The organism is Sphingobacterium sp. UBA5789 (genome assembly GCF_002418355.1).
In the GTDB taxonomy this organism is placed as follows: Bacteria; Bacteroidota; Bacteroidia; order Sphingobacteriales; family Sphingobacteriaceae; genus Sphingobacterium.
In genome coordinates this window covers 82949-140619 of record NZ_DIDX01000002.1, presented here as the reverse complement: position 1 = coordinate 140619, position 57671 = coordinate 82949, and the positions used below count along the sequence as shown (strand labels likewise).

The following is a 57671-nucleotide window of genomic DNA, read 5'->3' as shown; positions in this document are numbered from 1 at the left end:
TGGCATCCGTTTGTGTAGAAGTAGTGGTTCCCACCACAGAGACAGTAACACCCGCTAATGGTCCATCCGGACCGGATACTGTCCCTTGAACCGTCCCTTGCTCCATTCGTAGATTCGAACTCATGTACGAAGTTGCTTCGCGGACGAGTGCATTACCTTTTACATTTCCGGCATTTGCTTCCGAAAACGGTAAGGATAATCCTAGAGCAACAGAAAATAGTAGAAATTTTCTCATACTTTTTTAGATTAAATTAGCTTGTTTTTTAAAAGTAGATTTTAAAAAGTTTTGCCTGTTTATGTTTGTTTTGTTTTAAATCAGGATAAAAGTATGCAAGAAATATGGATATAATTAACATTTATTAACAAATAAAGTGAGGAAACACTTACTTTGCCGGGCAATAATTCTTATTTAAGCTCTTCTAAAAAGCAAGAACAAGCAAGTAAGGTTTTGAAAATGCGCACAAAAACGCACAATAATCAGATTGACTGCTATTTACCGCAGAGAAGGATAGTGTAATAAATACACTATTTTGTCACGTTTACGATACAATTGCGTTTATAACAAAAAATGCCGGCACTTTATTACCGGCATTTAAAAACGATTAAGTTGGTGAATACTTACTTTGCAGCAGCAAAACCCACTTTTATTAAAGATTGTGCTCCTACAGCATCCTGACCCCATTCCCAAAACATAATTCCATTTCCTTTTTGTTTGGCCAGCTGTGTTTTCAGCCTGATGGTATTTTCACCATTGTAATAATAGGTTTTTCCATCTTTAGTAAATTCATCAGCATTTGCATTCGCTCCCATCGCCAGTAAATCCCGATATGGAGTCGCCGCATTTGCAGCCGTTTTTCCATAAGCCGGCAAGCCTAAAACAGCCTTATTTGCCGGAAGTCCTTTTTCTGTTATCCAGATATTGAGTACACGCTCTGCCATACCAAAGCTTGCATGATGATTGGGATTGGCCGAATCTGTTCCGATACCATCATAGGCCATGAGGTTAACAAAATCACAGGCATCGATAGCCTCTTTGCTGATTCCTTCTTTGACAGTTCCGGCAAAGATTCCTGCCGTCACAGCCATACTTAATGTACGATGCCAGGAGTGAAGCTCAGCCCCCAGCTCCTGCATAAATATGCCAAATGTAACATCATTCGCCTTATTGGATCTGGGGTATTCCCAATCCATATCTACACCATCGAACTGGTTCTGAAGCGTAAAGCTCACTATATTTGCAATAAACTTGGATCGCAACTGCGGATTGGAAACAATCGTCGTAAATACTGAATCCACACCATTCATTGCGATTACAATTTTCTTATTATGACGCTTTACCAATTTCACTGCAGCCTGCATGTTCTCCTTTGTTCCCTGCAAAACCAATGACCCATCCGACTTAGGCTGCATAAACGCGTATATCACGTGCGTCAAACTCTCCAACGCTGTGGTATCTATAGCAGCAACAGTCCGGTAGCTTGGCAGATAAACAACCGTTTTAAATGAAAGATCTGGCTGATAAGGAGTTGTCGGCTTGACAAACTGATCTGCTCCGTAACCATCCGGCACCCAGATAACATCCTTCTTACAGGACACCAATGTTACCAGAAGAGTTATACCCAATATTAAAAATTTCTTCATGTTCATTTTATTTAGCCCCTACATTTCTGAAGGGGCAGATTATATCTTATCGTTTTACCTGATCAATAGCGATACCATAAGGCGCATATCCTTTGATAATAAATTCAGGAGTTTCATTTGTTCCTAACTTATATCTCAAGACTCCGGATTTAGATCCCGAACCCACTGTCTGTGGTGCATTTGCACCGCTTGCATCAGCTTTATTACGGTAGCCAAAGTATAGATAACCCTTTCCGGTCTCATCTACATCGACATCCATACCGGTTACATAGATAGTCTCATTTGTATTATCCGGTGCTACATAACCCTGATCACTAAAGCCTGTCGTAGTAAAGCCCATTACAGCAGGATCATTATAAACGGCGACAATATTATTACCAGCCATATCTGAACGGTAAATTCCAGGGATATATGTTCCTGCTCTGTTGATCGCAAAATAGATTTGCTTATTGACTTGATCCACCACAAACTGACGTACACCCAGAGACCTAATAGTTCCTGAAAGAGAGCCTATAAATGCTCCTGCCTTGCTGAACTTATGAATTCCGACGCCAGCTGTACCGGTAAACGAAACCCAGATTTCCCCATTCACCTCTTTTATTCCGCTATAGAAATGTGTAGAAGAAGAAAATCCGGGAATATTGGTCGCTGTAGGTCTGAATTTAAAGTTAGGATAAGGAATCTCTACCCCGCCACCTGCAGCTACATACACACCATTGTTACGGCTTGTCCACCAGACGTTACCATCTGAGTCAACGGTGTTCATCCAAGGATCCAGATTATATTCGGATGCACCAACAACACTTCTCTTTGTCAAGGTAGTCTCTCCTGTTCCATCCAGATTAAAATATTTTACAAAACCATCTCCGTTTGCATTGGTACCGGTACTAAAACGCAATCCAAGACCAGCATCTGACAGATAAACCTTGCCATTACCTATAGACAAACCTAATGGACTGACACCGGTGGTAATTCCAAGATCAACTACGGTAGACGGCGCCAAAGTCGTCAGTTTATATTTGTAGATTTTCTTGGTAATGACATCCGTAAAATAAATGGTTTTGGCCAGTTCCCCTTTGACATCTACTGCTACTTCTGTTGTTAGCGTTTCTACACCGTCGTTAACGGTCAACTTCACAATCTGACTTCCTTCTTTTGTAAACTTAACAACAGGTTTTTCTAAATCAGAAACGACTCCGTTGCCAAAATCCCAGCTATAGGTCACCGTTTTTCCAGGATACGTGAATATGCTGGCGGAGAATTGTGCGTCAGTATAGACGGCTATATTCTCAGGCACATTAATCTTAGGCTGCATTTTAGGGATAACGATTTTTTTCGTAATCTCCTTTTTCTGATCACCTTGCCAGGTGGTCAGACTGACACTGTATTCTCCCGGAAGTTCATAAAAAATAGTATCCGGAACCATCTTTTCAGATGTGGTCACATCCTGTACCTTCCCTTTACTATCGATAATCTTTGCTCCGTCAAACTGCCATTGAAATTTATCTGCATTCTTCGATCGGTTTGTTAGCACTACTTTTGCCGGAGCTGTAATAGCATATTCCGGGAAATCAAAGTTTGCGATATACTCACCCTGCTGGCCAATACTGGTTATCTCATCCTTTGAACAGCCTAATATGATAAGGCCGATAAATAGGTATAAAAATTTAACTGTCTTCATATTATAAACTGTTTTCGAATGTTCTGGTCGCTACTGTAGCAGTACCTGTTGAAGTTATAGCCGCCACATCTATTGTCACACTGTATTTTCCTACTTTTTTAATACTGTTGACAACGGGAAGCAATTGTTCTTTTGTCAATGTCTGCTTTAGATTATTGATCCCCGTCTGTGACAACACATAAGTTCCGCCATTCGTAAAATGACTGGCAGGAGCACTCGGATACAAGACCAAATAATCGGCTCTGGTGATCGTGTAAGCTAGCAAGCCTTTCAGTATCTCAAATTCCTGATCAGACAATTTTGTAATCAAGCTACTGTTATTCGGATACTTACCTTCTTTAACAACCATCGGATACCTTCCTACCATCACATAATTATTCGTTACTGTCACCCAATATTTATCCATATCGGCAGCAGCAACTTTCAACCATGAATTTGCTTTTGCAATGGAATCTATAACAGTCAGGGTCGATTCAGTTTCTCCTTTTGTCAATAACTGAGTTCCGTTTTTAAGACTCATATTAATACCGAATGTTTCGACTATGGTCTCCATAAATCTCACTTCTGAAAATTTATCATCACGCTGCCAGGTAGAGGCTGTCACTTGTAAGGTATCTCCGATTGCCGGCCGTGTATTATTATACGACACTCTCAACTGTGCAGCAAACTGACCGTTTGTTTCTCCCAATTCTGAAATGGGATCATTTTTTTCACAAGAAATCAAAGCACATGCTAAGACTATTGCATATAGTATGTTCGTTATCTTTCTCATTCTCTTAATCTTTTAATGTTGACTTCTCTGCCCACCAAACCGGTTTAAATACCCAGTCTCTGGACGATGCACCTAAGCGGGCAATTTCTTTAGGATTGTACACATATTCTGTCTGCGGATCATAAGGCAAACGCTGAATATATCTCCCTGTCCATTCTGTAAGCGCATATCTTGGGTAATACAAATTCGGATAAGCCTTCTTGCTGTATCCGTACCGTCTGATATCTGTCCAGGTCTCTCCCTGCAGGTAAAGTGCGATATATTTTTGAAGCATAATATCAGCGATAGTCAATGCGGAAGCATTCTGTGCAACCTTAGCTGACCCCATGTAACTGATGATTTGCCCTTCAGCTACACCAAGTCTTCTCAGATTCAAATCTATGCCCGTATGGTAAGAAGCCAGCGCACCTTCTGTATCTCCCAAGTAAAACTGTGTTTCAGCTTTGATAAAATAAAGTTCTTCTTTTAAAAGGATCGGATAAGGAGAATCATCTGAAGTCCAGAATCCGTTTCGAAGGTTTGCAAAATCCTGATAAACAGTCCCTGTCGGAAGATTAACATCCCGCAGCCCTTCAGACATTTTAGCACCCATATATTTGTTATTTGCTCCCGGCGTTGTCAGCTTAAGTAAACGAGGATCATATACCTTATTTACTTCGTCTATCGTCAGTGATTTCATTAGCACATCCGTTGGAAGAGTGGTTTCCAGATCACTTTTGATATCAGCAAACTGAAATGCTTCTCCGGCAGGAGGCGGACCTGAAGGTCCCCAAAGATTGCGTTGCCAGGATGATGTCGATCCTTTTGGATAAGTATAAAGCGCATCGGAAAAATTTGTTATTGCATTGTTTACAATTGTCAACAGCTCCTGATGTCCGTTTTGAAAATTAGCTGTTCTCAACTTTACACGAGCTCTTACCGCTTCGGCCAAGCCTTTCCATTTATTAAGATCACCCTGATAAATAATATCTGTCTTGGCAGTCATGGACAAAGCCTGATCACCTACATTATTCAGATCAGCCACACCCTCATCCAGAAGAGCAAGTATATTTTTCAGAATTTCTTCCTGGCTATCATACAGCGGATTAAAAGAGCCTATATATGCTTCTTTCATTGGCATATCTCCAAATACGTCTGTCGCACTCAGGTAACTCAATGCAAGCATAATTTTGCCCACACCAATGTAGTTATTCGATCCTTCTTCCTTAGCACGGACAATCATACCAGCCTGTCCGATAATATTACTACCAACATCAAAATAATGCCACCTCCATGCACCCAGACGTGTAATACTGTTGTAATTCCAGGTATCTGTCTGTGCATTACTATTTCCCGTTCTTGTCGTCAGGTAATAGCTGTGATAAGCACCCCAGCGTGCCTGAGAGTACAACGAATACGCCAGATTGGCTTCTATTGCAGCCAAACGCTGTGTAGAAGGTACGGTTACCGGATTCACAGGGTTCTCATTAATATCGAGTTTACTACACGAACTTACCACGACCAGGGCAAGTACTGTTGTTATGTTTTTTAAAATTCTAGTCATGATCCGATGCTTATAAAGAAATATTAAAACCAAAAGAGTAGGATTTAGGCAATGGAATAGCGCCATTATCTACTCCCATCGTACTGGCTCCGGAGCCACCAGCATTTGGTCCGGCACTGTTTACCTCCGGATCTCCTCCCGAATAATTAGTAATAACGAAAGGATTCTGCGCAGACAACTCCAGACTCAGGTTATTTACACCCAATCGTTTGGACCATATCTTCGGCAACGCATAGCTTAATGTGATATAGCGCACACGAGCCCAGTTTACCTTTTCAACAAAGTTTGTTCCTACCTGATAGTAGTTATTTGCAAAGTAACTGTAATCCATCACCACTGATTTCTCGTTCTTGATGTACGTTCCGTCATTTTGCTGCACAACACCATTGAATACAAATTCTTTATCTCTCCATTCTCCGATATCATATGCTGTACCTACAGACATCATACGCTGACGACTGGCATTCAGAATATCTCCTCCGAACCTGAAATCCCATAGAAAAGAAAGGCTGATATCTTTATACCGAAATTTGTTCATCCAGCCGATATTAAATTCAGGTTCGCGGTTTCCGATATACTTCTCTTTAGAATCAATGATCGGGTAACCATCTGCATTTACAACAACATACCCTTCATCTGTTCTTTTATAGTCAGTACCTACAATCCCCAACACAGCATCATTAAGCGTTGTTGCGGCTGTACCGGCAGTAAGCTGTGCATTCGTATATTTGAATGTCACGATATCTCCCGCAAATTCTAACATTTTTGAAGTATTACGCCATGCGTTTAGTGTTGATGACCACGTAAAATCATCTTTCTTAATTGGCGTTCCGCTAAGGGAAGCTTCGATTCCACGATTACGCAGCGAACCTGCATTGAAAGTCATAATGACATATCCCGAAGGCAGAGGCACACGCGGAGTCATAATCATATCAATACTCTTACGTTCATAGTAGGTTAAATCCAGATTCAGTCGGTTTTTAAACAAACTTAATTCTGATCCGATCTCAAACTCACTGGTTTTCTCCGGTCTCAGATCCGGATTACCTCCTGTAGCACTGGTCACGAATCCACCTCCCTGTGTCTGCGCCTGCACCAGATTGGTATTGGTACGGTAAATAGGAGCATCTTTACCTACTTTGGCATAACTCACACGTAATTTACCAAACCAGGAATCATGATCAAACAGTTCGCTATAGCTAAAACTACCGGAATAGGATGGCGAATAGAATGAACGTGCATTTTTAGGCAAAGTAGAAGACCAGTCATTACGTCCGGTTACCCCAACAGAAACGATGTTTTTGTACTCCAATTTGAAATCCCCATAGATTGCATAGCGCTGACGTCTGGACCATGTATCTGTAAGGCTAAGGTTTTCACGCTCCACCACATTCGGAGAGAAGATATCCTTTACGAGCAGACTTTCACCCATATAACCAACGCCTTTACTATCAAAGTAATCACTTGTTCCTCCCAAGATCAACGTTGCACGGAAATCGTTATAGAATTTACGGTCAAATGTGGCATTGAATATCGATGTTGTATACTTTGTATTCGTGTTGGATTCTGAAACCCGGCCATCAAAATAAGTTCCCGGAGTTCCCGGCGTGGTGATAATACGGTACTTGGATGCTGTAAAATCCTGTCCCAGCTGATACGAAAGTCTCACCCAGTCTGCAACTTTGTAATCAATCCTTCCATTGACCACAAAACGTTCCACGTCGTTGTTTCGCGGATTACGCATAACACCCCACATAGGTGAGATCATTGCATTACGTCCATCATCCTCTGCCTCAATATATGAATACAAGGGTTCTCCATTGGGTTTCTGATACGAAAGAATATCGTATCTGAGTGGATAAGTCAGAATACTATTAATCCATCCTCCTGAGTTTACTCCTCCAAGACCTTCCTGAATATTGTTTTTGATGTAATTTGCAGAAGTGGTCAGTTCCAGTTTTGAACTTAATTTAGCTGTTCCTTTTAACAGGAAGTTGATTTTCTCCTGCTCTGTATTAGGCACCATGGATCCTGCATTGCGGTATCCTCCGGACATGTAGTAATTTAATTTCTCACTACCTCCATTGACGTTCAGATTGACATCATGCGTTACAGCCGTTTGAAAGAAACGATCTATATTATTGTACACAGTCTCATCATATCTAAATTTCCGACCCCATGAACTTCCTGAGGTTTCATCGTATACTCCTCCTGTTCCGGTAGTATAAATACCTTGCTGACGAGGTGTACGTCCCATAGTCTCGACAAATGCCTTGTACGATCCATTGATCTGCATCGCTCCGGCTTTACCTTTTTTAGTTGTAATAATGATTGCACCGGAAGCGGCATCAATACCATAGAGTGCTGCAGCCGCCGCTCCTTTTAATATGGAGATATCCTCAATATCAGCAGGATTAAAGTCCGCAATCCGGTTGACCGTTCCATTAGCAGAAGAATTACTCACACGGATACCATCCACGATCATCAGTGGCTGGTTGTCCCCTGTCAGTGTACTCGATCCCCGGAGAATAATTTCTGTCGGCAGTCCCGGCGAACCTCCGGAAGATGAAATCTGCGCTCCTGCGATCTGCCCTTGTAATGCATTCAGGACATTCGATTGATTGGCATCCCGGAGATCGTCTCCTTTTACAGTCTGCACGGAATAGGTAAGGCTCTTTTTATTACGCTCAATTCCCATTGCTGTGACCACCACCTCGTCCAGACCTTTCATATCGGGTGACAAAGTGATGTCTATTACAGACGATTCACCTACCACACGTGTGGCAGCCAACATCCCAATGTAACTAAAAGAAAGAGTCTGCCCTTTAGCAGCCTTGATCTTATAATTACCACTTGCATCGGTCACTGCTCCAACGGCAGTACCCACAACTTTAATTGAAGCGCCCAAAATAGGTTTTCCATCCTCCTGTGATGTGACCACTCCAGAAATTGTTAGTTCCTGAGCAGTTACCACATCCAAAAGGCACACTAGCATTGCCAACAGCAATAGTAGATGTTTTCTCATAGTGAAAAAATTAGTTTATTCTTTAGTAGTTGTTAAATTGGTTTTGCGTTTTCATGTCGGTTAATTGGCAAAACGTGATAAAAATAATAAAGATTTTGAGTTTAGAAAATAAAACAATCAACTAAAACACGTTAAAACGTGCAAAAATAGAATATAAAACATCTTTAAACTGAAATAACGCACTATTGAAAGTGCGCACAAAACCGCATTAACGTGTTTAAAATCTTATTATTTGAATCAAAAAAGGAAAGAAGAGAAAACAAAAAAAGTGTCATTTAGACACTTTTAGGTAATTTTTATGTTACAGTAACAGTTGAGCTTAAAAGGAAAGCTTTCTAAGGGTTGTATTTTTCAATCCTGAACGCAGCCTTTTCATAAAATCCAAGCCGGGATCTGATTTTCCGGTGATATAATTGGGATCCGTTTCTTTCCACCATTTGGTTTTCTTGAACTGCTTATATTCCAGATGGCCAATGACAAGTTCAATGGGATACTTCTCCGATAACTGATCAATAAGTTGTGTATTGGCTTTCAGTTGTGCATCTGTTAACGGATTTTTCTCACTTCCTATGTTTTCGATACCAATGGCGCAATAATTAAGACCTATGGTATGTCTCGCAAATACGGTATCCGGTAAGAACTGATAGATCGTACCATCCCGGTCAATGACGTACTGCGAAGAAACATTAAGTTTGCTGGCTTTCGTAAGCTCTGGCCTTCCCGGCAATTGCACCGGATTAAAAGCATTAAAAGTAGATTTTACGCTGTTATTTGCAGTCCAGTGAACAACTACAATCTGAGGTTTTATAATAGCTTTTTTCTGATCTAAACCATGCCGTACTTTCAGGTATTCCAGCGATAATTGTTCCCGCTCGGCATTCCATGTTATTGGTTTTTGAATGATTTTTGGCGTTTGTGCAACAAGTAGCGTAGCACATAAGATGCTACAAAACATCATGAGGTATCTGTTCATCCTGTAAATTTAACAAATTATAAAAGCAAAAATCCACCAAAATCTGTTAAAATAATAAGAGAGGGCTGAATTCTCACTCAACCCTCTCTATTCGAAATGAAATCAGTTTTGGAAATATGTCCCTTACTTCTTATCCCAAAACACAGGTTTCGTAATATACGTTGGTAGACCTGCATCAGGATCAGCTTTAGTTACCTGATCAAGATTGTATTGGATTTCGTAAGAAGCGATAGCAAACCTTCTTGGCCAATCTGTCGGTCCCGGAAAAGAATTGGTAAAAACGTGACCTGGTCTGTTAAACCCTTTATAGATCCCTGTTGCTTCATTGTAATTACCAGATGCATCATTACAATAATCCATTCTTCTCATATCTGCCCATTGCTCCTGAGAATAAGACAATGCGATATATTTTTGAATCATAATATGGCTTAATGTCAATTTGCCCGGATCCTGAATTACAGAACTGCTATTCAAAAAATTAGCAACATTCAAAGCAGTAACCCCCATAATCTCCATATGGATTTTGATACCATCTTTGTAGGCTTGTAAAGCCTGAGTAGTTTGCCCCTTTTTGAAACGAATTTCAGCTTCAATAAATTTCATTTCCGCACCAGTCAGCAGAAGTCCCTTTCCCCCTTTTTGTGTATACCAGGTTCCGGTGGACAATACCCGACCACTAGTCGTTGCTTTAGCACTTCTTAAAGAGATGAAAACAGAATCTGCATGAGAAAATTTATTTGTTTTTTCATTAAACGTAACAGCAACCGGACCTGTATTAGGTAAGGCCGACTGCATATCTACTGCTTTAGTGCGTACTAAAGCACCAGTACCGTTGACCATACTCGGAACCAATAAATCCAGTCGTGGATCCACCATATTAGTAGCTCCTGTAGGTGCATTTGTATAGTTATTGGTAATATAGTCATAATAGAACTTAGTTATTCGCGCAGTTGTACCCGTATTTGTCCATTGCAGTGCAGCTTTTGAGTTATCCGCCACGTTGTTCACACTCTCATCCACATATTGATAAATTGTACCGTCTGCACTTGAAACAGGTGCTTTTGTTAATAAGTCCAAAATCTGATCCGGATCATAATTTGGTCTTTTACTCAAATGATTTAAAAAACGGGCTTTTAGTCCATATGCTAATTTAATCCATTTCTGCACATCCCCCAGATTATACGTATCTCCAACCTTAAGATCCGGCGCAAATTGATCCTGAGGTTTACTCAGATCAGCAATTGCTTCATCCAGCAAAGGCAAAATTTTGCTATACACATACTCTCCTTCATCAAATTTAGGTGTCAGATTATTAACAACATCAAATTCATCATAAGGTAGTATACCATAACAGTCTACCATGTAGCCAAAACCCCAGGCTCTCATGATCTTTGCAACACCCACATAATGATTAGCTCCAACTTTATTAGCGGCATCGATCATCGGCTGTATATTGACAGCCGTATTTACATACCAGGCCTGCCATGGCCATCCTATTGCCGCATTAGTCAGATTCCAACGCGTCATATTCCAGTTGTTGTTACTCGCATTTACTACTGCTAACTGCTGGGTAATGAAAGATGTTCTTGTACCCGCACTTTCATACCCATCAGCAAATTGCGCCAATATAGGTGGCAGCCTTTGCTCCGCAGTAGGCACAGTTGCGTTTGCGGAATTAGGGTTATCATTAACATCAAGCCATTTGCTGCAGGCACTTAAAGACAAGGCCGACAGAACTGTTGCTATATATATAATTTTTTTCATTGTATTAGAACTTAAGATTTAAACCAAACGTTACTCCTGCAGTGGCAGGTACACCTGCGTAGTCTACACCAACAGATCCTGAACCAATCACACCTGCACCAGCAGCACTGACTTCAGGGTCCATTCCGGAATAATTCGTCAACAACCAAAGGTTGGTTCCGATCGCTGTAACAGAGGCTGCTTTAAAAATTTTAGAGCGATTTAATAAAGCAGAAGGCAAACTATAAGTCAAGCTAAGGGATCTCAGACGTAACCAGTTTACTTTCTCTACAAAATGAGGTGTATTTAATGAATAGATATCCCTGTAATACTCTTCAGTAGCCACTACTTCGCGGGTAATTTGTTCATATTGCTTGGTATTAGGATTTAATCCCATACCTGTAAATGATACTTTTTCACCTCTATTTTCAGTGTTCTTACTCATTCCGTTAGCCGTCAACAAATATTCCGTACTATTAAGAATATCGCCTCCTTTTCTGAAATCAAATAAGAAGGAAAGCTCCCAATTTTTATAAGTAAATGTATTATTAAGACCTCCAATAAAATCAGGTTCGCGGTTTCCTATCGGATACGTTGCTGTTGTAGAAGTCAAAGGATACCCTGTATTCCAGTCTAACAATAGATTTCCGTTGGCATCCTTCTGCCAAATAGATCCACTTATCCCCATAAAATCTCCATTACCGAATGAAGCAGCCTTACCATTACCAACCTGCACGTCAGTCACATACAAAATTGGCAAAGCAGCAGGTAAAGATTTAACAACACCGTTATTATGAGAGAAGTTTAATGCTAAATCCCATTTAAAGTTTTCTTTCTTAATCGGGCTTGTATTAATAGAGACCTCGATCCCTTTATTTTCAATCTCTCCTGTATTAACATAGCTTAAGATATATCCTGTAGCATTGGAAACACGAGGCTGCAGAATCTGATCTTTAGAGTTGTTTTTGTAATATGTAAACTCCAAACCTAACTTATTGCTGAATAATCTCAGGTCAGTACCTACTTCAAACGAAGTTGTAGTTTCGGGTTTCAACTGATCATTTCCACGGGTCCACTCATTTCTAAAACCTCCTCCAATAGTTAATTGGATATCCTTCAAATAAGTATTTGTCTGATATGGAGGCGCATCTTTACCCACCTGAGCCCATGAAGCTCTTAGCTTTCCATAAGATAAAATATCATTTTTCTCCATTAACTCCGTAAAGATCAAACTTCCCGAGAATGAAGGGTAGAAGAACGATCTGTTTTGAATGGGTAGTGTAGAAGACCAGTCATTACGACCTGTAGCACTTAAAAACAATAAATTTTTATACCCTATACGTAAATCTCCGTACACACCTAAAAGGCGCTTATTTGTAATCACCTCATTCAGGTATCGGTTCTTAGGATCCGCATTATTTATACTTTCAAAGTTAGGTATAGAAAACTGCTCAGCCCGCATAGAATTAGCTTGTATACGTGTATCTTCCGCAGTCGTACCCAACAAGAAATTCAGATCCCAATCCTTTGCGAACTCTTTATGAAAGTTCAACATAAAGTTAGAATTGATATAATTGTATTGTCTCACATTTTCAGAGAGCATACCTTTCTGCCAGGCTTCTTTTACTGCTGAACCTGGTGTAAGAATAGATCTGAAATTGGTCGTATAATTATCAACGCCTAATTTATAAGTAGCATCCAACCAATCTGTGATTTTCACATTTGCATACACATTTCCTAAGAAACGGTTTGTTTTATCTTTTTGCGGATTTTTGTTAATTGTCCAATATGGATTGTCTACATTATCCTGCAAAGCGACATTAGGCAATAACAAGATTTGCTTACCACTGGGATCAATCCAGTTTTTCATATCCACATTGCGGGGAAATGCCAAAATAGACTCCATATAACCCATTCCCGATCCTCCCCAAAGACCTGAACCTGTCAACGTCTTTTGTGTAGTGCTATGAGAATAAGAAGCATTCGCTCCGAACGTAAATACACCTACCTTCTGCTCTCCATTAAAACGAAAAGTAGTTCTTTTAAAATCGGTTGTTGGCACAATCCCTGATTGATCAAGGTTAGAACCGGATAAATAAAAATTGCCATTAGCATTTCCTCCAGATACATTAAAAGAATTATCAAAACTTGTAGCTGTCTGATAAAAATCTTCTAAGTTATTATATATCGTTTCGCCCTGAGCGAACGCATCACCCCATGATAAATAGGTATTATCCGTAATTTTATTTCCCTTGTAATTAGACCCTTGCTTGTATTTGGATTGTAGTTTTGGTAAACGGTTCACCCAATTCGCTCCAAAACGAGAGTTAACACCAATGGTTGCAGAACCTTCTTTACCACGTTTGGTAGTAATCACAACTGCACCAGCTGCTGCCCGCAAACCGTATAATGCCGCCGCCGCAGGTCCTTTCAATACCGAGATTGATTCTATATCTTCCGGGTTCAAATCTAATGCACGGTTACCATTTGTTGTCGAGATATTCGTGTTACCATCAAAGGCAGAATTATCTCCTTGTCCTGTTGAGTTATCCATTGGCATCCCGTCAATCACAAATAAAGGTTGATTATCACGCTCTAATGAAGTTCCTCCACGAATGATGATAGATGCAGAAGCACCTGGAGATCCGCCCGAATTCGTAACATTTACCCCAGCAATTTTACCGTTAAGAGAATTGATGACATTCGGATTCTTATTTCGCATTAATTCATCCGATTTAATATCCTGAACAGCATACCCTAATGCCTTTTTCTCTTTTTTAATACCCATCGCCGTTACCACGACTTCTTCAAGAGCTTCTTCCGAGCCGGACATAGATACGGAGACTGTATTACCGGCCCCGACTGTTTGCTGCACTTCTTTCGATCCTACAGAACGGAAGATCAACACATCTCCAGGATTTGCCTGGATTGTAAAGCTACCATCCGGAGCAGTTTTTGTTGTGACAGACTTTCCTTTGACAAGAACAGTCACACTGGACAACGGCGCCCCATCTGCGGAATTGGTAACCTTCCCGGAAATTGTTTTCTGCTGCGCCATCAAATTGACTGAAATGAGCATCAGCCAAAAAAATAATAAGAGTAATTTTCTCTTCATGTTTGACAGTTTGTTTATGGTTTATAAATAATAGAATAGTTTAGATAATAAGCATGTAATATGGTCTGGTCAGTATAAACAGGACAATGTCCTTTACAATTTTAGCAATTTATTTTCTAAAACTGCACTATTTTGCTTCTTTTATTTAAATTCGAGACAAAATAACACAATTAAACCTCAAATTCAACCTCAAAGTCTGCAATAAAACGCAAAAACAAGGACATAACAGCGTTCTTAACAAAAAAAAGCGGGCAGAATATCTGCCCGCTTATACTATAAACGTTAAACTTATTATGGCCGCAGCACAAATCCTATTCCATTCGCTGTGGCAGATCCGGTTTTATTAACCGGTCTGTTCAACATATCCCAACGCAGGCCTTTTGCATCTTCCTTCCTCTTTACCATAGCAGAGAAATTCCCTCCATTTGTAAAAAATGCTCTGCTTGATCCCAGAGTTTTCATGACTACGCCCAAATCATTCAGTGTGATACCTGTTGAAAAGGCATCATCTCCTCCATCGACCACCACGCAGATAACTTTTTTATCCGCATTAATCCCTATTGCCGTACGTGCAGATACTGTAGCAGTCGTAGATGTTATCAGATTATTGTTAAAAACAAGCCAGTTTGTTCCGGAAACTAAATGATAAATGGTATTCAGATCCACCGCTTCCGCAGGATAAGTTGCACTTGGTCTGTTTCCGATAAACGGCACTCCAGCCTTTGTAACAGCAAAATACGGAATAGTAAAAGCAGTCGCAGTAGTGGTATTCGTTTTGATCTGCCTTCCATAGCGTATATACGACCCCGATGGTGCATTCACCGTTGTTCCGGAAGTCAATACGGCATCTCCGTTAATGGCGACCATCATTTTTCCTCCTGATCCCGATTCATTATACTTTGCCATTTCAGGTAAAATCTGAGTAGCATAAAGCACCTCATTAAATGGACCGAGTGCCTGAACAGCAAGCTTAGGTTTGGATAAATCTATTTCCAGAACATGCATACTGACAGGGAGATTCAGTCTATTGAGGTAACGGATGTGCGTATGAACGATCCCCTCTGCAACAGTTGTAGTCGAATCCAGACGAAAAGTTTTGATAATATCAGTATTCGTAATAATACTTTGGGTCAAAGCACCGATTTGATTATCAGGAGGAATAGTATCTTTCTCTACTATCACTTCCTTATTCTCAAATACAGGCCAGTCATCCCTTTGCTTACAAGATGTAAATGCTGAAACGATAAACACAGAAGTCACAACAAACGTCAACGCATGTTCAACGCTCAATGACAAAAATTTTAAACTTGATTTCATAGCGTAGTCATTTATCGTATGTTAAAAAATGAAAGATAAGGCTTCATAGCAGTACTTGTCTGTCCGTTATATCCTAACGCAAATGCAGTATAAGTCCGCTGATTGACAATCGTACCTGCATTACCATAGAACGCAATAACAGTAGCATTGGTCACTGCTGCCCCCGCAGGTCTGACCTTCCAGGTTCTGGAGACACTTCTGTTCAATACAAAGTATTCGCTCATCTCCATAAACTTAATGTTACTCGCCACCAGAGAATCCTGAGTTGCAACCTGCCCTGCAGCTGTAGTGGAGAAAAATCCATAATACAGATCTACTGCAGGCACATTAGGCATCAGATTTACAAACCGGTAGCGTGCATACAAGGAGTCCGGTACGGAGAAATCTTCTTCTGTCAAAAGGGATTTGGTATTTGCTGCCGTATCCGCCAAATGGAGGGTATAACGTTTGCCCGCTGTCAGCATAATATTCGTTTCATAAAGAATTAACGAATCCGTACCATCATCTTTCTTCTTCGGGAGACCCAGTTTGACATTTACATTGCCGGATTTGATCCTTAGAAAATCCGCTCGTGAATCTCCTCTTGTATTCCATCCTCCTCCCGGATACGGTTCACGGGCACGAATAAGTGGCGTTACACGCTGATCATTAAATTTGACATACATGTATCTGTCGTCCGGATATACACTCGCCATATTGATCTTGACAATAGCGTCATCGTTGGTCATGAACTCCAGATTTCCATAATCCTTGACCGACTTCTCGCAGCCGAACAGGGATACGAGACCAAGCACGCATATAATTAGTTTTATTGATTTCATAACTTCAAAAATTTCAATCCGTAGATTTTGAAAACCATAACTCCTTTGTGATATAATCAGGCTCTAAACCACCCCATTTAGCTAACTCATCCGCATTCCATACATATTCCGAATTGTAACGGGGGCGCACACGATACCCATATTTCTTGTACACCAATGTAGACGGATCTATTTGCTGATACTGTCTGAAAACAGTTGCATCATAATGGTATTTTCTCAGGTCGCACCATTGTTCCAGTGAACCCCAGCCCCACTGTGCAATATATTTTTGCCCCATAATGTCAGCTATCGTCAATTCAGCTGCAGTTTGTGCAACCTCTGTACTTGCCAGATATATGCCGATTTCTGTTGCTGTAATGTCTTTTTCTCCGGAAGCCTCCGCTACAGCATAGCGACTCACAAAAGACATGTGTGCCGTTATTCCATTTCGATAGGCTGCAAATGCGCCGTCCCGCTGTCCTTTTATCAGCATAGCTTCCGCTTTGGCAAACTGTAGCTGTGAATACGTCATTAATGGAAAATCTACCGTATTCTTAAAGATAAATTTACCTCCGGCACCTACTACAGAAGGAACAGTCGAATTAGAAATATTGGGCGTCCCTCCGATGAATGTACTATCGGGAAGTCTAAAGTTCAACATTCTTGACAATCGCGGATCCAAAGAAGTCTTTGCGGCCTCCTCAAAATCCCCTCTTACACCTCCGGTTAAGTACCGTAAAATCGGCAAACCCGCTTTACTGTAATATGTAGAATTAAGATATCCTCCATCCGTTCCGAAAATATTTGATGTTTCCGGTGATTTCCCGCCAAACTTCACTCCGGCATCATCCGCTGCAGAAGTAAAGGAAAGATCTACATAACGGATTACAGAATCAGCATATTGGGAAGAAAATTCAGGTTTATTAACCAGGTGGCTATATTGCAATGCCAGAATTCCATATACAAATTTTTTCCAGCGATCCATATTCCCTCTGTACAGATTATCACCTGACGCAGAATTCAGATTGGCAGAATAATTAAGCGGACTTTTCAGTGTCATATAATACAGTGAAGAATCACACCACTGACGCACTTTAGCATACACTTCAGGCTGATCCTGATATTTGAATTTTAATAAATCATTGCGTAAAGCTTCATCCAGAATTACAGGACCATGATAATCTGTCAGCATCTGATAGCCCCATGCTTTGATCGCATAGCCAATTGCAGCATACTCATATTTCTCATTTTTGATCGCATCTTCGAGCATTACTCTCAGATTGTGTCCATGATTATAATACACCATCCGCCACATGACCCCACCGACGTCACTTACGCCACCAATATAGCCATGTCTTTCCCAGACCAGAGAGTTAAAATCAGAACTGCCCCCTACTATACCCTGTGTAAATTTGTTTATAATACGCGCATCCTGAGAATAACCATTAGCCATCTGATAGACAATCGGTGCCAGAAGCAATTCAGCTTTTGCATCCTGTGGAAATGACGGGTTATCATTAATGTCCAGATATTTTTTACAACTGGTCAGCAAACCCACTATGAGTACCACCAGTAATATTTTTGTACTTTTCATAAAATTATAATTTTAACCGCAATCCTAAGTTAAATCCCCTCGGCTTCGCCATATTACCATAGTCAATACCATATCCACCTATACCGCCTACACCTGGTGTATTCAGGTTACTTTCCGGATCCAATCCGGTATAGTTTGTAAACAGCAACAGATCCGTTCCTGTAAAGAATACACTCATACTGGTATTTTTACCAATTCTGCTGGTAAGGCTTTTGGGTAATTCATAAGCCAGAGAGATATCTCGTAAACGGAAAGTATAGATGTCCCGCTCGATAAACATGGACGGTTCGACATTCGTAAAGTAATAGTTAGAATTGTAAAATGGAGTGACGGCAATATTATTAATAGTCGGATTGGCAGACTCCTCTAAACCATCCTGCAGAACACCCTGAATAACACGAGGTTCTTCGCGGTTAAGTGTTTTCGCTGAAACACCCAGATTGAACATCCGGTTTTCCAAACCATTAAACACATCACCTCCTACACGCAGATCCCAAAGAAAGGATAATGAAATACTCTTATATCTGAACTTATTAATCGTTCCCAAGGTAAAATCAGGAATACGGTCACCGATCGGATAATAAACACCATCTCCTGTTACAGGAAGTCCTGTAGCTGTATTAATCAGCACATCTCCGTTCGCATTTCTCTTGAATCGGGTACCACTCAGTGCACCTATACTATATCCAGGATGTACTGAAGTACGTAATCCTGAAAGCACCCAGGTATCAGATTCATACAATTCGGGTAATTCTTCGGCCAGCGAAAGTACTTTACCTCTGTTTTTAGTAAAATTGAACGTAACATCCCAGTTGAAATCACGCTTCTCAATAGGTCTGACCATAGTCTGAATTTCTATCCCGTGATTTTTAACCTCGCCGCCATTCAGCATCTTCAGGATATAACCGGTTCCGTAACTGAGGCGCGGCAGAATAATCTGATCCGAACTTAAACGGGTGTAATAAGTAAAATCAAAAGAAACGCGTTTCTTGAACAAAGAGAACTCGATTCCAGTCTCAAAGTCTCTTGTACGCTCTACTTTCAGATCCAGATTACCGCCATTAACACCGTATGCAAAACCTCCTCCGGTAGAATACTGTCCTTCAAAAGAAGATTTAGTATAATACGTACGCCAAGGTTCCTTTCCGGTAAGTGACACTGAAGATCTCAGCTTTCCTTCATCCACAAAAGGGAACATGTCGTGAAATCCTTTAATATCGGAGAAGTTAAAAGCTATAGATCCGGAAGGGTAACCAAAGAAAGGGTTATTAGGCATAAGTCGCGAACTGCCATCCAGTCGGCCTGACAATGTCAGATATAATATGGTTTTATAACCAAGTACTGCCTGTCCGAAAAAGCCGACATTTCGGTAATTATTAATGGTACTTTTGGATAATCTTGTTTCAGGCAGTGTATTGTTTATACTGTAAAAATCCTGATCAAAGAATTTTTTACCATACTGCGAATTGGTGACATAATCATAATCATTAAAAGAAGCTCCTAATACACCTTGTAATGAAAAATCATCAAACTTATGACTTGACCTTGCTGTCAATGATCCTGTCAGAATCCTTGAAGTCCGGTCATATACGCTGATCTGCCCGCCGGTAGGATCACCTTCTGAGCCTGAGCCTAAATAGGATTGATTATGATACACACTCTCTCCATGTGTAAAAGAATAATCTAAGCCCAAAATACCATTTATAGATAACCATTTCGAAGGTCTGTACATAATATTGGAATTGGCCATCATACGATTCACTTTATCAAATGAGGTATTTCTGTAAACATCCCAGAAAGGGTTATCAAATTCGCTGTATATAGTTCCCGAATGCAGAACACGGTTTCCTTTTTCATCTATCCACTGACGTACATCAGCCATAGGATTGAATCGTAATAAAGTAACCATGTATCCATCTGCACCTTTTCTGGCCTTATCATTGTCAGAATTCGTGTAACTGAAAGAGGTATTGATATTTAGCTTTTCTCCAAACTTCGCCGTGGCAGCAAGTCTGGATGAAATACGCGTATATCGTGTGTTAGGTGTAATACCAGTATTATCATTATATTCATTAGACCATCTGTATGTAAATGCTTCATTTCCTCCTTCAAAAGAAAGATTATGTTTCTGATTATAACCTGTTCTGAAGAAGCTTCTGATATTATCATACAGTTGAACCCCTTCTTTATATTTAGGCCCTAATGAATACGGTGAAGTACCATCATATAGTCCATTTGTTCCTTTGGCGTATATGTTCTGCACTTCAGGAAATTTATTGACTGTTTCCATACGACCTGAGAAGTTGTATGTTACAGCTGTTCTGCCTGCTTTTGCTTTTTTTGTAGTGATTAATATCGCTCCGGAAGCTCCCTGACTTCCAAATAAAGCCGTTGCCTCCGGACCTTTCATAATGGTATAAGATTCAATATCTTCCGGATTCAGGTCCATTCCACGATTGGAATAATCTAATGCTCTGTTTGCAGAACCTGATGCTAAATCTGTTTCATTAAGAGTAGAATTATCTACAGGAACTCCATCAACAACGATCAATGCGCTGTTATCGCCGGATACAGACACAAATCCGCGAAGCACAATCTGAGCTGAGGCTCCGGGCGCACCACTCGTAGAATTGATAGACAATCCCGGAACACGACCCTGAAGACCATTAAAAAAGGCCTCTCGTTGTGTTTCTGAAACTTCATCCCCACTGACTACAGGAGTTGAATAGCCTAAAGATTTTTTACTTCTGTCAATACCATATGCTGTCACTACGACTTCATCGATTGATGAGGATGAGCTGGATAAGGTCACATTCAGGCTGGTTTTATTACCTACAGCTTGCTCTATAGTATTCATACCGACATAGCGATACACAAGAGTAGCCCGGGGAGACACTGAGATCTTATAATTACCGCTTCCATCAGTAATTACCTGGTTACTTTTGCCTTTTTCCATAACAGTAACCCCCTGTAACGATTTTCCATCATCGTCAGTTACTTTACCGGACACTGTCTGTTGCTGCGCAAAGAGTATAGCGCAATTCCAAACAACCCCCAGCATTAATAGGAGAAATTTTATTTTCATGATTTAAAATTAGGTTAGTTTTATTAGGTTAAGTCCGATCAGATTAATGACCTGGTCACTATTTCTGAAAAAACAGAGAGGTAGCTGTCTACTTTTTGTTTATAAAATTTGGTTCTTCTAAGGTTAATAATCTCTACCGAAGATAGCATAATTATGCATGATATTTCGAAAAATATTTTAAAATAAACACAAAAAAGGGTTTGAATAGTAAATCAAACCCTTTTTTATAAATAAAAATAATGCATTCACGTAACAAGACGCAAGAATACGCAAATATTACTTCACCCTATAGACACCCATTTCTCCTTCATTCTCTAACGGATCTATTGCTTTTACAATGACCATTTTTAATTTTTTCCCGTTTTCCTCACGCGCAAACTCCTTACTCAGCACAGAAGGCACTACAATCTCATATTTCCACTCTCCTCCGTAATTAGTATATACCAACCATTTGCTTACCTGCTCTTTTCGCGGGTGCGACCATTTGACAAAGACAGTCTGCTTATGCGTATCGCCGCTTACAAAAGGAGCTGAAAGATAGAAAGAAGTTAGCCAGGGTGTTCTTGGAGCAAGTGCCTCCGTCCGATAGGGCCCGTCCGCAATCGCTCTGGTCATAGCAGCATTTTTAGTTAGCCCAGCAATACTCCAGTGAATGGCGCCGATACTGTTTGGAATTTCCTTACGCGTCACCTCTATCTGACGGACAATCTCATTGGAATAATCTGCAGATCGCCTTCCGACTGTATTAACACCAGGCCACACATGACGTCCTAATGTATTTTCACTCTGCCACCATTTCAATAAAGTCGTAAAACTCTGCTTAGCAGGCTCAATAGGCCAGTATAACTGTGGTGCGAAATAATCGATCCATCCTTTATTGAGCCATAGCTTAGCATCCGCATATAACTGATCATACTGACTTGACCCTTGTATACCGGCAGGATACCCTGGTTTCCAGATGCCAAAAGGACTGATTCCAAATCTTACATGATTTTTTTCGGCTTTGATTTCCTTATAGATCCGTTCAATAAATGTATTTACGCTGTTTCTTCTCCAGTCAGCACGGGTAAGTTTACCACCGGATTTGACATAAGCATTCCAGCTTTCAGTATCCGGAAAATCCTGTCCTCCGTTATATTCTGCATATGGATAGAAATAGTCATCAAAGTGCACACCATCGATATTATAACGCTTTACAATATCTAAAACGACACGTGACGCATGATCCTGAGTAGATTTTTTAGAAGGGTCAAACCAATAATAACCCTGCTTCAATTTCAGTACAGATTCAGGCATCCGCTTTACCATAGATGCTTCCGTGACCAAACCACTTGCACTGTGATGCGCACGATAAGGGTTTAGCCAGACATGAAGCTCCAAACCTCGTTTGTGTGCTTCCTCGACCCAGAATTCCAGTGGATCATAGTAAGGGTACGGAGCTTTCCCCTGTTGTCCTGTCAGAAATACAGACCAGGGCTCATAATCACTTTTATATAATGCATCTGCAGCAGGTCTTACCTGAAAGATAACTGCATTAAAGCGATTTGATTTTAAAAAATCAAGTAAGGAAATGGCTTCCTGCTTCTGTTCCTCTGTAGAGAGGTTGTTTTTACTTGGCCAGTTTATATTAGCAACAGATGCGACCCAGGCCGCCCTGAATTCACGTGGTACCTGTGGCAAATCGACCTTAAGCTCTTCTTCTTTTTCCTTCGCTTTGGTTTGTGGTTTTTCTATTTGCGGGGTAACTGCCTTCACAGAGTCAACCTGTACAACAACAGAAGGAGCTACCAACACTTGATTTTTCATTCTTTTCTTGGAAGAACATCCGCTCAAACCAACAAAAATAAAACTCAATACTATAACGTAAACTAACGGCTTATTCATAAATCGTAAAATAAACGACAAAACTACACTTTTAAGATTAAACGAAAAATTAATCCCCGCTATTGCCGTTTTCTAACCTTTAATGTCAATCAGCTCTCCCTCAAAAACAACCTGCTGAAGCACAAATGATTCATCAAACACAATTATATTGGCTGTTGCACCAGCTTCGATCCTGCCCAGATCCGTACGTCCGATAAGATTTGCAGGATACAATGTGGCCATCCGTAAAGCTTCTTCCAGAGGGATTTCGACTTGCAATACAGCATTTTTCACCGCCTGCAACATCGTTAGTGCAGAACCTGACAATGTGCCATCCGGCAATACATAATGATCTACATTCAGTATATGTTTATAGATTCCTTTATCACATTTCGCAACCGCATCCGTAATCATAAATAAACGCTCTCCCATTTGTCTTTTAGCCACTTTTGCCGCTTCATAATTCACATGAATACCATCCAGAATAATACTTGCGCAGGCCCGGGTATGATTGAAAACAGCACCGGGAAGCCCTGCTTCACGATGATGGAAAGCTGACATCGCATTGAAGAGATGTGTCGCCGTCCGGATACCTCTATCAAATCCTGCTGTAGCCTCTTCAAAAGTCGCATTGCTATGTCCTGAACTCAATAAAATACCTCTCTCCAGCAAAAGAGACAGGCAGTCGGAACTCAGCAATTCAGGAGCCACAGTCATCATTTTAACCAAAGCCTTATGATCATCATTCAATAAATGCGTAATCTCTTCCGTTGTGGCTTTTATAATCAGCTCTTCCGGGTGTGCTCCTCTTTTTTTTGCATTCAGGAACGGGCCTTCCAGATGAAGACCTAACGCAACCCGTGGCTCATATTTATTTACAATGGCAATAGCCGTTTTGAATACATCTATAGTATTAGTGGCCAGACACAAGAGGTAGGAGGTACAGCCTTGTTTCAGAAGTGTATCATCTATCTTAGCCAGTGAATCACTGGTCAGCTCAGCGGAAAACAGCTGGTCACCTGCACCGTAGATCTGAAGATCAATCAGTCCCGCACTCACCAATCCTCCTTTTGCATCTATAACCTTTGCTCCGGCCGGGAGTTGCTCTGAAGGAATAATAGAAGAAACCTTATCATTTTCCAATACGATGATACGGTCAGATAATATTTCGGTACCTGTAAAGATACGCCCGTTTACAATTACAGTTTTTGTATGCATGATGCCTGAATTTTGAGAGATATAAAGATAAGGATTGGTAATGTCAATGAAGGTGTGTAAATTAGCTTAATGGATTCTTTTAACAAAAAAGACAGCGAAAAACCTGTCAATTCGAATATCAGACTGATGCGAAATATCAATATTATAGCCATCACGATCTTCGTACTGGCTATTCTTTTCAAGGTTATCCAACATTTCTTTTTTAAGTAAACGCTAAACGCATGTCAGAAAAAATTATTTTAAACACTGAAAAAGCTCCCGCAGCTATCGGACCTTACAACCAAGCCATTAAAGCAGATAAAACATTATATGTATCCGGACAGATTCCTTTGATTCCGGAGACAATGGAACTCATCACATCAGGTGTCCGCGATGAAACACATCAGGTACTCAAAAATGTGGAAGCTATTCTAAGTCATGCAGGATATTCTTTTAAGGATGTAGTCAAAACATCTATCTTTTTAAAAGATATGGGTGACTTTGCTACTGTCAATGAAATATATGCACAGTATTTTGTAGATGCACAGCCAGCCCGGGAATGTGTTGCAGTAGCAACGTTACCAAAAAATGTAAATGTAGAGATATCCGTAATTGCCTGGAAAGCATAGTGAATAACGAAATAAAAACTACAGAAAGCCGCGGAAAGTATTTCTTAGCGGCTTTTTTAGCCCCCTTTATATGGGGATTTATGTCTATACCTGTTCGATGGATACGTGGATGGCCCGCCGAAGATATCCTGTATTTTCGCATATTGACAGCGATGCTTATCCTTTGGATATTCATCCTGATATTCCGGAGAAAAAAATTAAAGGAAGACATTTATCATTATAAAGAACTGATCCAAAAGGATAAAAGGAAATATGTTTGGCTCACCATTCTGGCTTCTTTGTTCATCTTTGGCAACTGGTATACCTATATATACTGCATTAATCATATCAGCATACAGGCTGCCGCATTTGCATACATGTTATGCCCTCTCATTACTACAGCAGCGGCCCATTTTATTCTCAAGGAAGAATTAAGTCTGATCAAAAAAATAGCCCTATTCTTTGCGTTATGCAGTGTCATCATGCTGGCAACAGGCTCCTTGATTGAAGTATTATGGTCAATTGCAATAGGTGGATTATACGCTTTCTACCTGATCATACAAAGAGTAGTACAAGGATTTGACAAATTAAATATTCTGGCCATACAGTTGCTGTTGTGTATGGTTATCGTTGTACCTAAATTATTATTCAATCATCATGCGCTGCCAACAGCACCCGTATTCTGGTACACAACATTCATTATAGCCTTGTTGTTTACGATTATTCCGTTATATCTGAGCATGTTTGCACTCAACAAAATATCGTCGTCGACTGTCGGCATCATGCTTTATATCAACCCGATAATAGCTTTCTTCTTAGCCGTATTCTATTTCAAAGAGCAGGTCGATCCGCATAAATTCTGGGCATATGGCTTACTTATCATTGCGCTGATACTTTTCAATTCAAAGATTCTGACAAAAATTCTGAAAGGTTAAAAATACATCCCCGAATAAAAATTCACTCAAAAACTGACAATAATAAAACAAAAAAGTCGTTAAAGTGTACTTATTTTAGCATCCGCTTTTTCAGCGTTGCTAAAAGCTTTTAACACACAAAATATAAACTGTAATTGTCACTTTATCCGTTATCTGATTATATCGTAATTAGTGGTTCTTTTTCCTTAAAAAACTGTAACTGGCTATATCCCGCTTTCTGTAAAAGAGCGACGCGACAATTTTTTGCACACGAGACACATCCTACGTGATATTCGATGCTTGCTGAATAGAAAAACAATAAACAATTATATCTTTTGATAATACACTATCTTAAAATCACCAATATATGGGTCTTACTACTATCAAATTTCACGAACTGCTCAAAGCGACTTTAATAGTCCTGCTATTAAGCTTTGGCAGCAGCCAGGCATTTGCACAGACGCGGCAAATCAAAGGGCTTGTCCTTGACGGACAGAATCAATCTCCAATTGCAGGAGCGACTATCAAATTGGTCGGCACAGAACAAGCCGCTTCCTCCGACCAAAACGGAACCTTTACCATCACCACGACTTCCACATCAAATACCTTAAGTGTATCTTCTGTGGGCTATGAAACAAAAACAGCAACCGCTGCTGCAAACGGAGCACAGGTAACTATCGTACTGACACCTAGCATGCAGGAACTGGAAAGTGTAGTCGTGACCGCACTGGGGATCAACCGTGCACAAAAATCATTAACCTATTCTACACAACAGGTTAATTCTGATGAATTGAACCGCGTAAAAAGCCCCAATCTGATCAACACCTTAAATGGTAAGGTTGCCGGTGTCAATATTGCTCCAAGTTCTTCCGGACCCGGAGGTTCTGCCAAAGTGGTTCTGCGAGGTAACAAATCTGCCTCCGGCAATAATCAGGTCCTTTATGTTATTGACGGAGTGCCGATCAATAACAGCACACTGGGTACACAGCCGAGCAATGTCTTCGGAGGGGAACGCGATCCGGGAGATCCGATTGCTCTTATCAATCCGGAAGATATTGAAAACATATCCATCCTGAAAGGTGCTTCAGCCGCAGCTTTGTATGGTAGCCAGGCAGCAAATGGTGTAATCCTCGTAACAACGAAGTCCGGAAAACAAGGCCGTACAGTCGTTAATTTTTCATCCAGTGCAACGCTGGAAACACCTGCTTATACTCCTGAATTCCAGAATAAATACGGCCAGGGTTCCAACGGAGTAGCAAGTACCACAGGGTCTTCCAGCTGGGGAGAGGAAATCTCTGCACAGAACTACGATAATGTAGGTAAGTTCTTCAGAACAGGTAATAACTTCACCAATTCCATCACCTTATCAGGAGGAAACGAAAAGAATCAGACGTACTTCTCGTACTCCAATACACAGGCACAGGGAATCACTCCTAATAATGACCTTTCCCGTCATAACTTCAACTTTAAGGAATCTGCAAACTTCTTCAATGATAAACTAAAAGTAGAAGGAGGAGCAAACTATATCACCCAGAAATTAGAAAACGCACCGCAGACCGGTTTTTACTTTAACCCTATTGTAGGTCTGTATCTTCTTCCGAGAAGTATTGATATTTCACCCTATAAAGATTTCGAAAAATTCAATCCGGCAAGAAATCTATACGACCAAAACTGGTTTTCTATAACAGATAATGAGACGACGCAGCAAAACCCTTGGTGGATCGTCAACCGTAATCAGAATTCTTCTGTACGAAACCGTCTCCTTCTGAATGGTAGTGCAAAATATACAGCTACTCCCTGGTTATCTGTTCAGGCTCGCGGTAGCCTCGACAGAACGAGTGAAGTATATGAACGAAAAGTATACGCAGGAACACAAAGCATCCTGTCCAGACCAAACGGAAGATACGATTATACAAATACAACGATCACACAACAATATGCAGACTTGGTTGCCAATGTCAATTTTGATGTGACAGACAAATTCAAGATCTCCGGTTTGCTGGGAACCAGTATCACCGATTGGAAAACAGAAGGTGTTGATTACAACAGCGGACAGGAAAGTCTGAAAATCCCGAATGTTTTCACACTTCAGAATTCAACAACCCCTCGTCCTTCGACACTTTCTGCTATGAGAAGACAGTTACAGTCTGTATTTGCAAGTGCTAATCTATCCTACGACAACTTGTTATACTTAGACCTCACAGCACGTAATGACTGGTCAAGTACTTTAGCGTTTACAGGCAATAAATCGTTCTTCTATCCATCAGCCGGTCTGGGTATTGTACTGAACGATAAACTGAATTTACCGTCGTTTATTAATATGGCGAAGATCCGCGGATCATTTGCGCAGGTAGGTAATGACTTGCCGCCATACACAACGTTACTCACCAACAGATTAGACCCGTATGCTGTCCTTACACCAAATGATATTGCATTCCTGAGAGAACTGAAACCGGAAATGACCAACTCTTTAGAGATTGGTACGGAATGGAAAATGTGGGATAACCGTCTGGGCATCGATGTGACCTATTACAAAACGAACACAAAAAATCAGTTCTTCAAGATCGCAGCAAGCCAGGCATCATTCTACAATCAATATGCAATCAATGCAGGAAATATTCAGAATCAGGGTATAGAAGCCTTGATCAGTCTGGACGCTGTTAAATCAGAAGATTTTAACTGGACTACAAGTATCAACTATTCTTACAATAAGAATAAGATTATTGAACTGGATGACAGAATCAAAGATTTCTCTCTTACAGGAGAAAGCCGTAATAATTACGCTTCTAAATTCGAAGTTGGCGGCTCATTCGGAGACATCTACGGACAGGATTTCCAGAAAGATGATCAGGGAAGAATTATTGTCAGCGACGGTATTCCTCAAAAGAATTCAAATTATACCAAATTAGGAAATGCTAATCCACTTTGGCAAATGGGCTGGAATAATAATTTCAGCTACAAAAACCTATCACTTAGCTTTTTGATTGATGGCAAATTTGATTACGAAGTGATGTCCGTGACGCAGGCTGTACTGGACGGACACGGTGTGTCCAAAGTCAGCGGAGACGCACGTGAAGCAGGAGGTGTAGCGATCAATGGTGTTACTCCGGCCGGAGTTCCTGTTACCAGCATCGATGCAAATAAATGGTATACTTCTACCGGAGGTATAGGCCCTGTAACCAGTAACTATATCTATGACGGTACAGTGGTCCGATTGAGAGAATTGACTTTGGGCTATGACTTCAATATCAAACAAGGTTTTATTAAGAAATTAAAAGTTTCAGCAGTAGGACGCAATCTGTTCTATATTTCTAAAAAAGCACCGTTTGATCCGGAGGTTACCATGTCTACAGGCAACACACTGAGTGGCGTAGATATCTTTATGATGCCTGCAACACGCAACTACGGACTTACTTTAAATGCGACATTCTAATCTGGACTATCATGCAAAAAATTAATATAAAAAAATACGGAAGCTATTTATTATTCCTTTCGCTATCAACCGGAGTACTGAGCGGTTGTACCAAAAATTTTGAAGAATATAACACGAATAATATCGGAGTGACAGATGAAGACCTCAAGCTTGATGGACAGGATCTGGTGTTATTCTTTCGTCAGGCACAAATGGCCATCTACAATTTTTCAGGTGGTGGCGATCCCAACTCCTATCAGGTACAACAAAATCTGAATGCAGATGTATTTTCAGGATACTTCATGTCTCCGACACCATTCAACAGCGGTCAGAACAATCTTAACTATGCGTTAGTAAACGGGTGGAACGGAGAACCTTTCAAAGTGTTATACGTGAATGTACTGAACTCCCTTAACAAACTCGAAAAGAATGAGCTGGCTACAACATATCCGGCACTTTGGGGTTCCGCTTTAGTGGTAAAAGTTGCTGCAGCCAGTCGTGTAACCGATATTTACGGTCCGATTCCTTACAGCAAAGCGGGTATTATTGGAGATATTCCATACGATAGCCAGGCAGATATCTACACCAGCTTTTTCGCAGATCTGGATGCCTCAGCAAAAATACTGCAGGACTACATTGCAAACCCTTCTGCAAGCCCTGTTCCTGATAAAATTAATGATATAGACCTAGTTTATAAAGGAGCTGACAATACTGCCCGCTTCAGAAACTGGCTCAAATTATCCAATTCTCTCCGTTTGCGGTTAGCCATGCGAATTGTAAAAGCAAATCCGCAATTAGCGCGTGAACAAGCGGAGAAAGCTCTTAATCCTGCAAATGGCGGAGTAATAGAAGTGAATACTGAGAATTTCACAATCCATATTCCAACAGATGCGAACTTCTCCAACCCACTATTCTTTATTGCAAAAAACTGGGATGACACACGTATCAACGCATCTCTGGAATCATTTATGGTGGGCTATCAGGATCCCCGTATTTCCAAATACATGGATAAAGCTACTGATCCTGCATTTGCAGGACAGTACAAAGGCATAAGGGCAGGTGCAGACGGAATAGAAAAAGATAAATACAAATCGTACTCCTCGTTGAATACAACAGATGGCAATCCTTCTTTTTCTGCAACTACAGCACCAGTGCTGATGACAGCTGCCGAGATATATTTCCTTAGATCTGAAGCCGCACTCCGTGGATGGGCAAATGCCGGCGGAACAGCACAATCGTTATATGAGAAAGGAATAGACCTATCCTTCCAGCAATGGAATGTCTCATCTCAATTGAGCAATTACATTCAGAATAACACGAATATACCTGTCGAATATCTAGATCCTAAGAACTCAGAAAATGACGCTACTCCTATGACAGCAATCACCATCAAATGGGATGAGGCGGCAAGCAATGAACAAAAGCTGGAACGTATCATCACACAGAAATGGTTAGCCATATTCCCTGAAGGACAGGAAGCATGGAGTGAATACAGAAGAACCGGTTATCCAAAATTATTCCCGGTTGTAGTCAACAACAGCGGAGGCACGATCAGTACAAGTGTACAGATCAGAAGATTACCTTTTCCTCAGAATGAATATAATGCCAACGGTAGTGAAGTCCAAAAAGCAATACAATTGCTTGGAGGAGCAGACAACGGAGGTACGCGTTTGTGGTGGGACAAAGAACAGGGAAATTTTTAAAATTCCTTATTCAAGCCAGCAAAAGCCCCTGATCTTATTTTGATCAGGGGCTTTTTTATTTAAATAATAATACTGCTGTAGCAGAAGGGTTGCAATCATCGTCTCTATCTTAAAACCATATTATTATTCTTATGAAAACCCAAGCTGTATCAATTTCGATACTTTTTACCTTTATTCTCACACTCATGGGCTGTAAGAAAGAAGGAGAATCCTATGAAGAGCTAATCAGACTAGCCGATCTCAAAGTTCAGGAAGCCATACAACTTACCAAAGATCGCTCCTGTGGCAATCTGAATGAATGGCGAATAGATACGCTCTACACCTACGGTTATTTTCCGGTACACCCAAGTTTTGAACAGGACTATAAAAAATTAGTACAAGAAGCGAACGAAATCTTTACAAGAGCCGGTAGAATCTATAAAGGTCCGGTACTCCATACTGCCAGAACGTCAATGGTCATCCTTCCGCCTCACTTCGGATTAAGCTGTGCAGATGGCAAGATAAAAGTTCTGACAGCCAAAGATTTTGACTTAACAGAGATCAATGATCGCCTACAAAAACTTTTCCCGGAAATCAGAGACTTTTTTAAAGAGGATACATGTAGTTCAGCTTCAGGATGGTCTATAACTACAATACGCAAAGACTGTGAATTTGTATCCATAGCCTATTCACAAAACAACAGGTTTAGAGAATTTTCTAAGAAAATAGAACAGTATGCTCACCTGTATAATTACAAAGCACTTCTGGATAAATCTATGAATTGTCCATCCGTAAATGACAAACCGGCAAAAGGGGTAACTTGTGAGAATGGCAAACCTGTTGTTAAATACTAATCAATAGCGAAGTAATCTGCATTAATACACTAAACCCCTACTTGGTTATGAAACAAAGAACACTGTCAATATCGTTATTCTTTATGGTAATCGTGATTTTTTTCAGTTGTAAAAGAAAAGATTGCTGTATTCCGGATATACCAAATCCATACAAAAATTTTAACCAGGAACAGTTAAAAAAACTTTCAACAGACTCTTACAAAAAGCTGGATGAGTTAACAAACAGTATACCCTGTTCCGATCCGACAGACTGGAGTATGACCGATATCCGGACAGAGTGCGGATTATCCCATATCGTATACCACAAAAGTATCGACAGAGCAAAGCTTGAAAAACTGATCTATGACCATAATCAGATTATGGAAATATATGCGCCAATGGTCGCTCCTGCAATAAATTGTATGGCTTATCAAAAGCCCTCCGGTATTATCTGTCAAAATGGCAAAGCAACATTAATCTATAACAATACCAAAAATTGACTATGAAAAGAATATTAAGTCTTCTCCTTTTATTGTCCGGAATTATATTTTCGGGCTGTAAAAAAGACCCCGGTTATGAAGAATTAAACCGCCTGGCAGATGAAAAGTATCAGGAAATAGTACAATTGACACAAAGTGTAGCTTGCGGAGATCCATCCGTCTGGAAGATCGCCACTATCTACAAGCTAGGGCCGACATATCTTCCGGTACACCCAAGTTTTGAAGAACGGTATAAAAAACTCGTAGAAGAATTTCATGTTCGCCGCAAACGCGCTGATAATGCTCCGGATGCTCCCCCTATTCCTTACCTCGATTACATCGAAGGCTATCCGCCCATTGGAATACGATGCAAAAATAATAAGGCCGAACTTTATTATGCTAAAGATATGACGCTGCAGGAAATAGAGGTGGAATTGCCAAAATATTTTACAGAGATTGTGGATTTCCATAAAAATGATCCTTGTACTAATCCTAATGTGTGGAGAATAGGATATATCCGCCAAGACTGTAAATATATCGCTGTACTCTACAATGAAAACATCAGAGGAGAAGAGTTTTATAGAAAAGGTCGTCAGTACGAAAGTCTGCTTGCATCCAAAAGACAACTGCAAGGTACACCTCCCTGCACCAATCAGAATGACAAACCTGCAAAGGGAGTCAGCTGTGAAAATGGAAAACCAGTCATACAATACTAACCGTATTTGAAGCATTTTTCTTAAATTAGCCACTTAGCAGAAATGTAATTGCAGTGGCTAATTTATCATTAATAACACCCATAGAATATCTCAAAGGCGTAGGCCCGCAAAAGGCCGACATACTCAAAAAAGAGTTGCAGGTTTTTACTATTGGTGATCTGCTGGAATATTACCCTTTCCGCTACATAGACCGCACTCAGTTTCACAAAATCCATAAACTCCATCCTGATATGATCGGTGCCCAGGTATTGGGACGATTGGTCGGGCTGCAGGAAGTTGGTGAAAAAAGAGGAAGAAGGCTGGTCGGTCAGTTTAGAGACGATACCGGATCAATAGAACTCGTCTGGTTCCAAAGTATTCCCTGGCTAAAAAAATCCCTTAAGATTGGCTCTCCGTATATTCTTTATGGAAAACCAACCGAATTTAACGGACATATCTCTATCACACATCCGGAGATGGAGCTGTATAATGCACAGGAACAAAAGATCGGAAATCAGAGTCTGCAACCCGTTTATTCCTCTACAGAGAAACTCAAAAAATTCAACCTCGACACAAGGGGTATACAGCGTTTACAACAGACAGCTCTGGAGACGGTATACCGTAGTATCGGAGATATGTTGCCTTCTTACCTCATACAGGAACACCGGTTAATCGACTACCCGAAGGCTTTACTTGCCATTCACTTCCCAAAATCACAGCAGGAACTCGATCAGGCAATCCGAAGGTTAAAATTTGAAGAACTGTTTTTTATCCAACTCCGTCTGTTAAATAACAAGCAGCTCAATACGCTCAAATTTAAAGGTCATCGCTTTGATCAGGTAGGAGAAAAGGTCAATACATTTTTCAATGAAAAACTTCCTTTCCCACTGACCAATGCACAGAAAAGAGTGATCAAAGAAATTCGTCAGGACACCAATACCGGCGCCCAGATGAACAGGCTTGTTCAGGGAGACGTAGGCTCAGGAAAGACAGTCGTAGCCCTGATGAGTATGCTGCTCGCCATAGACAATGGATTTCAGGCTTGTATGATGGCTCCAACAGAAATTCTTGCTACACAACATTACGCCAGTGTAAGTGAACTGTTAGGTGAGGGATTTGCAAAAGTCCGCTTGCTGACCGGATCTACACCTGCCAAAGAACGCCGCATTATCCATCAGGAGCTGGAAGAAGGGACACTGGATATACTGATAGGTACGCATGCGCTTATTGAAGATAAAGTACGATTCAAAAATATTGGTTTTGTAGTCATTGATGAACAACACCGGTTCGGAGTAGAACAGCGAGCCAAACTGTGGCGTAAAAATATCATACCTCCGCATATGCTGGTGATGACAGCTACACCTATACCGCGAACGCTAGCCATGACTATGTACGGCGATCTCGATATCTCGGTCATTGATGAATTGCCGGCAGGCCGTAAACCGATCAAAACGGTACACTTTTTTGAAAGCTCCCGGCTGCGCATGTTCGGTTTTATGAAAGAAGAGATCGCAAAGGGGAGACAGGTGTATGTTGTATTTCCCTTGATTAAGGAAAGTGAAAAGCTGGACTTGCTCTATCTGGAAGCCGGACTTGAAAACCTGCAACGTGAATTTCCGTTGCCACAATATAAGATCAGTATCGTGCACGGAAAAATGCCGGTGAAAGATAAAGATTTTGAGATGCAACGCTTTATAAAGCATGAAACACAAATCATGGTAGCGACGACAGTGATCGAAGTAGGAGTCAATGTGCCGAATGCATCTGTCATGGTCATCGAAAATTCCGAACGCTTTGGACTATCTCAGCTTCACCAGCTACGCGGACGTGTAGGAAGAGGTGCCGAACAATCTTTTTGTATCCTCATGTCTGGCAACAAACTAAGTAAGGAAGGCCGTTTACGACTGGAAACAATGGTCCGCACCAACGACGGATTTGAAATTGCAGAAGTCGATTTACAACTGCGGGGCCCCGGAGACATCTCCGGAACACAGCAATCCGGGGTACTGGACATGAAGATCGCCAATCTGGCCAGCGATCAGGCAATTCTTTCGGAAGCCCGGAATACGGTGATCAGCATTTTCAAAGAAGACCCTGCTCTCCAGTCTGAAAAGAATATTTTACTTAGCGCTTACCTTAAACAACGTGCTCCTGGTATCTCCTGGGACAAAATCTCTTAAAAAACCCCTATCTTTGCATTATGCTTTGAGCAAGATGCTTCCGGCAAACAAAATTGCGTAGGAATCTGTTAATAATACACCTGTTTTCAAATCTCCTGCCGCTCTTATTCTTAATACTATTATATGGCTAGAACCAAAATATACGATACTGCATTAAAACCCGAAACTGCTGTACTGATCTCGGTCATTACTCCGGATACAACAGAAGCTAAGGCTCGTGAGTATCTCGAAGAACTGCAATTTCTGGTAGAGACTGCCGGTGGAATTACCAACGGTATTTTCACACAAAAACTCGCTTATCCGGATAAGGCAACTTTTATCGGAAGTGGAAAAATGGAGGAAATCAAATCTTACATCGATGCAGAAGAAATCGATATGGTGGTCTTTGATGATGAATTAAGTCCATCTCAACTGCGCAATATCGAAAACTTCTTCAAAGTGAAGATTCTGGACCGCTCCAACCTGATCCTAGATATATTTGCCAGTCACGCCAAAACAGCTCAGGCGAAGACCCAGGTTGAACTGGCTCAGCTTCAGTACATTCTTCCCCGATTGACACGAATGTGGACGCACTTAGAGCGCCAGCGTGGTGGTATCGGGATGCGTGGTCCGGGTGAGTCTCAGATAGAGTCCGACAGACGGATGATCCTCAATAAGATCTCCCTGTTCAAAGAACGTCTCAAATCTATTGATAAACAGAATGAGACCCAGCGTAAGAACCGCGGAGAAATGATCAGGGTAGCATTAGTCGGATATACAAACGTCGGAAAATCAACCATTATGAATATGATTTCCAAATCCGATGTACTGATCGAAAACAAACTCTTTGCAACTCTGGATACCACTGTCAGAAAAGTCGTGATCGATAATCTGCCATTTCTGCTGTCCGATACTGTTGGATTTATCCGCAAATTACCTCATCACCTGGTAGAGTGTTTCAAATCTACGCTGGATGAAGTAAGGGAAGCAGATGTGCTGATTCATGTTGTTGACATTTCTCATCCCAATTTTGAAGATCACATTCACGCTGTCAATGAAACATTAAAGGATCTGGGAGCATTAGACAAACCCGTCATTACAGTATTCAACAAAATAGATGCTTACAAGCCGGCAGTTGAAGAAGGAGACGAAGGCGAAGAAAGAGAAGTAACACTGGAAGAATTCAGAAACAGCTGGATGGCAAAAAATTCAGATCCGGCAATCTTTATTTCAGCAACCAATAAAACGAATGTAGAGGAATTCAAGCAAAAACTTTACGACATTATTGTCGAAATGCACAATGCCAGATATCCATATAATAATTTGCTGTATTAGTGAAAGGCTGTAAGTATGAACAAAAAAGTACAATTCACGGACTGGGGTTTGCAGGATTATCAGGATGCATGGAACAGACAGGAAGATATCTTCAAAAGTATATTGGACGTCAAGCATGATAATCGTGTCAACGAAGCCCATACAGAGACCAGTAACTATCTCATCTTTACAGAGCATCCTCATGTGTACACATTAGGAAAAAGTGGTCATCCGGACAATCTTTTATTAGATGAGCAGGGCCTTGAAGAAAAAAAAGCCACATACTATAAGATCAATCGTGGAGGAGACATCACCTACCACGGTCCCGGACAGATCGTAGGCTATCCGATTCTGGATCTGGACAATTTCTTTACCGATATCCACCTCTATCTCCGCACATTGGAGGAGGCTGTTATTCTGACCCTTGCCGATTATGGAATTCCGGCAGGCAGATACCCCGGATATACAGGCGTATGGATAGATCCGGATAATGACAAAGCCCGCAAAATATGTGCAATGGGTGTACGTGCCAGCAGATGGGTCACTATGCACGGATTCGCATTTAACGTAAATGCAGATTTGAGTTATTTCGGAAACATTGTTCCATGTGGAATAGATGATAAAGACGTGACTTCTATGCAGCGTGAACTTGGAAGAGAAGTAGATATCAACGAAGTAAAAGACAGATTAAAGAACCATCTGGCAGACCTCTTCAAGATGGAATTGATCTAAAATTTAGGTCAGCCGCAACGCTTACCTAAATCAATTCTTTCAGAAGCAACGCATGAAGATCAAACAATTCGGTCTCTGCGGATCTGGTCGCTACAGACAATTTGATCTCAGAGCAATGCGGAGCAAAAGTCTGCTCAACCAGTTCTACACTGTTGTTTTCTCCCGAAAGATGGGTTAATATCAGGTGCTTAAGCCTGCTGCTACGGCAATTATTAAAAATTTCCAGAGAAACTGTATTCGAGATATGTCCCCATCCACTACTGATTCTGTTTTTTAAATAATAAGAATAGCGCCCGGTACGAAGCATTTCCTCATCATAGTTGGATTCTAACAACAGAATATCTGCATGCTGAATAACATATCTGACATTATCGCAAGCCCTGCCGATATCGGTCAGGATACCGATATTATATTCTCCGTCAGAAACAAGAAAACTACAAGGTTCCTTCGCATCATGATATTTGGGGATACCATATACCGTCAGTTCTCCTATCTCTACCTTATCATTGGGCTTGATAACATGGACCATATGTGAAGGGAGATGTAAACGGCTTCCACGGTAACTTCCTTCAGTAATATACACCGGAAGGTTATATTTTTTACTGAAAACCGAAAGCCCGCGAATATGATCTGTATGCTCGTGTGTTATAAAAATTGCCTTTATAGTATCAGGCTGAATTCCCAGATTTCCCATTCGCAGGTGAATATGCTTGCTGTTTATCCCGGCATCAACCAGAATTGCAGAATCATTTTTCGCCACGTAATAGCAATTACCGTTACTGCCTGATGCTATAGCACTATACTTCATTCAAACAAAATTAAAAAATATCCGGTAAGATCATATACTCTTAACATTCAGGAAGACTCAGCGGAATATGTACCGCCAAACCTCCGTCTGCAGTTTCTTTATATTTGACATTCATATCCTGTGCAGTATCCCACATCGTTTTCACCACTGCATCCAGACTTACTTTAGCTTTATCCGGATTAGAACGCAGGGCTAACTGAGCCGCAGTGATTGCTTTAATTGCACCCATTGTATTTCGTTCTATACAAGGCACCTGCACGAGTCCACCGATCGGATCACAGGTCAGCCCCAGATGATGCTCCATTGCAATCTCAGAAGCCATTAATACCTGACGTTGAGATCCGCCCAGACATTCGGTCAACGCTCCGGCAGCCATTGCAGAGGAAACGCCAATCTCCGCCTGGCATCCACCCATTGCGGCAGATATAGTTGCTCCCTTTTTAAAAATCGAACCAATCTCAGAAGCTGTTGCAATAAATTGAATAATCTTACTCTCATCAAATCCATTATGAAAAGTAATGAAATATTGAAGCACTGCCGGAATGACACCAGCAGCTCCGTTTGTAGGTGCAGTAACCACACGTCCAAATGATGCATTTTCCTCATTTACCGCCAAAGCAAAGCAACTTACCCAATCCAGAATATAATCAAAATCTTTACCTCCTTCACGTATAGCTTGTACCCAGCTCTCAAAATCGACATAACTACGACCATTGATCAGTTTTTTATTCAGTTTTGCAGCCCGTCTTTCCACATTCAATCCGCCTGGGAGTACACCCGAAGTATGACAACCCCTGTAGATACATTCTTTAATAGCTGTAAAAATACGAAGGACGCCGGCTTTAGTCTCCTCTTCGCTACGCCATGCACTCTCATTTTCCATAACGACATCAGAGATCTTCAGGCCCGTACGCATACAGGCCAGCATAAGCTCCTGTGCAGTATCAATCGGGAAGGGCAGATCTATTTCAGATAAAAATCCTGAATCGTCTCCTTCCTGAACAACAAAGCCTCCGCCGATGGAATAATAAGTTTCACTCACAGCCTTTTCTCCTTTCAGAAAAGCCTGAAAAGTTACAGCATTAGGGTGAAAAGGAAGACTTTCCTGAAATAAAAACAAAAGATCCTCTTTAAAATAAAAAGGAATAGCATGCTTACCGGCCAATACAAGCTCATGTGCGGTTTTGATATGCTCTACTTTAGGTGTGATCTGATTGACGTCACAAGTCACGGGGTCATCCCCACTCAGCCCCAACAGGATTGCAATATCAGTTCCATGTCCGACTCCGGTCTTTGCCAGAGAGCCGTACAATAAGATTTTGACAGCTTCTACATCATCCAACACACCCTTATCTGCTAAGACTTTGGTAAACTGCTGTGCAGCACGCCATGGACCCAATGTATGCGAACTGGACGGCCCTACCCCAATCTTAAACATATCAAATATAGAAATCTGCTCTTTTGCCATTTTTTAGATCAATAATTTAATCGTCACAAAAATATGATATATTACATTACAAATATCATATTGAAAAGGTTATTTCAACACGAATTATTGTCATTTTTATAAACAACGATTTTCCCTCCGTACATTCCGAAAAATTAACACTATTTAACACCCTCCCGCCTGTACGTAACAAGTCAGTTACCCTACGTTTGTTATCTTTGATGCCTAATAGTTGTGGGGGATTCAAAAAACATGTTGCACTTTCTAAAGATAATCATTCTAATTCTTTTCATCAGTCATTTCCAGTATCAGGCAAGCAGCCAAAATTCTCCGAAACGGGAACTTCGTGGTGTATGGATAGCTACAGTCGCCAATATTGACTGGCCAAGCAGGGACAATGAAAGTAGTGAACGGCAGAAACAAGAGCTGATCAATATTCTGGATGCACATCAACGTGCAGGACTGAATGCCATATTCTTCCAGATCAGACCTGCTGCAGATGCATTTTACGCTAAAGGAAGAGAGCCCTGGAGCAGATATCTTTCCGGTGTACAGGGTAAAGCCCCATCACCATTCTACGACCCGCTGGAATTTGTTATTGAAGAAGCACATAAAAGAGGAATGGAACTACACGCGTGGGTCAATCCTTATCGTGCATCTACAACACTGAATCCGGCCCATTTTTCCAAAGATCACATCACACGGACAAAACCGGAATGGTTCTTTAAATATGGTGGAAAATATCTATTCAATCCGGGATTGCCTGAAGTAAGACAATATATCATTGATGTCATCATGGATGTTGTCAAAAATTATGATGTGGACGGGATTCATTTTGATGACTATTTCTATCCTTATCCGGATGCAAGAAATACTGCGCTACCTGATGCCCCTACTTTTCATCAGTTTGGCCAAGGCTTTGCCAATATACACGACTGGCGCAGAAACAATGTCGACCTTTTGATCCGTGATCTCGGAATAGCGATTAAAAAGGAAAAACCATTTATCAAATATGGGATAAGCCCTTTTGGTATATGGGATAATAAAAGAGATAATCCGGATGGATCCAATACAAGCGGACTCAGTGGCTACCGTACGCTGTATGCAGATGGGGTCAAGTGGATGAAAGAAGGTTGGATAGACTATATCAATCCACAGATTTATTTTCCGTTTAATAACAGAGCTGCAGCTTTCGAAATCTTGCTGGAATGGTGGGAGAAACATACCTACGGACGTCATTTTTATGTAGGACATGGGGCATACCGTGTAACTGAAAAACGCCAGGGATGGACAGATAAGGGACAGATTCCAAAGCAGGTGCGTCACCTGCGGGATCAACATGAAGTACAGGGAAGTATTTATTTCAGCTCTAAATCTTTGATGGACAATCTGGCAGGACTACGTGATTCCATGCAATATGATCTGTATCGCTACAAAGCACTTCCACCAACGATGGCATGGATAGACAGCATACCTCCGCAATCTCCTTACGGATTACAGGCACACGTCTCTGCAAACAGAAGATCGACTACGCTGATGTGGCAAAAGCCAAACGATGAACAGATCTACGGTTATATCATTTATCGTTTTGAAAAGGGAGAAAATGTCAACACCGCAAATGCAGAACGTATCTTACAAATATCATACGATGACAGCTACCTTCAGTACACGGATAATACTATAAAACCCGGAGGTCATTATTTTTATGTGGTGACGGCTATTGACAGAATGAAGAATGAAAGTAATATCTCTAATATCCGGGAAGTGATCCTCCCGTAATAAACTAAAAATGGCGAATCATTTTTTACGTGATTCGCCATATACAATTAATCTTATAAACCTTAAATTCCTGTTCCGTTTTTATAATTTTCATTAATCGTTACCGGTAATTTACCTTTCGGCTTGATCTCTCTGAAGATAGCTCTCACCGCAGCTTTTTGCATGAACCAGTCATTTTGATACCCCATAAGTATAGATTGACTTTTCTCTACACCTGGCAGATCAGCCAATGCATAAGGATTAGTAAACAGACAGGTGATCGCTTTTCTCTTTGCTAATTTAGCAATCACCTCTTTTACTTCCGGACTAAAAGGAACCTCACTGCGCGGACGTGAACGGTCATCGTGAATCGCTACGATTAACTGTTTGTGATCTTTCGCATTTTTGAAAATCTCCTGTAAAGCTTCTTCTTTTTCGTCTCCTTTGATGTAATATACATCAGACTCCGGAAGACGGGCTTTCATTTCTTTTTCGAAATCCTGCGCTGCAGTCACGCCTATACTTACAATAGCCGTTTTTTGTTTTGGTTGAAACGAATACAGGCGGTTATTTGAATTCAACAGTGTAATGGACGCATCCGCTAAACGCTGTACCAATTGTTTTGAACTGGTTCTGTTTAGGTCATCATACAGATAGTTTGTATTGATTACACGCTTACGGTTCAGACCAACCCACAATTTTGCAGCCAGAACTTTCTTTACCCGGGCATCCAGATCGGCTTGTTTGATACGGCCATCCTTGATTGCCTTTTCGATCAACCCAATAGCGCGACCACTGTTTTCAGAAACTTCCAGCAAATCATGCCCCGCAATAATAGCCTGAACATCTGCTTCTCCGTTTGGAAAAAACTTCTTCACTCCACTCATATCCATTGCATCCGTAACCGTGAGGCCTTTGAAACCTAACTGATCCTTCAAAAGTCCTGTTACTACGGCTTTTGATATTGATGAAGGCATATTAGGAGTGGGATCCAGACTTGGAATATTCATATGCGCAACCATTACAGCAGGCGCACCATCTTTGATCAACTGTTTGAAAGGGTACATTTCCAGTGTATCAAGACGCTCCTTACTGAATTTCAACTGTGGCAGATCATGGTGTGAATCCACATCCGTATCTCCATGTCCCGGAAAATGCTTTAATGAGGCTATAATCCCTCCGTCAACCATACCATCCATATATGCTTTTGCCTTCTTAACAACATTATACTTGTTGTCACCGAATGATCTGAAATTGATCACCGGGTTTTTAGGATTATTATTGATATCAACAACCGGAGCAAAATTAAAGTGCATTCCGATGCGATGAAAATCTTTAGCCACCTCTTTACCCATCTGATAGATCAGAGACTCATCCTGAATAGCACCCAAAGTCATTTGATAAGGATAAGAAACCGTAGAATCCGGCATACGCATTCCCAAGCCCCACTCACCGTCAAAAGTCATCAGCAAAGGCACTTTGGCAACAGCCTGATAACGGTTAAACATATTGGCATGACGCACAGGTCCTCCCTGAAATACAACCAGACCTCCCAACTGTTCTTTTTGAATTACTGCAGCCACAGAATCTATATATTTCTGGCCTAGATTTGTATGTGCCCGAACAAGAAATAACTGTCCTATTTTCTCTTTAGGGGAGAGGGTATTGAATACAGAATCAACCCAAGCGTGCTTTTGATTAATAAAGGCAACAAAATTGGGGTTAGACTGTGCTTTAGCGGCAATTGAAACAGCCACAAAGGCAAGCCCTAAAACCATTTTTCTAAATATCATATGCTTTAAAATTAATTAGGTACCACGAATTACGTCAAATAAAATTGATTTTTAAAACTATTTGTGCGCATTGCAACAAAAAAGATGCACAAAAACGCAAATTGTTACAAAAAAAATAGAGCTTACAGCAGATTGTATTTTTTCTCTAAAAGAATTGCCAGATCTAAGGATTGCTCAATCTCGCCACTGGCTTCTTTTTTCCAGAGGGAATCAATAACAATTAACAAAAACTGCGTTTCAAGTTCCGGATTTTCATAGCCAAGCTCTTCAAATGCGCGATTTATAATCGGCTGTACAGGTTTCATAAATTGCTCGTGCTGCTGACGCGAAAAAGAATTATGAGACAGACGCTCCTGCAGCTTCCAGAAAATAGGCTCTTCAGCCACCAGTTTACTTGGCAGAAAGATCATATTTTTCAGAAAGTCCTTTGGATTTTTATAGGTCATCATTCCCTTATGATACATCAGTACTCTTCTGTATCCGGATTTGATCAGATGAAAAAGCAGAGCGTCTTTATTTCCAAAATGTTTAAAAATCAAGGCCTCCGAAACTTCTGCATTTTGAGCAATAATTTTTGTCGAAGTATCCGCATATCCTTTCTCCGCAAAGAGAGCCAAAGCCTCTTTCATTATCCTTTCCTTGCGACTCATCGCATTATCTTTCATGTATCTTTATTGCTATAAATATTACAAATATACCTAATCTTTTTATATTCGCACAGGCATAGTCGAAGAGGATAACGGATTGTCATTATTTTTTTTACAAACAGTATTCCTAATAAAAAGACTATCACATCAACCTAAATTTCAATGAGACACCTTGCGCTTGTCAGTATCTTTTTATTCCTTTCCTTATCAGCTGTTGGTCAAATCCGTATTTCCGGTAAAATCACGGATAAGCTGACATCCCAGCCAATTAAAGGAGCCAGTATTTCTATTCTTAACAGCAAAGATTCAACTACTCTGAAAGCACCTAGTGATATGCTGGGCAACTATACATTCAGCAATCTGGAACAAGGTACCTATGTCATCAACATCAACTACATGGGGTATAAGCAGGATATGCGAAAAATCACATTGGGAAGTACCGCAGCAACAGTCAATTTTCAAATGGAATCTTCGGAAATCATGTTGGATGAAATCGAGATTACAGCAGAAACAGTTGCACTGAAAGGTGATACCATGGAATTTAATGCCAATAAATATGCAACAGCCAAAAACTCCGATGCAGATGAACTGATCCGGCAGATTCCCGGAGTGGAAATTGATGAAGACGGCAATGTCAATGCACACGGAGAAGCAGTAAAAAAAATAATCGTTGATGGTAAGGAATTCTTCAGCACGGATCCCAAAATTGCGCTCAAATCTCTACCTGCCGACATCATAGATAAAGTACAGATCATAGATGATAAATCTGAACAGGCTAAATTTTCCGGATTCGACGATGGTAAGCGGGATAAGGTCATCAATATCGTTACCAAGCCCAATCGGAAAAAGGGATATTTCGGAAAAGCAAACGGCAGTCTGGGAAATGATGAAAAGTACGCAACCAACATCAATATAAATGGCTTTCAGAATGACAAGCGCTATTCCCTTACAGCAATGGCCAATAATACCAATGAGACCAACTTCGGGGAGCAGGGACGCGGGGGCAACAGAGGGGGAAATTCAAATGTTGAGCGCGGCCTGTCTAAGACATACGCTGTGGCAACAAGCGTCAACAACAGTTATTTAAATCAAAAAATGCAGGTAAGTGCGGATTACAATTTTAATTCGACCAATACCAATACTTTTACAAATTCCTTAACCAACTATATCCTCGGTTCACGGGCTAATCAGTTAAGACAACAAGCGTCGAATACAGACAATGGAGCAGTAAGTCACAATGCAGGGGCACGGCTACACTGGGATATAGATTCCACTCAACGCATAGATTTTGTACCGAAATTGTCCTATTCTTCCAATGACCGCACTAATTTTAATATAAGTACAACTCTTAATCAACTGCAGGATACCATTAATACATCGGACCGAAGAAATCGAAATAATAGCAACAACTTTAATTTATCGGGAGCACTTACTTATATGGTAAGGCTGAATAAACCCGGAAGAACATTATCTGTTAATTTAAATGCCAATCATTCCTCCAATAACAGTGAGGGACGCACCTATGCGCTCAATCAATATTATAAAGATGCACTGTTAAATCGTATCGACACCAATAATAATCAGAATATATCTGAGGGCTATGGAAACGGAATAAACGGAAGGCTGACCTTTACCGAAAACATATCCAGATTCAGCCGGTTACAGGCTAATTACAGTTACCGCAATACGGCAAATTATTCGGACCGCAAGACTTTCGAATTTTTGGAAGAAACCGGACAACTGGGCCAGCTTAACGAGAGATTGTCAAATGAATTCCGAAATGATTTTGATTTTCACAGTGGTGGTATATCTTATTTATTCTCTAAAAAAGACAGCTTAACGTTTCAGATTGGAGCAAACTATCAATATGCCTCCCGCAAGAATGATAAGACTTTCCCTAAAAATGTACTCACGACTTCCGGATTCCGAAGCTTTTTACCGGAGATGAATATCATTTATCACATCAGTAAAGAAAAGCGGCTGGAATTAAAATATAATACCGCTACGAATGCCCCTTCTATTAATCAGTTACAAGACTTTATAGACAATCAAAACGCCTTGCGTATTCAAAACGGTAATCCGGATCTGGATCAGGAATATAAACATAATATTAGTTTTCAATTCAGGGATATTAAAAAATCCACAGGACGCAGTTTCAATTCCAGCCTTAACTTTGAATATATACAGGACAAGATCGTCAATTCGATCTTACTGACAGATACAGCAGTACATATCACAGATGATATTATTTTAGGAGCCGGTGGACAGTACATCACACCGGAGAATGTCAACGGAGCTTACTCGGTCAGAATGACAAACAGTCTGGGCTTACCACTTAATAAATGGAAACTGAACCTCAACCTGAATAATAATCTTTTCTTTAATAACAATTATTCCATATTAAATAAAGATTTATTGAATTCCAAATCCTACGGTATACGTCAGCGAGTAGGAATATCCAGTAATTTCGGAAGAAAGACAGTAATAGGGCTTTCCTACAACGGTAATCTGACCTTTACGGAGAATCCATCCTTACAGGTCAAAAAATATAATGTGTACAACCATACCATTAACAATAATGCGTCTGTAGATTTCTGGAAAGGAATGTTTGTGACGTCCAATATAAACTACATGCTTAACGGCGGTGTACAGAATACCTCCGGGGTTCAGACAGTTATCTGGAATGCCTCCATTGGCAAACGGTTCTTTCAGAAAGAAAATGCAGAACTGTCTTTAAAAGCATTCGATATCTTCAATAAAGCAAAAAATGTCAACAGACGTGTAGATGAATTCTCAATTTCAGATGTTCAGTCTAATACATTGACCCGCTATTTTCTATTGAGTTTTACATACCATCTACGCAAATTCGGCGGACAGGACAGTAAAGGATCACGCGGATCAGCCAGCCCGCGCAGAGAAGGAGGACGGGGCAGAGGAATACGTTAAATCAACCGTCCACCATCTTCTTCAAATGATCTGGCAAGTATTTCAAACTGAGCTGGATCTATCGCTTTAGTGGCATCCGTAAGAATTGCTGTCTGAAAGCCTAGAGATAATGCATCTTTAGCTGTGAAATATACGCAGTAATCGGCTGCCAGACCACATACATGGACTTCTTCAATATTTCTGTCGCGCAGAAATCCGGCAAGACCTGTATTTTTCCTGCGTCCGTTATCAAAAAATCCACTGTAGCTATCTATTTCCGGATTCGTTCCTTTTCTGAAGATCGCTTCTACCCGATTCATGTCTAACTGTTCATGAAATGCTGCTCCACTACTCCCCTGTACGCAATGGATTGGCCACAATCGCTGCTCCAGACCATTTAGGTCAATCACCTCCAAAACGCTTTTGCCAGGATGTTCCACCGCAAAACTTTTGTGATGAACGGGATGCCAGTCTTGCGTAGCAACCACCAGTTCATAATCCTGCTGAAGCTGATTAATCAAAGGGATAATCTCATCGCCATATTCTACGGCCAACGACCCACCCGGTACAAAGTCATTTTGAACATCTACTATAATCAATGCTTTCATTTCTATTCATCTATTGTTAACATATAACCTATACCTCTGATATTAATAATTTTGATCCGTTCATCTTTAATAAGATACTTTCGCATTCTACTGATAAAAACATCCAGACTTCTACCGGTAAAATATTTGTCCTGACTCCAATATGCTTTAATAATCTCTTCCCGGGGAACCACCTTATCTTTATTTTCCAATAATCTGCGCAACAATTCACTTTCCCGAAAGGATAGCTTCTCTTCCATCTCCTCAAAAGTCAGCAAGTGCTTCACATGATCCAGAACATAATGTCCTATTTGCAATTTTGAAACAGCTTGTGCCCGGTTATAATATTTAAACAGAGCCTCTATCCGGACAATGAGTTCTTCTATCTTAAATGGCTTTTTAATATAGTCATTGGCTCCAAGATGAAACCCTGCAACGACATCTTCAGTCTGCGTCCGTGCGGTCAGAAATATAATAGGTACATCCGTATCCATTCCTCTCACCTTCTTTGCCAGCTCAAAACCATCCATCACAGGCATCATGACATCGATCAGCAAAAGATCATATTTCTGTTCCTGAAACGTGGAAAAAGCCTCTCCACCATTAGGACAATGTGTTACTTCAAATCCATGAGACGCCAGAGTATCTGACAAAATCATGGCCAGACCAGCCTCATCCTCTACATACAAAATACGGATCATAACTACGCTTTAGGAATACTGATCGTAAAGATACTACCTTTATTTAATTCACTGACGAGAGAAACAGTCCCTCCATGTTGTGTAATCATTTGCTTTACATATGATAATCCCAGACCAAAACCCTTTACTTCATGAAGATTTCCCTCAGGAACCCTGAAAAAAGCATCAAATACATCCTTTTGATATTCTGCAGCAATGCCCTTCCCATTATCTTTCACACTGATCTCTACCGAGTGCGCCAATTCTTTCAGAACAACCGTTATCAAAACCTCTTCTCCGGAATACTTGATTGCATTATCCAGCAGATTGCTACACACATTCTTCAGATGCGCTTCATCAGCCGATATCATTACCGGTCTCTTTTCACAATCAAAGACTACCTCAATCTTCTTTTTAAAATTGAGCTTTGCAATCATAATACACCGCTCCAGCAAGTCTGCAATATCAAATGTCGTGTATTGTAAATTGACTCCCTTTACTTCATCAATATCCATCTGCAAAACTTTTTCAATCATATCAGAAAGGTGTTGAAGCTCATTTCTGGAAACCTGAAGATATAACTCCATTTTAGCTTTATCATCTTTGACACCGTACGTCTGAATCGCTTCTACAGCTGCCATAACAGTAGAGACCGGAGTCTTGAGCTCATGGGTCATATTATTTACAAAATTCTTTCGCAGTTGAGCCATCTTATTCTGCCGCAATATGGTCAGCATCAGATAAAGAAAGGAGCCAACCAGAGAAGCAACAAGAACTATTGAAACCAACAACTGCCATCCTATACCAAAAAGAAGATAACGCCAGGTATTCTCAAATTTAACCACGACAAACTGCCCTCTGTCTGGATTTACTAAGGTTGGTCTTGTCCACATCAGCTTTTCTGCTTTCGTATTTGCACGGAAAGTAGACACCTCTTCCCGACTAAGCTGCAGTAACTCCACCTTGAAATCGGTATGAATACCTTTATCTGTTAGCGTCAGTTTAAGTCTGTGACAGACCGTATCCATCACCTCTTTATCGAAATCAAAATCTTTGAACAGATAGGGGGGAATAATCTGAGCAGGTCCTTCGTCATTACGCTCTTCTCCTCTTCTGGGAGCATTATCCCTGAAGCTTTGCATATAGGAAGATTTCCCTGAGCTTTCTTCAAAATTCTTGCGTAAAGAATCAAAGTCTATTTTTGGAAATTTTTCCTGCAGATAGCCTACAAATGATTTCCTTCCTCTGGCCTGAGCGGAACGGAGAGAATCGTCTACATTGATCTTCGTCTGATATACTTCCTGTATAACATTAAACATTGATCTTTCTGCAGAAGAAAGAAACAGATCCCGTCTGTTCTGATAGCTGCCATAAAGCCATCCCGACAATACCAGAATAACGCCCAAACCCGTCAGGATCATGACTGTTATTACCAATTTATACCTTTTCACCATAATTAAAAAACAAATTTAAATTAGTAGCTTTGCTTCACGGTTATGAATTAACCTAATTTAACAAAATATAACACTGATTAACAGGAGGCAATCATTACTTTTGCGTCATTGCGTAATTTTTCAACATGAGTCGATTTTTTAAAAGAAGAAATATAAGATATATTTTACCAATTTTATTCATTGCTGTCGTAAGTTCCTGTAATAAGGATATCAGTATTTCACTTGATGGCTCCGATAACAATCTTGGTCTTAGTGTTACCGATTCATTTACTGTAAATGTCTCCACCTTCCAGATGGATAATCTTCCTACTGCAGCAACGGGTACTATCCTTGTCGGTAAAGCGAACAGCGCAAAGACGGGAAGTATTTCATCAAGCAGCTATTTTCGCTTAGGTTTAGGAAATGTATCTGCGACAATACCTGACGGTGCAACATTTGACTCCCTGACACTGGTTATCAAGCCTAATCAGGCCAGATACTACTACGGAGATACTACCGTAAACCAAAAGATAAGTGTACATGAAGTCACAGAAAATATCATACTAAGAGACATTACTACAGGTATTGATAATAATCTGACTCCGGCTTTTGTCACAGGTCCGACTCTATTCGGCAAGCAGAAATTTAATTATAACAGCACGCCTCTTGGAGAATTAACATTCAGACCACGTATTAAATCCTTAGATACTTTATCTGTACGTCTGGATCAGAATCTTGGAAACACATTATTTAATCTTTTCAAGAATAATGACATTAAAGTATCTTCCAATGCTAACTTTCAGGAATTCTTTAAAGGTATGGTCATTGTCCCTGCAGCGACTAATACTACTGTAATCGGATTTAATGATACACTGGCAGTTAAAGTAAACTATTCTTACATCGGATCGGACGGATTTAAAACTCAGGCTGCAAAAACATTTACTATTGACAGTAAATCTTATCAGCATAACAATATTACATTTGACCGTACCGGTACTCCATACGAATCCTTGAATTATACGAATAAAGAGTTGAAAAGCTCGGAAACTAATCAGGAAGTATTTGTTCAGGGTGGTACAGGAGTTGTAGCGAACATTAAGATTCCTTCGTTAAGAGAATTTATACTGGATGAGAAGATTTCCATAAACAAAGCGGAGTTGATTATCGAAACACCAAATTTAAATACCGGAATGTACCCTGTACCTCCATCCGTCATGCTGATGGTAGCAAATATTAACGGAATACCTGTTACAGCAGTCAATTTTCCTTTTACAAACACTATACAACAGGTAAGTTTCAGCAAAGGAAATGATACCGGAGCAAATGGTAAATATGTATTTGATCTGATTGCATACCTTAAGAATATTAATACTGTAAATTATTATGATACTTCGTTATTTTTAACTGTTGCATCTCCAAGCCTGTTCTCCACAGCGAATGCGCTTGAAATCGCAAAAGAAAATAACAAGCCAAAAGTTAAATTAAACATCGTATATACTAAATTTTAACAATTTATGAACAAGAAAAATTGGCTAATCTTATTTTTAGCCTGTACTATCGCTTTAACGTCCTTCAATTCTTGTAAAAAAAGTGATGATACAGATAGCACAACAGATACAGGTCCGACTGAGTGGTTTAAAACTTCAGCTTTTGACGGAGATCCACGCAGTGCAGCAGCCTATTTCTCTATCGGAGACAACGGTTTTATTACTACGGGTATCCTGAGAACAAATGAGAGAGTAAAAGATACCTGGTTATTCGATTCCAAAAAAGGTTCATGGTCTAAAAAAGCTGACTTCATCGGAGACGCTCGTAACGCAGCTGTAGGTTTCGCAATCAACGGAGTTGGTTTCGTAGGTACAGGTTACAACGGAACAGATGCATTGAATGACTTTTACAAGTACGATTCTGCGACAAACACATGGACAAAGATTAAATCTTTACCAGGTGAAGCCAGATACGGAGCGGTAGCGTTTTCATTAGGCGGTTTCGGATATGTAGGTTTAGGTTCTACAAAAGCTGAAAAAACACTGAAAGATTTCTACAAATACGATCCTGCAACTGATACCTGGACTGAAGTAGGTACTATCTTCGCTAATAAAAGAGTGAATGCTTTTTCTTTCGTGATCGGTAACACTGCTTATGTAGGTGGTGGTTTTGACAACAACGCTTTCCCTGAAGATTTCTATAAATTTGACGGAACAAACTGGACTCGTCTGAATGACATCAAAAATGATGATATCGACGTAACACGTCAGAGTGCTTCTGCTTTTACAGTAGGTCAGACAGCATTCGTTGTTGGTGGTAAAAAATCTTCTATTCTAAACAGCACATGGAGATACAATCCTTCAAGTGATTCATGGGAAAGCAAACATCAGGCATTCCAAGGATCCGCACGTGAAGGTGCAGCATCATTCTCTGTAAACGGAAAAGGATATATCGCAACAGGTGCTAACGGTACATTCAAATTTGATGACAACTGGGAATTCATTCCTGTGAGATAAGAATATATCTATTCACAAAATAAAAAAAGAGCAACTTTTGTTGCTCTTTTTTTGTTTCTGTTTGAAGGTAATTCATGCTCTTCATATAATCAGAAAGCATACGATGCCAAACATCTAACTTCTCCAGAATAGAGTGTCAGACAATGTTCGTGTATTTTCCATATATACTGCGACAGCGCATTTTTACACTATATAAGTTCATAAAAAAAGAGCTGCTTGTATAAAGCAGCTCTTCATATTATCAGAAAGACTTTTTTATTAAATCAGTCCCTTCTTGTTTAATAGTTCTGCAATCTGAACAGCATTCGTTGCTGCTCCTTTTCTAAGGTTATCTGCAACAACCCACATATTCAATGTCTTGTCCTGAGATTCATCACGACGTATACGACCAACAAACACTTCATCACGACCATGTGCATCCTTTGGCATAGGATATGCCAGATTAGCCGGGTCATCCACTACAATTACGCCACTCTGTGCTTCCAGTACAGATCTGATATCTTTCAAATCAAACTCATTTTCAAATTCGATATTAAGAGATTCAGAGTGTCCGCCCATCACAGGTATACGAACAGTAGTCGCTGTCACTTTAATAGAATCATCTTGCATGATCTTATTCGTTTCCTTGATCATCTTCATTTCTTCTTTTGTATATCCATTGTCCTGGAATACATCAATATGAGGAATTACATTCAAATCGATTTGATAAGGATACGCTTTTTCTCCTTCTATGCCTGCACGCTCATCATTAAGCTGCTGAACCGCTTTAACACCAGTTCCGGTAACGGATTGATAAGTAGACACAACTACACGCTTGATTTTGTATTTGTCATGTAATGGCTTCAACGCCACGACCATCTGGATCGTAGAACAGTTAGGATTTGCTATAATTTTATCCTCTGCAGTCAATACATCCCCATTTACTTCCGGAACGACAAGTTTCTTTGTCGGGTCCATGCGCCATGCTGATGAATTATCAATAACAGTAATCCCTGCCTCTGCAAACAAAGGAGCAAATTCTGTAGAAGTACTGCCTCCGGCTGAAAAAAGAGCAACATCAGGTTTCAGTGCAATAGCTTCTGTTGCGGTTACAACCTCGTACTTCTTACCCTTAAACTCAATTTCCTTACCCTTGCTCTTCTCAGAAGCAACTGGAATCAAGGTGGTCACCGGGAAATTACGCTCTGCCAAAACTGTCAACATCTCTGACCCAACAAGGCCTGTTGCGCCAACTACTGCAACTTTCATAATACTGTGTTGTTTTTTAAATTGTTATAAATTTTATTAATCTTTACTTAACTTACATGTTAATGTAGAATGCCAAACATACAAATTAAAGAGACATCAAACCAGAGATATTTTAAAATTTATAAATTTTACACAGCAATATTGACAATTTATATAAATTATGAGCGTATTAATAGAAAAAAGACAACTCTTATGCTATTGGTTAGCAGGCCTGTTACATCTTCTTACTCCGCAGGTATCCTTACATGCGCAAAATACCCTTCTTCCATCTGATACACTGGGTGTCCTATTTATGGACAAGTTCCAGGCAGGTCAGCTCCATCAATGGCAGCCTACCCGGGATTATTTCGTTGAAGATAATATTTTGCGGATCAGTCCCCAATCTTCATCACCCGCATATCTCCATAGCAGCATACTACCTAAAGCAGGTATGCAATACGAAATCGGATTTACCAGTACTACAGCGCTTTCATCAGCTAATTACTTCCGCTTCTATCTTTCTGTTAATAAACCTTCAACTCATCAGCCTCATGAGGGCTATCATCTGCAGGTAGATGGCACTTCAGATTACCATTTCTATAAACTTTATCGTCAGAATGGAAATTCCAGAATGATTATATTTCAAAGTACTCCGCTTGTAAATGAGAAAGAGCACCAGTCTGCACAAGTCATGATAACCTGCGATCAGAATGGCATCTGGCGTATCGCAGTGAAAGAGTATGAGCAGAAATCATTTCTTACTCTACTGAACACAGCCGGTCAGGCTCAGGTAAAAGACAATGTCTACAAGCTGCAGACAGATTTCGGACTGGCCAGTTACTTCACAGCAACACGTCGTTCATCGCTTCGTTTCCATTATATCCTGCTCAAAGCATACTCTTCGACAGATCAATTATCTGTTAAAAGAGCATCCATTCTTAATCCTAAAACGATATCAATTCTATTCTCCGATCCTTTGGATACAGCGACTATGTCTGAACAATCCAATTACTTTATTAGCCCACCCAAAAAAATTGAGAATATCACTTCTCAGGATTCAATTGTATATCTGCATCTGAAAGATTCTTTGGTAAAAGAAACCTTTCAGATCAATATTCGTAAGGCAGTACTATTCACCGGGGATCAGATAGCACTCGACACAACTATAACACTTTCACACACCCTACCCTATAAACCTCACCCTCAAGACATTATCATTAATGAAATATTATTTAATCCAAAGCCCGGAGGGGTAGACTTTGTGGAGATCTACAACAACAGTATAGAGGACATAAATCTACAGAACTGGAAGATCGGAAAATATAACATAGCCGACACTGTTCATTACTTTCCAGCCGGACATTACCGGCTGCTTACCACAAACGGAACAATTGTAAAACAACATTATCCAGCTACAGATCTGAATAATCTCATACAGCTACGTACACTCCCGGCCTACACTAATATATCAGGTGTAGTGACACTCCGGTATCAGGAACAGATTATAGATAGTCTGTTTTATACCGAAAATATGCATAGCCCGTTTATTACCAATAAACGGGGAATTTCATTGGAACGACAACAATACAAAGAGGATACAAATACTCCCGGAAACTTCCGTTCTTCCGCAACATCAGCGGAAGGAGCAACTCCCGGATATCAAAATAGCCGGTACAGCGATAAAATTTTCAAAAAAAATAATTTTTTTTTGACCTCCCGCACATTTTCTCCTGATGGGGATTCATTTGAAGATTTACTCTTCATTAACTATGAAATACAAGTCGAAAATGCCATGATCAGCCTCAGTATAGTAAACGATAGAGGTCATATGATCAATCGATTGATTCGGAATAAAAGTATAGGTTCATCGGGACAGATCACCTGGGATGGTCGAACAGAAAATGGTTCACCCGCACCGCCGGGTATTTACTTATATATAGTTGAATTATATGACAATCAAGGCTTCAACAGGACATTCAGAGGGAGTTTTGTCCTTGCCTCAGCCACATCTCACTATTGACAAAGGTTACAAAATGAGTATCTTTGTTTCGATGAAAGAGCGCGTAATTATTATTGGTGCAAACGGTCAGATCGGAACCGAATTAGCATTGGCCCTGAGACAAAAATTTGGATATGAAAATGTCATTACATCAGACATTCGAGAACCAAAATCCTTGGCCGAAAATGAGATTTTTGAAATCATTAACGTATTAGACAAAGAAGCTTTAAAAGCGCTTTTTGATAAATATAAACCTACTCAGATTTATCACCTTGCAGCCATGTTATCTGCGACTGGTGAACAATACCCGCAAAAAGCATGGGATCTCAACATGAATGGTTTACTTCATGTACTGGATCTATCGCTTGAGTTTAAAGTAAAACGCGTATTCTGGCCTAGTTCAATCGCTGTATTCGGACCACATTCTCCTAAGCAGGATACACCGCAATACTGTACAATGGATCCAAACAGTATCTATGGTATCAGCAAACTGGCAGGAGAACGCCTTTGTGAATATTATCATGCAAAATATGGTTTGGACGTAAGAAGCATACGTTACCCTGGAATTATTTCCTGGAAAACAGAACCGGGAGGAGGAACTACAGATTATGCCGTACATATCTTTTTTGAAGCGCTCAAAAATGGCACCTATGAATGCTTTCTTTCAGAAAACACAGCCCTACCAATGCTGTATATGGATGACGCAATAAGAGGTACACTCGAATTGATGGAAGCTCCTGAACAAAAGCTAACGATCCGCTCCAGCTATAATCTTGCAGGTATCAGCTTCACACCGAAGATGATTGCTGAAGAAATTAAAAAAATTCTTCCTAATTTTACCATCACTTATTCGGACAATGATCCCCGTCAGGCTATTGCAGACTCCTGGCCTGCAAGTATTGATGACTCATATGCCCAAAAAGATTGGGAATGGAAACCGAAATTCGATTTAACCGAAATGACGGCGGACATGATCCAAAACCTTAAAAACAAATAACAGACAAAATGGGAAGAGCTTTTGAATTCAGAAAAGAGCGCAAATTTAAACGCTGGGCAAAAATGGCTGTCCAATTTACACGTTTAGGAAAAGAAATCGCTATCGCAGTAAAAGAAGGTGGACCTCACCCGGAAACCAACTCCCGCCTGCGTACAGCAATCCAAAACGGTAAAGCTGTAAACATGCCTAAAGATCGTATCGAAGCAGCTATAAAACGTGCTTCAGAGAAAGATGCGAAAGGATATGAAGAATATGTTTATGAAGGATATGGCCCGCACGGTGTGCCTATTCTTATCGAAACAGCAACAGATAACACCAACAGAACTGTAGCTAATATCAGAAGCTATTTTACAAAAGCCGGTGGTACATTAGGGAAAACAGGTTCCTTAGATTTTATTTTCAATAGAAAATCTATCTTCAGATTCGATGCTCAGGAAAATCTGGATGTAGAAGAATTGGAACTGGAACTTATCGACGGAGGTCTGGAAGAGTTATATGTAGAAGCGGATGAAGAAGGAAATGATGTTGTAGTAGTACAAACTTCTTTTGAAGACTTTGGAAATATGCAACGTCTTTTAGAAGAAAAAGGTATAGAAACAAAATCAGCAAAATTAGAACGTATTGCTTTATCACATTCTACTATTTCTGAGGAAGAAGCAGCTGATGTTCTTAAACTTATCGATAAAATCGAAGAAGATGACGATGTACAGGCTGTATATCATAATATGGACTAATATAATTTGTATTATTTCTTATAAAATGAAAAAAGAGGGCTTTCGCTCTCTTTTTTCATTTTGGTAAATTCGGTACATTTGTAAAAACAGGAACGTATGACCTTTGAAGAATTTTTTGTAAAAAAGAACATTGATTTGAATGCCCTACAACATTCAAACTCGGCTCTTTATGATGAATTCAAAAAGCATTATATGTTAATGGGGGAGAAAAGCTTTGATCATACAAAGAAATTCTGGTTCAACCGGCTTCGTAAGGATTATAAGCTGGCCGAACAGGAAGTGGGGATTGCTGCAGTTGTCAAAAAAACAGAAACGCCAATAGCCCCTGCTGCATCTGCAGGAGTTGCTTCGAAACCAGCGGGTTTCAGGCCAAAATTCAAATCTGCAGCTACACCGGTTACTGATAATGAATCAACTGCAGAAAAAACAGCAGCAGAACCCCGTCCGGCAACCGGATTCACACCTCGCTTTAAAAGTAATACCACAACGGAGAACACAGAGTCTAAAGAAGACTCAAATCCTCAACCAGCATCTTCTGGCGCACCTGCAGGTTTTAAACCTCGTTTTAAGCAGGGAGTTACGACTACAAAAACAAATACGGAAGAACCTGTATCTCCCGAAAAAGAGAATATACAAGAGACAAGTAATAAGCCGGCAGGATTTAAGCCTAGGTTTAAGGCCGGAATTACAGCTCCTAAAAAAGACCAGGACGAAACAGCTTCTCCAGCAGAATCCACAGCCACAGACAATAAGGAAACGACAGAAATACCTTCTGCGGCAACAGCTGAAGACACGAAAGATACTCCTCAGACTACGGCTAAGCCACTNNAGACCCAAATTCAAAGCTGGAGTGACAACCGTCAAAAAAGAACAAGACGAAGAAACTTCACCAGCGGAATCCGCAGCTACAGACTACAAGGAAGCGACAGAAGCACCTTCCGCAGCAACCGCTGAA

Annotated in this window: 41 protein-coding genes (1 of these 41 cut by a window edge); 18 read left to right on the top strand and 23 right to left on the bottom strand. The window is 40.4% G+C overall.

Going from position 1 to position 57671, the window contains the following annotated elements; genetic code table 11:
• The 15 genes from B4B65_RS05925 to nagA all read right to left on the bottom strand — a co-directional run.
• Positions 1 to 235, bottom strand: partial view of a SusC/RagA family TonB-linked outer membrane protein gene (locus B4B65_RS05925; protein ID WP_293914278.1) — the start only. Its footprint begins 3287 nt before the window's first position; the window shows 235 of its 3522 coding nt (coding positions 1–235); its start codon is at positions 233 to 235; its stop codon lies beyond the left edge, outside the window.
• Between the two features lie 383 nt (positions 236 to 618).
• Positions 619 to 1641 carry a glycoside hydrolase family 18 protein gene (locus B4B65_RS05920; protein WP_236582317.1) on the bottom strand — a complete coding sequence of 341 codons (1023 nt, stop codon included), beginning with the start codon at positions 1639 to 1641 and terminating at the stop codon, positions 619 to 621.
• Between the two features lie 46 nt (positions 1642 to 1687).
• Positions 1688 to 3322: a PKD domain-containing protein gene (locus tag B4B65_RS05915; protein WP_293914274.1), complete on the bottom strand. Its 1635-nt coding sequence runs from the start codon at positions 3320 to 3322 to the stop codon at positions 1688 to 1690.
• A gap of 1 nt (position 3323) precedes the next feature.
• Positions 3324 to 4094, bottom strand: a complete 771-nt coding sequence (locus tag B4B65_RS05910) for a hypothetical protein (RefSeq protein WP_293914272.1) — start codon at positions 4092 to 4094, stop codon at positions 3324 to 3326.
• Positions 4095 to 4098: 4 nt separating this feature from the next.
• The gene (locus B4B65_RS05905) at positions 4099 to 5637 is read right to left on the bottom strand and encodes a SusD/RagB family nutrient-binding outer membrane lipoprotein (RefSeq protein WP_293914270.1); all 1539 of its coding nucleotides are present in this window, start codon (positions 5635 to 5637) and stop codon (positions 4099 to 4101) included.
• A gap of 10 nt (positions 5638 to 5647) precedes the next feature.
• On the bottom strand, positions 5648 to 8662 hold the full coding sequence (locus tag B4B65_RS05900; protein WP_293914268.1) for a SusC/RagA family TonB-linked outer membrane protein: 3015 nt from the start codon (positions 8660 to 8662) through the stop codon (positions 5648 to 5650).
• A 319-nt stretch (positions 8663 to 8981) separates the two neighbouring features.
• Positions 8982 to 9635 (bottom strand): N-acetylmuramoyl-L-alanine amidase, encoded by a 654-nt coding sequence (locus tag B4B65_RS05895; RefSeq protein WP_293914266.1) that lies wholly within the window; start codon positions 9633 to 9635, stop codon positions 8982 to 8984.
• A gap of 123 nt (positions 9636 to 9758) precedes the next feature.
• On the bottom strand, positions 9759 to 11399 hold the full coding sequence (locus tag B4B65_RS05890) for a SusD/RagB family nutrient-binding outer membrane lipoprotein (protein ID WP_293914264.1): 1641 nt from the start codon (positions 11397 to 11399) through the stop codon (positions 9759 to 9761).
• 4 nt (positions 11400 to 11403) lie between these two features.
• Positions 11404 to 14493 (bottom strand): SusC/RagA family TonB-linked outer membrane protein, encoded by a 3090-nt coding sequence (locus B4B65_RS05885; RefSeq protein WP_293914262.1) that lies wholly within the window; start codon positions 14491 to 14493, stop codon positions 11404 to 11406.
• 291 nt (positions 14494 to 14784) lie between these two features.
• Positions 14785 to 15810, bottom strand: a complete 1026-nt coding sequence (locus tag B4B65_RS05880; protein ID WP_293914260.1) for a phosphodiester glycosidase family protein — start codon at positions 15808 to 15810, stop codon at positions 14785 to 14787.
• A gap of 11 nt (positions 15811 to 15821) precedes the next feature.
• A complete protein-coding gene (locus B4B65_RS05875; RefSeq protein ID WP_236582320.1) occupies positions 15822 to 16631 on the bottom strand; it encodes a DUF4397 domain-containing protein in 810 nt (269 codons plus the stop codon).
• A 13-nt stretch (positions 16632 to 16644) separates the two neighbouring features.
• On the bottom strand, positions 16645 to 18204 hold the full coding sequence (locus tag B4B65_RS05870; RefSeq protein WP_293914258.1) for a SusD/RagB family nutrient-binding outer membrane lipoprotein: 1560 nt from the start codon (positions 18202 to 18204) through the stop codon (positions 16645 to 16647).
• Positions 18205 to 18208: 4 nt separating this feature from the next.
• Complete coding sequence (locus tag B4B65_RS05865; RefSeq protein WP_293914256.1) at positions 18209 to 21289, bottom strand: SusC/RagA family TonB-linked outer membrane protein; 3081 nt, start codon at positions 21287 to 21289, stop codon at positions 18209 to 18211.
• Positions 21290 to 21565: 276 nt separating this feature from the next.
• Complete coding sequence (locus B4B65_RS05860) at positions 21566 to 23095, bottom strand: glycoside hydrolase family 10 protein (RefSeq protein WP_293914254.1); 1530 nt, start codon at positions 23093 to 23095, stop codon at positions 21566 to 21568.
• A gap of 150 nt (positions 23096 to 23245) precedes the next feature.
• Entirely contained in the window at positions 23246 to 24370 is a 1125-nt protein-coding gene (nagA, locus tag B4B65_RS05855) for an N-acetylglucosamine-6-phosphate deacetylase (protein WP_293914252.1), read from the bottom strand.
• A gap of 69 nt (positions 24371 to 24439) precedes the next feature.
• On the opposite strand from nagA, the gene B4B65_RS05850 reads away from it, so the two are divergent.
• The 11 genes from B4B65_RS05850 to lipB all read left to right on the top strand — a co-directional run bounded on the left by B4B65_RS05850 (position 24440) and on the right by lipB (position 37177).
• The gene (locus B4B65_RS05850; RefSeq protein WP_003000088.1) at positions 24440 to 24580 is read left to right on the top strand and encodes a DUF6728 family protein; all 141 of its coding nucleotides are present in this window, start codon (positions 24440 to 24442) and stop codon (positions 24578 to 24580) included.
• Positions 24581 to 24591: 11 nt separating this feature from the next.
• On the top strand, positions 24592 to 24978 hold the full coding sequence (locus B4B65_RS05845; RefSeq protein WP_003000090.1) for a RidA family protein: 387 nt from the start codon (positions 24592 to 24594) through the stop codon (positions 24976 to 24978).
• Positions 24978 to 25892, top strand: coding sequence for an EamA family transporter (locus B4B65_RS05840; RefSeq protein WP_293914247.1), 915 nt, complete (start codon positions 24978 to 24980; stop codon positions 25890 to 25892). The genes B4B65_RS05845 and B4B65_RS05840 overlap by 1 nt, the downstream gene beginning before the upstream one ends.
• A gap of 346 nt (positions 25893 to 26238) precedes the next feature.
• Complete coding sequence (locus B4B65_RS05835; RefSeq protein WP_293914245.1) at positions 26239 to 29304, top strand: SusC/RagA family TonB-linked outer membrane protein; 3066 nt, start codon at positions 26239 to 26241, stop codon at positions 29302 to 29304.
• Between the two features lie 11 nt (positions 29305 to 29315).
• The gene (locus B4B65_RS05830; RefSeq protein ID WP_293914243.1) at positions 29316 to 30986 is read left to right on the top strand and encodes a RagB/SusD family nutrient uptake outer membrane protein; all 1671 of its coding nucleotides are present in this window, start codon (positions 29316 to 29318) and stop codon (positions 30984 to 30986) included.
• Positions 30987 to 31117: 131 nt separating this feature from the next.
• On the top strand, positions 31118 to 31819 hold the full coding sequence (locus tag B4B65_RS05825) for a hypothetical protein (protein WP_293914241.1): 702 nt from the start codon (positions 31118 to 31120) through the stop codon (positions 31817 to 31819).
• Between the two features lie 47 nt (positions 31820 to 31866).
• Entirely contained in the window at positions 31867 to 32298 is a 432-nt protein-coding gene (locus B4B65_RS05820) for a hypothetical protein (RefSeq protein WP_293914239.1), read from the top strand.
• A 2-nt stretch (positions 32299 to 32300) separates the two neighbouring features.
• The gene (locus tag B4B65_RS05815; RefSeq protein ID WP_201680894.1) at positions 32301 to 32993 is read left to right on the top strand and encodes a hypothetical protein; all 693 of its coding nucleotides are present in this window, start codon (positions 32301 to 32303) and stop codon (positions 32991 to 32993) included.
• Between the two features lie 53 nt (positions 32994 to 33046).
• On the top strand, positions 33047 to 35152 hold the full coding sequence (gene recG, locus B4B65_RS05810) for an ATP-dependent DNA helicase RecG (RefSeq protein ID WP_293914237.1): 2106 nt from the start codon (positions 33047 to 33049) through the stop codon (positions 35150 to 35152).
• Between the two features lie 123 nt (positions 35153 to 35275).
• Complete coding sequence (gene hflX / locus B4B65_RS05805; protein ID WP_201680896.1) at positions 35276 to 36466, top strand: GTPase HflX; 1191 nt, start codon at positions 35276 to 35278, stop codon at positions 36464 to 36466.
• A 15-nt stretch (positions 36467 to 36481) separates the two neighbouring features.
• Complete coding sequence (gene lipB / locus B4B65_RS05800; RefSeq protein ID WP_293914234.1) at positions 36482 to 37177, top strand: lipoyl(octanoyl) transferase LipB; 696 nt, start codon at positions 36482 to 36484, stop codon at positions 37175 to 37177.
• A 25-nt stretch (positions 37178 to 37202) separates the two neighbouring features.
• Here the strand turns inward: lipB and B4B65_RS05795 are convergent, their stop codons facing one another.
• A complete protein-coding gene (locus tag B4B65_RS05795; RefSeq protein ID WP_293914232.1) occupies positions 37203 to 37985 on the bottom strand; it encodes an MBL fold metallo-hydrolase in 783 nt (260 codons plus the stop codon).
• A 40-nt stretch (positions 37986 to 38025) separates the two neighbouring features.
• Positions 38026 to 39453, bottom strand: coding sequence for an L-serine ammonia-lyase (locus B4B65_RS05790; protein ID WP_293914230.1), 1428 nt, complete (start codon positions 39451 to 39453; stop codon positions 38026 to 38028).
• 231 nt (positions 39454 to 39684) lie between these two features.
• On the opposite strand from B4B65_RS05790, the gene B4B65_RS05785 reads away from it, so the two are divergent.
• The gene (locus B4B65_RS05785) at positions 39685 to 41211 is read left to right on the top strand and encodes a glycoside hydrolase family 10 protein (protein WP_293914228.1); all 1527 of its coding nucleotides are present in this window, start codon (positions 39685 to 39687) and stop codon (positions 41209 to 41211) included.
• Between the two features lie 62 nt (positions 41212 to 41273).
• Here B4B65_RS05785 and B4B65_RS05780 read toward each other — a convergent pair whose 3' ends face one another.
• Both B4B65_RS05780 and B4B65_RS05775 read right to left on the bottom strand, forming a co-directional pair.
• Positions 41274 to 42983 carry a glycoside hydrolase family 3 protein gene (locus B4B65_RS05780; protein WP_293914226.1) on the bottom strand — a complete coding sequence of 570 codons (1710 nt, stop codon included), beginning with the start codon at positions 42981 to 42983 and terminating at the stop codon, positions 41274 to 41276.
• Between the two features lie 122 nt (positions 42984 to 43105).
• Entirely contained in the window at positions 43106 to 43648 is a 543-nt protein-coding gene (locus B4B65_RS05775) for a TetR/AcrR family transcriptional regulator (RefSeq protein ID WP_201680902.1), read from the bottom strand.
• A 144-nt stretch (positions 43649 to 43792) separates the two neighbouring features.
• On the opposite strand from B4B65_RS05775, the gene B4B65_RS05770 reads away from it, so the two are divergent.
• Positions 43793 to 46576 carry a TonB-dependent receptor gene (locus B4B65_RS05770; RefSeq protein WP_293914223.1) on the top strand — a complete coding sequence of 928 codons (2784 nt, stop codon included), beginning with the start codon at positions 43793 to 43795 and terminating at the stop codon, positions 46574 to 46576.
• Here B4B65_RS05770 and pncA read toward each other — a convergent pair.
• Genes pncA through B4B65_RS05755 form a run of 3 tightly spaced genes read right to left on the bottom strand, consistent with a single transcriptional unit; the run spans position 46573 to position 49276 of the window.
• Complete coding sequence (gene pncA, locus B4B65_RS05765) at positions 46573 to 47163, bottom strand: bifunctional nicotinamidase/pyrazinamidase (RefSeq protein ID WP_293914221.1); 591 nt, start codon at positions 47161 to 47163, stop codon at positions 46573 to 46575. The genes B4B65_RS05770 and pncA overlap by 4 nt on opposite strands.
• Positions 47164 to 47165: 2 nt before the next feature.
• Positions 47166 to 47843 carry a response regulator transcription factor gene (locus B4B65_RS05760; protein ID WP_293914219.1) on the bottom strand — a complete coding sequence of 226 codons (678 nt, stop codon included), beginning with the start codon at positions 47841 to 47843 and terminating at the stop codon, positions 47166 to 47168.
• A gap of 2 nt (positions 47844 to 47845) precedes the next feature.
• Positions 47846 to 49276 (bottom strand): sensor histidine kinase, encoded by a 1431-nt coding sequence (locus B4B65_RS05755; RefSeq protein ID WP_293914217.1) that lies wholly within the window; start codon positions 49274 to 49276, stop codon positions 47846 to 47848.
• A 125-nt stretch (positions 49277 to 49401) separates the two neighbouring features.
• Here B4B65_RS05755 and B4B65_RS05750 point away from each other — a divergent pair, with 125 nt between their 5' ends.
• Entirely contained in the window at positions 49402 to 50763 is a 1362-nt protein-coding gene (locus B4B65_RS05750; RefSeq protein WP_201680907.1) for a DUF4270 family protein, read from the top strand.
• A 6-nt stretch (positions 50764 to 50769) separates the two neighbouring features.
• Positions 50770 to 51759, top strand: coding sequence for a Kelch repeat-containing protein (locus B4B65_RS05745; RefSeq protein WP_293914215.1), 990 nt, complete (start codon positions 50770 to 50772; stop codon positions 51757 to 51759).
• Positions 51760 to 52017: 258 nt separating this feature from the next.
• Here the strand turns inward: B4B65_RS05745 and B4B65_RS05740 are convergent, their stop codons facing one another.
• The gene (locus B4B65_RS05740; RefSeq protein WP_201680909.1) at positions 52018 to 53007 is read right to left on the bottom strand and encodes an aspartate-semialdehyde dehydrogenase; all 990 of its coding nucleotides are present in this window, start codon (positions 53005 to 53007) and stop codon (positions 52018 to 52020) included.
• 160 nt (positions 53008 to 53167) lie between these two features.
• Between B4B65_RS05740 and B4B65_RS05735 the strand changes: the two genes are divergently transcribed.
• The 3 genes from B4B65_RS05735 to B4B65_RS05725 are packed head-to-tail and all read left to right on the top strand — an operon-like array spanning position 53168 to position 56716.
• A complete protein-coding gene (locus B4B65_RS05735) occupies positions 53168 to 55006 on the top strand; it encodes a lamin tail domain-containing protein (protein WP_293914212.1) in 1839 nt (612 codons plus the stop codon).
• 13 nt (positions 55007 to 55019) lie between these two features.
• Positions 55020 to 55982 carry an NAD-dependent epimerase/dehydratase family protein gene (locus B4B65_RS05730; protein WP_201680911.1) on the top strand — a complete coding sequence of 321 codons (963 nt, stop codon included), beginning with the start codon at positions 55020 to 55022 and terminating at the stop codon, positions 55980 to 55982.
• 8 nt (positions 55983 to 55990) lie between these two features.
• Positions 55991 to 56716, top strand: a complete 726-nt coding sequence (locus tag B4B65_RS05725) for a YebC/PmpR family DNA-binding transcriptional regulator (protein WP_201680912.1) — start codon at positions 55991 to 55993, stop codon at positions 56714 to 56716.
• Positions 56717 to 57671: the final 955 nt, after the last annotated feature.

Bases quoted from the DNA above. Each gene is read 5' to 3' on its own strand.
- B4B65_RS05890 (WP_293914264.1), bottom strand. From the start codon at position 11,399: ATGAAAAAAATTATATATATAGCAACAGTTCTGTCGGCCTTGTCTTTA.
- B4B65_RS05790 (WP_293914230.1), bottom strand. From the start codon at position 39,453: ATGGCAAAAGAGCAGATTTCTATATTTGATATGTTTAAGATTGGGGTA.
- B4B65_RS05920 (WP_236582317.1), bottom strand. From the start codon at position 1,641: ATGAAGAAATTTTTAATATTGGGTATAACTCTTCTGGTAACATTGGTG.
- B4B65_RS05825 (WP_293914241.1), top strand. From the start codon at position 31,118: ATGAAAACCCAAGCTGTATCAATTTCGATACTTTTTACCTTTATTCTC.
- B4B65_RS05830 (WP_293914243.1), top strand. From the start codon at position 29,316: ATGCAAAAAATTAATATAAAAAAATACGGAAGCTATTTATTATTCCTT.
- B4B65_RS05865 (WP_293914256.1), bottom strand. From the start codon at position 21,289: ATGAAAATAAAATTTCTCCTATTAATGCTGGGGGTTGTTTGGAATTGC.
- B4B65_RS05725 (WP_201680912.1), top strand. From the start codon at position 55,991: ATGGGAAGAGCTTTTGAATTCAGAAAAGAGCGCAAATTTAAACGCTGG.
- B4B65_RS05730 (WP_201680911.1), top strand. From the start codon at position 55,020: ATGAGTATCTTTGTTTCGATGAAAGAGCGCGTAATTATTATTGGTGCA.
- B4B65_RS05905 (WP_293914270.1), bottom strand. From the start codon at position 5,637: ATGACTAGAATTTTAAAAAACATAACAACAGTACTTGCCCTGGTCGTG.
- B4B65_RS05775 (WP_201680902.1), bottom strand. From the start codon at position 43,648: ATGAAAGATAATGCGATGAGTCGCAAGGAAAGGATAATGAAAGAGGCT.
- B4B65_RS05870 (WP_293914258.1), bottom strand. From the start codon at position 18,204: ATGAAAAGTACAAAAATATTACTGGTGGTACTCATAGTGGGTTTGCTG.
- B4B65_RS05740 (WP_201680909.1), bottom strand. From the start codon at position 53,007: ATGAAAGTTGCAGTAGTTGGCGCAACAGGCCTTGTTGGGTCAGAGATG.
- B4B65_RS05785 (WP_293914228.1), top strand. From the start codon at position 39,685: ATGTTGCACTTTCTAAAGATAATCATTCTAATTCTTTTCATCAGTCAT.
- B4B65_RS05845 (WP_003000090.1), top strand. From the start codon at position 24,592: ATGTCAGAAAAAATTATTTTAAACACTGAAAAAGCTCCCGCAGCTATC.
- B4B65_RS05850 (WP_003000088.1), top strand. From the start codon at position 24,440: ATGGATTCTTTTAACAAAAAAGACAGCGAAAAACCTGTCAATTCGAAT.
- B4B65_RS05735 (WP_293914212.1), top strand. From the start codon at position 53,168: ATGAGCGTATTAATAGAAAAAAGACAACTCTTATGCTATTGGTTAGCA.
- B4B65_RS05760 (WP_293914219.1), bottom strand. From the start codon at position 47,843: ATGATCCGTATTTTGTATGTAGAGGATGAGGCTGGTCTGGCCATGATT.
- hflX (WP_201680896.1), top strand. From the start codon at position 35,276: ATGGCTAGAACCAAAATATACGATACTGCATTAAAACCCGAAACTGCT.
- B4B65_RS05875 (WP_236582320.1), bottom strand. From the start codon at position 16,631: ATGAAATCAATAAAACTAATTATATGCGTGCTTGGTCTCGTATCCCTG.
- B4B65_RS05770 (WP_293914223.1), top strand. From the start codon at position 43,793: ATGAGACACCTTGCGCTTGTCAGTATCTTTTTATTCCTTTCCTTATCA.
- nagA (WP_293914252.1), bottom strand. From the start codon at position 24,370: ATGCATACAAAAACTGTAATTGTAAACGGGCGTATCTTTACAGGTACC.
- B4B65_RS05915 (WP_293914274.1), bottom strand. From the start codon at position 3,322: ATGAAGACAGTTAAATTTTTATACCTATTTATCGGCCTTATCATATTA.
- lipB (WP_293914234.1), top strand. From the start codon at position 36,482: ATGAACAAAAAAGTACAATTCACGGACTGGGGTTTGCAGGATTATCAG.
- B4B65_RS05820 (WP_293914239.1), top strand. From the start codon at position 31,867: ATGAAACAAAGAACACTGTCAATATCGTTATTCTTTATGGTAATCGTG.
- B4B65_RS05755 (WP_293914217.1), bottom strand. From the start codon at position 49,276: ATGGTGAAAAGGTATAAATTGGTAATAACAGTCATGATCCTGACGGGT.
- B4B65_RS05880 (WP_293914260.1), bottom strand. From the start codon at position 15,810: ATGAAATCAAGTTTAAAATTTTTGTCATTGAGCGTTGAACATGCGTTG.
- B4B65_RS05895 (WP_293914266.1), bottom strand. From the start codon at position 9,635: ATGAACAGATACCTCATGATGTTTTGTAGCATCTTATGTGCTACGCTA.
- B4B65_RS05910 (WP_293914272.1), bottom strand. From the start codon at position 4,094: ATGAGAAAGATAACGAACATACTATATGCAATAGTCTTAGCATGTGCT.
- B4B65_RS05795 (WP_293914232.1), bottom strand. From the start codon at position 37,985: ATGAAGTATAGTGCTATAGCATCAGGCAGTAACGGTAATTGCTATTAC.
- pncA (WP_293914221.1), bottom strand. From the start codon at position 47,163: ATGAAAGCATTGATTATAGTAGATGTTCAAAATGACTTTGTACCGGGT.
- B4B65_RS05745 (WP_293914215.1), top strand. From the start codon at position 50,770: ATGAACAAGAAAAATTGGCTAATCTTATTTTTAGCCTGTACTATCGCT.
- B4B65_RS05900 (WP_293914268.1), bottom strand. From the start codon at position 8,662: ATGAGAAAACATCTACTATTGCTGTTGGCAATGCTAGTGTGCCTTTTG.
- B4B65_RS05815 (WP_201680894.1), top strand. From the start codon at position 32,301: ATGAAAAGAATATTAAGTCTTCTCCTTTTATTGTCCGGAATTATATTT.
- B4B65_RS05835 (WP_293914245.1), top strand. From the start codon at position 26,239: ATGGGTCTTACTACTATCAAATTTCACGAACTGCTCAAAGCGACTTTA.
- B4B65_RS05780 (WP_293914226.1), bottom strand. From the start codon at position 42,983: ATGATATTTAGAAAAATGGTTTTAGGGCTTGCCTTTGTGGCTGTTTCA.
- B4B65_RS05860 (WP_293914254.1), bottom strand. From the start codon at position 23,095: ATGAAAAATCAAGTGTTGGTAGCTCCTTCTGTTGTTGTACAGGTTGAC.
- B4B65_RS05885 (WP_293914262.1), bottom strand. From the start codon at position 14,493: ATGAAGAGAAAATTACTCTTATTATTTTTTTGGCTGATGCTCATTTCA.
- B4B65_RS05750 (WP_201680907.1), top strand. From the start codon at position 49,402: ATGAGTCGATTTTTTAAAAGAAGAAATATAAGATATATTTTACCAATT.